42 protein-coding genes are annotated in these 42,029 nt (G+C 72.8%); 27 read left to right on the top strand and 15 right to left on the bottom strand.

Going from position 1 to position 42,029, the window contains the following annotated elements; translation table 11 throughout:
• Positions 1 to 490: 490 nt before the first annotated feature.
• The 5 genes from AC2CHG_RS11090 (at position 491) to AC2CHG_RS11070 (ending at position 6,542) form a co-directional block, all read left to right on the top strand.
• A complete protein-coding gene (locus AC2CHG_RS11090; RefSeq protein ID WP_262011557.1) occupies positions 491 to 1,498 on the top strand; it encodes an ABC transporter permease in 1,008 nt (335 codons plus the stop codon).
• 57 nt (positions 1,499 to 1,555) lie between these two features.
• On the top strand, positions 1,556 to 3,304 hold the full coding sequence (locus AC2CHG_RS11085) for an ABC transporter substrate-binding protein (RefSeq protein WP_366626327.1): 1,749 nt from the start codon (positions 1,556 to 1,558) through the stop codon (positions 3,302 to 3,304).
• Positions 3,305 to 3,365: 61 nt separating this feature from the next.
• Positions 3,366 to 4,355, top strand: coding sequence for an ABC transporter permease (locus AC2CHG_RS11080; RefSeq protein WP_484524674.1), 990 nt, complete (start codon positions 3,366 to 3,368; stop codon positions 4,353 to 4,355).
• A gap of 16 nt (positions 4,356 to 4,371) precedes the next feature.
• Positions 4,372 to 5,436 (top strand): ABC transporter ATP-binding protein, encoded by a 1,065-nt coding sequence (locus tag AC2CHG_RS11075; RefSeq protein WP_484524673.1) that lies wholly within the window; start codon positions 4,372 to 4,374, stop codon positions 5,434 to 5,436.
• Entirely contained in the window at positions 5,433 to 6,542 is a 1,110-nt protein-coding gene (locus AC2CHG_RS11070) for an ABC transporter ATP-binding protein (RefSeq protein ID WP_484524672.1), read from the top strand. Before AC2CHG_RS11075 ends, AC2CHG_RS11070 begins: the two co-directional genes overlap by 4 nt.
• On the opposite strand, the gene AC2CHG_RS11065 is transcribed toward AC2CHG_RS11070, so the two are convergent.
• Both AC2CHG_RS11065 and AC2CHG_RS11060 read right to left on the bottom strand, forming a co-directional pair.
• Positions 6,531 to 7,100, bottom strand: a complete 570-nt coding sequence (locus AC2CHG_RS11065) for a GNAT family N-acetyltransferase (protein ID WP_194803463.1) — start codon at positions 7,098 to 7,100, stop codon at positions 6,531 to 6,533. The two genes, AC2CHG_RS11070 and AC2CHG_RS11065, sit on opposite strands and share 12 nt — an antisense overlap.
• Positions 7,101 to 7,157: 57 nt before the next feature.
• On the bottom strand, positions 7,158 to 7,964 hold the full coding sequence (locus AC2CHG_RS11060; RefSeq protein WP_269697028.1) for an SDR family oxidoreductase: 807 nt from the start codon (positions 7,962 to 7,964) through the stop codon (positions 7,158 to 7,160).
• Positions 7,965 to 8,057: 93 nt separating this feature from the next.
• On the opposite strand from AC2CHG_RS11060, the gene AC2CHG_RS11055 reads away from it, so the two are divergent.
• Positions 8,058 to 8,450 (top strand): hypothetical protein, encoded by a 393-nt coding sequence (locus AC2CHG_RS11055; RefSeq protein ID WP_269697027.1) that lies wholly within the window; start codon positions 8,058 to 8,060, stop codon positions 8,448 to 8,450.
• 95 nt (positions 8,451 to 8,545) lie between these two features.
• Here the strand turns inward: AC2CHG_RS11055 and AC2CHG_RS11050 are convergent, their stop codons facing one another.
• Together AC2CHG_RS11050 and AC2CHG_RS11045 are read right to left on the bottom strand one after the other, a co-directional pair.
• Positions 8,546 to 9,253, bottom strand: a complete 708-nt coding sequence (locus tag AC2CHG_RS11050) for a B3/B4 domain-containing protein (RefSeq protein WP_484524671.1) — start codon at positions 9,251 to 9,253, stop codon at positions 8,546 to 8,548.
• A gap of 36 nt (positions 9,254 to 9,289) precedes the next feature.
• The gene (locus AC2CHG_RS11045; RefSeq protein WP_484524670.1) at positions 9,290 to 9,898 is read right to left on the bottom strand and encodes a LysE family translocator; all 609 of its coding nucleotides are present in this window, start codon (positions 9,896 to 9,898) and stop codon (positions 9,290 to 9,292) included.
• Positions 9,899 to 9,927: 29 nt separating this feature from the next.
• Between AC2CHG_RS11045 and pdxR the strand changes: the two genes are divergently transcribed.
• Complete coding sequence (gene pdxR / locus AC2CHG_RS11040; protein ID WP_194803468.1) at positions 9,928 to 11,412, top strand: MocR-like pyridoxine biosynthesis transcription factor PdxR; 1,485 nt, start codon at positions 9,928 to 9,930, stop codon at positions 11,410 to 11,412.
• 54 nt (positions 11,413 to 11,466) lie between these two features.
• Here pdxR and AC2CHG_RS11035 read toward each other — a convergent pair whose 3' ends face one another.
• The gene (locus AC2CHG_RS11035; protein ID WP_484524669.1) at positions 11,467 to 12,456 is read right to left on the bottom strand and encodes a helix-turn-helix transcriptional regulator; all 990 of its coding nucleotides are present in this window, start codon (positions 12,454 to 12,456) and stop codon (positions 11,467 to 11,469) included.
• A gap of 44 nt (positions 12,457 to 12,500) precedes the next feature.
• On the opposite strand from AC2CHG_RS11035, the gene AC2CHG_RS11030 reads away from it, so the two are divergent.
• Together AC2CHG_RS11030 and AC2CHG_RS11025 are read left to right on the top strand one after the other, a co-directional pair.
• On the top strand, positions 12,501 to 12,977 hold the full coding sequence (locus AC2CHG_RS11030; RefSeq protein WP_366626186.1) for a hypothetical protein: 477 nt from the start codon (positions 12,501 to 12,503) through the stop codon (positions 12,975 to 12,977).
• A complete protein-coding gene (locus tag AC2CHG_RS11025) occupies positions 12,977 to 13,432 on the top strand; it encodes a hypothetical protein (protein ID WP_366626188.1) in 456 nt (151 codons plus the stop codon). Before AC2CHG_RS11030 ends, AC2CHG_RS11025 begins: the two co-directional genes overlap by 1 nt.
• Here AC2CHG_RS11025 and AC2CHG_RS11020 read toward each other — a convergent pair.
• Positions 13,407 to 14,087: a TetR/AcrR family transcriptional regulator gene (locus AC2CHG_RS11020; protein ID WP_194803472.1), complete on the bottom strand. Its 681-nt coding sequence runs from the start codon at positions 14,085 to 14,087 to the stop codon at positions 13,407 to 13,409. The two genes, AC2CHG_RS11025 and AC2CHG_RS11020, sit on opposite strands and share 26 nt — an antisense overlap.
• Positions 14,088 to 14,203: 116 nt before the next feature.
• On the opposite strand from AC2CHG_RS11020, the gene AC2CHG_RS11015 reads away from it, so the two are divergent.
• The 5 genes from AC2CHG_RS11015 to AC2CHG_RS10995 all read left to right on the top strand — a co-directional run bounded on the left by AC2CHG_RS11015 (position 14,204) and on the right by AC2CHG_RS10995 (position 19,497).
• On the top strand, positions 14,204 to 15,700 hold the full coding sequence (locus AC2CHG_RS11015; protein WP_355508669.1) for a flavin-containing monooxygenase: 1,497 nt from the start codon (positions 14,204 to 14,206) through the stop codon (positions 15,698 to 15,700).
• Complete coding sequence (locus AC2CHG_RS11010) at positions 15,693 to 16,661, top strand: SDR family NAD(P)-dependent oxidoreductase (RefSeq protein WP_402806348.1); 969 nt, start codon at positions 15,693 to 15,695, stop codon at positions 16,659 to 16,661. The genes AC2CHG_RS11015 and AC2CHG_RS11010 overlap by 8 nt, the downstream gene beginning before the upstream one ends.
• Positions 16,658 to 17,497: an alpha/beta fold hydrolase gene (locus tag AC2CHG_RS11005; RefSeq protein ID WP_366626195.1), complete on the top strand. Its 840-nt coding sequence runs from the start codon at positions 16,658 to 16,660 to the stop codon at positions 17,495 to 17,497. The genes AC2CHG_RS11010 and AC2CHG_RS11005 overlap by 4 nt, the downstream gene beginning before the upstream one ends.
• A 69-nt stretch (positions 17,498 to 17,566) precedes the next feature.
• Positions 17,567 to 18,217 (top strand): GntR family transcriptional regulator, encoded by a 651-nt coding sequence (locus AC2CHG_RS11000; RefSeq protein WP_366626197.1) that lies wholly within the window; start codon positions 17,567 to 17,569, stop codon positions 18,215 to 18,217.
• Positions 18,214 to 19,497: an MFS transporter gene (locus AC2CHG_RS10995; protein WP_484524668.1), complete on the top strand. Its 1,284-nt coding sequence runs from the start codon at positions 18,214 to 18,216 to the stop codon at positions 19,495 to 19,497. The genes AC2CHG_RS11000 and AC2CHG_RS10995 overlap by 4 nt, the downstream gene beginning before the upstream one ends.
• 55 nt (positions 19,498 to 19,552) lie before the next feature.
• On the opposite strand, the gene AC2CHG_RS10990 is transcribed toward AC2CHG_RS10995, so the two are convergent.
• The gene (locus AC2CHG_RS10990; protein WP_484524667.1) at positions 19,553 to 19,966 is read right to left on the bottom strand and encodes a hypothetical protein; all 414 of its coding nucleotides are present in this window, start codon (positions 19,964 to 19,966) and stop codon (positions 19,553 to 19,555) included.
• 139 nt (positions 19,967 to 20,105) lie between these two features.
• Here AC2CHG_RS10990 and AC2CHG_RS10985 point away from each other — a divergent pair, with 139 nt between their 5' ends.
• The 5 genes from AC2CHG_RS10985 (at position 20,106) to AC2CHG_RS10965 (ending at position 24,824) form a co-directional block, all read left to right on the top strand.
• Positions 20,106 to 21,194, top strand: a complete 1,089-nt coding sequence (locus AC2CHG_RS10985) for an S-(hydroxymethyl)mycothiol dehydrogenase (protein ID WP_073829418.1) — start codon at positions 20,106 to 20,108, stop codon at positions 21,192 to 21,194.
• On the top strand, positions 21,191 to 21,820 hold the full coding sequence (locus tag AC2CHG_RS10980; protein WP_357910513.1) for an MBL fold metallo-hydrolase: 630 nt from the start codon (positions 21,191 to 21,193) through the stop codon (positions 21,818 to 21,820). The genes AC2CHG_RS10985 and AC2CHG_RS10980 overlap by 4 nt, the downstream gene beginning before the upstream one ends.
• A gap of 99 nt (positions 21,821 to 21,919) precedes the next feature.
• Positions 21,920 to 23,020: a DUF3626 domain-containing protein gene (locus tag AC2CHG_RS10975; RefSeq protein ID WP_366626204.1), complete on the top strand. Its 1,101-nt coding sequence runs from the start codon at positions 21,920 to 21,922 to the stop codon at positions 23,018 to 23,020.
• Between the two features lie 211 nt (positions 23,021 to 23,231).
• Positions 23,232 to 23,957, top strand: coding sequence for a hypothetical protein (locus AC2CHG_RS10970; protein ID WP_030275023.1), 726 nt, complete (start codon positions 23,232 to 23,234; stop codon positions 23,955 to 23,957).
• A 315-nt stretch (positions 23,958 to 24,272) separates the two neighbouring features.
• Positions 24,273 to 24,824 (top strand): hypothetical protein, encoded by a 552-nt coding sequence (locus AC2CHG_RS10965; protein WP_194803481.1) that lies wholly within the window; start codon positions 24,273 to 24,275, stop codon positions 24,822 to 24,824.
• Positions 24,825 to 24,875: 51 nt separating this feature from the next.
• Here AC2CHG_RS10965 and AC2CHG_RS10960 read toward each other — a convergent pair whose 3' ends face one another.
• Together AC2CHG_RS10960 and AC2CHG_RS10955 are read right to left on the bottom strand one after the other, a co-directional pair.
• Positions 24,876 to 25,793 carry an alpha/beta hydrolase family protein gene (locus AC2CHG_RS10960; RefSeq protein ID WP_484524666.1) on the bottom strand — a complete coding sequence of 306 codons (918 nt, stop codon included), beginning with the start codon at positions 25,791 to 25,793 and terminating at the stop codon, positions 24,876 to 24,878.
• Positions 25,790 to 26,131 (bottom strand): hypothetical protein, encoded by a 342-nt coding sequence (locus AC2CHG_RS10955; protein ID WP_262015799.1) that lies wholly within the window; start codon positions 26,129 to 26,131, stop codon positions 25,790 to 25,792. Before AC2CHG_RS10955 ends, AC2CHG_RS10960 begins: the two co-directional genes overlap by 4 nt.
• A 71-nt stretch (positions 26,132 to 26,202) precedes the next feature.
• Here AC2CHG_RS10955 and AC2CHG_RS10950 point away from each other — a divergent pair, with 71 nt between their 5' ends.
• On the top strand, positions 26,203 to 26,760 hold the full coding sequence (locus tag AC2CHG_RS10950) for a helix-turn-helix domain-containing protein (RefSeq protein WP_262015798.1): 558 nt from the start codon (positions 26,203 to 26,205) through the stop codon (positions 26,758 to 26,760).
• On the opposite strand, the gene AC2CHG_RS10945 is transcribed toward AC2CHG_RS10950, so the two are convergent.
• On the bottom strand, positions 26,733 to 28,187 hold the full coding sequence (locus AC2CHG_RS10945) for an MFS transporter (protein WP_484524665.1): 1,455 nt from the start codon (positions 28,185 to 28,187) through the stop codon (positions 26,733 to 26,735). The two genes, AC2CHG_RS10950 and AC2CHG_RS10945, sit on opposite strands and share 28 nt — an antisense overlap.
• A 71-nt stretch (positions 28,188 to 28,258) precedes the next feature.
• A complete protein-coding gene (locus tag AC2CHG_RS10940; RefSeq protein ID WP_013286401.1) occupies positions 28,259 to 28,495 on the bottom strand; it encodes a hypothetical protein in 237 nt (78 codons plus the stop codon).
• Positions 28,496 to 28,638: 143 nt separating this feature from the next.
• Between AC2CHG_RS10940 and AC2CHG_RS10935 the strand changes: the two genes are divergently transcribed.
• Positions 28,639 to 29,769: a geranylgeranyl reductase family protein gene (locus AC2CHG_RS10935; protein WP_366626221.1), complete on the top strand. Its 1,131-nt coding sequence runs from the start codon at positions 28,639 to 28,641 to the stop codon at positions 29,767 to 29,769.
• On the opposite strand, the gene AC2CHG_RS10930 is transcribed toward AC2CHG_RS10935, so the two are convergent.
• Positions 29,756 to 30,790 carry an NAD(P)-dependent alcohol dehydrogenase gene (locus AC2CHG_RS10930; RefSeq protein WP_484524664.1) on the bottom strand — a complete coding sequence of 345 codons (1,035 nt, stop codon included), beginning with the start codon at positions 30,788 to 30,790 and terminating at the stop codon, positions 29,756 to 29,758. The genes AC2CHG_RS10935 and AC2CHG_RS10930 overlap by 14 nt on opposite strands.
• 95 nt (positions 30,791 to 30,885) lie before the next feature.
• Here AC2CHG_RS10930 and AC2CHG_RS10925 point away from each other — a divergent pair, with 95 nt between their 5' ends.
• Positions 30,886 to 31,071: a hypothetical protein gene (locus AC2CHG_RS10925; RefSeq protein ID WP_262015795.1), complete on the top strand. Its 186-nt coding sequence runs from the start codon at positions 30,886 to 30,888 to the stop codon at positions 31,069 to 31,071.
• A gap of 39 nt (positions 31,072 to 31,110) precedes the next feature.
• Here AC2CHG_RS10925 and AC2CHG_RS10920 read toward each other — a convergent pair whose 3' ends face one another.
• Positions 31,111 to 32,901: a bifunctional metallophosphatase/5'-nucleotidase gene (locus tag AC2CHG_RS10920; protein ID WP_366626216.1), complete on the bottom strand. Its 1,791-nt coding sequence runs from the start codon at positions 32,899 to 32,901 to the stop codon at positions 31,111 to 31,113.
• A 151-nt stretch (positions 32,902 to 33,052) separates the two neighbouring features.
• On the opposite strand from AC2CHG_RS10920, the gene AC2CHG_RS10915 reads away from it, so the two are divergent.
• Entirely contained in the window at positions 33,053 to 33,955 is a 903-nt protein-coding gene (locus AC2CHG_RS10915) for an SDR family oxidoreductase (RefSeq protein WP_402806314.1), read from the top strand.
• 70 nt (positions 33,956 to 34,025) lie between these two features.
• Here the strand turns inward: AC2CHG_RS10915 and AC2CHG_RS10910 are convergent, their stop codons facing one another.
• A complete protein-coding gene (locus tag AC2CHG_RS10910) occupies positions 34,026 to 34,676 on the bottom strand; it encodes a nucleotidyl transferase AbiEii/AbiGii toxin family protein (protein ID WP_484524663.1) in 651 nt (216 codons plus the stop codon).
• Positions 34,673 to 34,999, bottom strand: coding sequence for a hypothetical protein (locus AC2CHG_RS10905; RefSeq protein ID WP_013476750.1), 327 nt, complete (start codon positions 34,997 to 34,999; stop codon positions 34,673 to 34,675). Before AC2CHG_RS10905 ends, AC2CHG_RS10910 begins: the two co-directional genes overlap by 4 nt.
• A 946-nt stretch (positions 35,000 to 35,945) precedes the next feature.
• On the opposite strand from AC2CHG_RS10905, the gene AC2CHG_RS10900 reads away from it, so the two are divergent.
• From AC2CHG_RS10900 to nrfD, 4 genes are all read left to right on the top strand, one after another.
• The gene (locus AC2CHG_RS10900) at positions 35,946 to 36,533 is read left to right on the top strand and encodes a hypothetical protein (RefSeq protein ID WP_484524662.1); all 588 of its coding nucleotides are present in this window, start codon (positions 35,946 to 35,948) and stop codon (positions 36,531 to 36,533) included.
• Positions 36,534 to 36,832: 299 nt separating this feature from the next.
• Positions 36,833 to 40,156: a formate dehydrogenase gene (gene fdh / locus AC2CHG_RS10895; protein WP_402806303.1), complete on the top strand. Its 3,324-nt coding sequence runs from the start codon at positions 36,833 to 36,835 to the stop codon at positions 40,154 to 40,156.
• Positions 40,149 to 41,192, top strand: a complete 1,044-nt coding sequence (locus AC2CHG_RS10890) for a 4Fe-4S dicluster domain-containing protein (RefSeq protein WP_366623491.1) — start codon at positions 40,149 to 40,151, stop codon at positions 41,190 to 41,192. The genes fdh and AC2CHG_RS10890 overlap by 8 nt, the downstream gene beginning before the upstream one ends.
• A partial coding sequence (gene nrfD / locus AC2CHG_RS10885) for an NrfD/PsrC family molybdoenzyme membrane anchor subunit (RefSeq protein WP_484524661.1) occupies positions 41,189 to 42,029 on the top strand: 841 nt, incomplete at its 3' end. The genes AC2CHG_RS10890 and nrfD, both read left to right, overlap by 4 nt.

Genomic DNA, 42,029 nt, shown 5'->3' with positions numbered 1-42,029 from the left:
GCCTGCGCGGAGGCGGCCGGCGCGGCGAGGCCGCCGAGCGCGGCGACCAGGGCCGCAGCGGCGGTACGTCGGGCGAAGGGCATGGGTGGTCCTTCCGTCGGGGCCCGGGTGAGGGCCGGTGGACGGCCCGGCACGTCGTGCGAACCGGACCGCCGAGAACCCTAGGTGGACGGTGTGAACGCGAAGAGTCACGAAGTGTTACACAAGCCGACGCTGCCGTCCGGTCGGTGTGACATCGGCGTACGGGAATGCCCGAACGGCTGACAACCGCCCGAATGCCTTGCGGCAACGCATTCCGAATTCGCGACACGCCTGGCTGAAAGTCTGACAACCGAATCGCCCCGTTATTGCGCCGATGCATTCCGTACGCCGGATCGTTGTCAATGCACGACAACCGGAACGGCCGTTACCGGAACGATTCTTTCGAGTCCGTCATAGCGCATTACCGTCGGGTGGCAGGGCGTTTTCGTCCCCGTCGGGAGGACTGCTCATGAGCGAACTGTCGTACCCACCGGCCGCTCCCGGCCCCGATGTCGAGGCCGTTCCCGCCCCCGTCGGCCGGCCCGGCGAATTCGTCGGCCGGTCACCCGGCCGGCTCGCCTGGCTGCGGCTCAAGCGCGACCGTACGGCTCGCGCCAGCGCCGTCACGCTCGCCGTCGCGGCCCTTGTCGCGCTCGGCGCGCCACTGCTGGGACGGCTCACCGGAATCGATCCGACCGACAAGTTCGCCGACCGGCTGAACGATTTCGGAATGCCGATCGGGTATGCCGGCGGAATCAGCGCCGACCATTGGCTCGGGCTCGAACCGGGAAGTGGGCGGGACATCCTGATGCAACTGGTCTACGGCCTGCGGACGTCCCTGTTCATCGCGTTCGCCTCGGCGCTGCTGGCATCCGGCATCGGCGTCGCGGTCGGTGTGCTGGCCGGGTGGGCCAGAGGCTGGCTGGACAGCGTCGTCAACTGGCTGATCGACCTCACGCTGGCATTCCCGTTCCTCATCTTCGCCCTCGCGGTCATCCCGATCCTCCAGGACCGCTTCTACTCCGACCGGGAGGCGCCGTCGCCGGCCTTCCGGGTGGCCCTGATCGTCGCCACCTTCGGCCTGTTCAGCTGGACGTACACCGCGCGCCTGGTCCGCGGGCAGGTGATCTCGTTGCGCGAGCGGGAGTTCGTCGAGGCGGCCCGGGCCGCCGGCGCCGGCACCGCGCACATCCTGCTGCGGCAGCTGCTGCCGAACATCTGGGCGCCGATCCTGGTCACCGTCTCGCTGATGGTGCCGCAGTTCATCGCCATCGAGGCGGCGCTGGCGTTCGTCAACATCGGCGTCACCGAACCCACGCCCGACCTGGGCCGCATGATCTTCAACAGCATCGGCTACGTCGCGAGCGACCCCTGGTACACCCTGTTCCCCGGGTTGACGGTCTTCCTGCTGGTCCTGGCGTTCAACCTGCTCGGCGACGCGCTGCGCGACTCGCTGGACCCCCGCTCCACCCGGTAGTCCCCACGGCCATCAGTGCCCGGCCGGCGGGGGCCGCCGGGCAGGAAGGAGCACACCGTGCGCGCACGAACCCGGACACTGACAGGTGTCCTCGCCGCGGCGGCGCTGGCCGCCGCCGGCTGCAGCCCCACCACCGACGACGGCGGGGGCGGCGACGACCAGAAGACCAAGACCCAGAGCGGATCGATCTCGTACGAGGCCGCCGACAACCAGGGCCCGGCGAAGCCCGTCGACGGGGCGTCCCGCGGCGGCACCCTCACCGTGATGCAGCCGGCCGACTTCGAACACCTCGACCCGGCCCGCAACTACGTCAACGTGCAGCAGGTCGCCGGCGGGCTGCTCTACCGCGCGCTCAACGGCTACAAGGAGGACGGCACCGGCAAGCTGCTGCTCGTCGGCGACCTGGCCACCAACCCCGGCAAGGACGTCAACGGCGACTGCAAGGTCTGGGAGTTCACAGTGCGCGACGGCGTGAAGTACGAGGACGGCACGCCCGTGTCCAGCAAGGACGTCGCTCACGGCATCGCCAGGTCGTTCGCGGCGAACCTCAACGAGGGCCCGCACTACATCCAGCAGTGGCTCTACCCGGGCGGGGCCTACAACGCCACCTACAAGGGACCGTACGACGGTGGCAAGCCGATGCCCGACGGCGTCGCCACCCCCGACGACCGGACCATCCGGTTCACCTTCCCGCAGCCGCACTGCGACCTGCCGTACGCGGCGGCGCTGCCCACCAGCGCGCCGGTGCCCGCGGCGAAGGACACTCGCGCCAACTACGACCTGCGGCCGTTCTCGTCCGGGCCGTACCGGGTGAAGACCTACCAGCGCGACGTGTCGCTGGAGCTGGAACGCAACCCGAACTGGGATCCGGCGACCGACCCGATCCGCAACGCGTACCCGGACGCGATCCGGATGACGTTCGGCCTGGAGCAGGCCCAGATCGCCGAGCGCCTGGTCGCCGACGGGCCGGCCGACCAGGCGGCGCTGAGCTGGTCGGACGTGCCACCGTCGGTGCTGCCCCGCACCACCGGATCCGGCGTCGCCGACCGGGTGGTACGCGGTCCGACGCAGTACAACTGGGTGCTGAGCATCAACACCCAGCGGGTCACCGACCTGAGCGTCCGGCGGGCGCTGAACTACGCGGTCGACAAGGACGCCCTGCTCAAGGTGCTCGGCGGACAGGCGGCCGGTTCGCCCGCGACCACGCTCATGTCGCCCACCACCGCCGGTTTCGTCCCGTACGACCTGTTCAACGCCCCGGTCACCGGCGATAAGGCCAAGACCGCCGAGCTGCTCGCCGGCAAGCGGCCGAAGCTGGTCCTCGCCCACTCCAACCTGGAACTGCGCACCCAGCAGGCCGAGGCGCTGCGCAAGAACCTCACCGACATGGGCTTCGACATCGTGATGAAGCCGATCGACAACAGCAGCTACTACGACGAGGTCGGCCGCAAGGACAACCCGTACGACATGTACCTCACCGGCTGGGGCTCGGACTGGCCCACCGGCTCGACAGTGATCCCGCCGGTCTACGACGGACGGGAGATCGTGGCCGAGGGCAACCAGAACCTGTCGTACCTCAACGAACCGTCTGTGGGCGCGGAGATCGACCGGGTCCGCGACCTGCCGGCCGCCGAGCAGGACGCCGGCTGGATGGCGCTCGACCGCATGATCATGGAGAAGTACGCGCCGGTGGTGCCCTGCTACTACGACGCCACCTACGAACTGCACGGCTCGAAGGTCGGCAACGCCTTCCTCAGCGACGCGTTCGGGATCATCTCGCTCAACGGCATCTACGTGAAGAAGTGACAGCCGCGCGGGGCGGCTGCCACGGCGGCCGCCCCGCGCCCACCCCGGGGGAGGTGCTCCCGTGCTCCGTTTCGTCGTACGGCGGCTGCTCGTCGCCGCCCTGACCCTTGTCGTCATCAGCCTCGTCACGTTCGGTCTCTTCTTCGCGGTGCCGAGCAGCCCGGCGAAGGTGATGTGCGGCAAGAACTGCACGGCCGAGGACATCGCCCAGGTCGAGCGCCGGCTCGGCATCGACCAGCCGTTGCCCCGGCAGTACGCCGACTTCGTCGGTGGCGTCTTCGCCGGCCGGACCTACGGCGAGGGCGACTTCCGGCAGGAGTGCCCGGCGCCCTGCCTCGGCTACTCGTTCCGCAACAACCAGCCGGTCACCGAGATCGTCGCCCAGCGGGCACCGGTGACGTTCAGCATCGTCCTCGGCGGCGCCGTGCTCTGGCTCGGCCTCGGCATCTCGCTGGGCATGGTGTCGGCACTACGCCGGGGTACGGCGTTCGACCGCGCCGCCATCGGCGTCACCCTGGCCGGGGCGTCGATGCAGGTCTACTTCTTCGGGCTGATCCTGCTCTACCTGCTCGTCTACTCCACCGGCCTGCTGGCGTTCCCCAGCTACACGCCGCTGACCGAGAGTCCGCTGCGCTGGGCGACCGGGCTGCTGCTGCCCTGGATGACGCTGGGTTTCCTCAACTCGGCGCTGTACGCCCGGCTGTCCCGGGCCCAGATGCTGGAGACGCTGTCGGAGGACTTCGTCCGTACCGCCCGGGCGAAGGGGCTGCCCGCCCGGAAGGTGCACACCCGGCACGCGCTGCGGGCGGCGATCACACCGATCGTCACGATCGCCGGGCTCGACATCGGCACCAGCCTCGGCGGCACGTTCATCACCGAGACCATCTTCGGCCTCCAGGGCCTCGGCAAGGCGACAGTGGAGGCGGTGCAGTTCCTCAACCTGCCGGTGGTGATGGCGACGGTGCTGCTGGCGGCCGTGTTCATCGTGATCGCCAACATCGTCGTCGACGTGCTGTACGCGGTGATCGACCCACGGGTCCGGCTGGGCTGAGGGGGAGGAGACGGACATGGTGGAGCTTCCGGCGCCGCGTCGCGGCGAGGGCCCGTACCTGCGGGTCAGGGATCTGCGGGTGCGGTTCGACACCGAGGACGGTGTGGTGCGGGCCGTGGACGGTGTGTCGTTCGCGGTGGAGCGGGGTCGCACGCTCGGGATCGTGGGTGAGTCCGGTTCCGGTAAGAGCGTCACCTCGCTGGCGATTCTCGGTCTGCACAACGCGAAGCGCACGACCATCTCCGGGGAGATCTCGGTGGGTGGGCGTCAGCTCGTCGGGTTGGGTGAGGAGGAGGTGCGGCGGCTGCGGGGCCGGGACATGGCGATGGTCTTCCAGGATCCGTTGTCGGCGTTGCACCCCTACTACTCGGTGGGGAAGCAGATCGCTGAGGCGTATCGGGTGCATCATCCGAGGGCCGGCAGACGCGAGGCGCGGACGCGGGCGGTGGACATGTTGGGCCGGGTCGGTATCCCGCAGCCGGGGCGGCGGTTCGATCAGTATCCGCATGAGTTCTCGGGTGGGATGCGGCAGCGGGCGATGATCGCGATGGCGTTGGTGAACGATCCGGATCTGCTGATCGCTGACGAGCCGACGACGGCGTTGGATGTGACGGTGCAGGCGCAGATCCTGGACCTCCTTGCGGATCTGCAGGAGGAGTTCCGGTCGGCGATCGTGTTGATCACGCATGACCTGGGTGTGGTCAGCCAGGTGGCTGATGACGTGTTGGTGATGTATGCGGGTCGGGCGGTGGAGCACGGGAGTGTGGAGCGGGTGTTGCGGGCGCCGCAGCATCCGTACACGTGGGGGTTGTTGTCGAGTGTGCCGTCGTTGCACGGTGACGCCGATGCGGACCTGTTGCCGATCCCGGGTAACCCGCCGTCGTTGATCAATCTGCCGTCGGGGTGTGCGTTTCATCCGCGGTGCCGGTGGGCCGACGTGAACGGCGACCGGTCCCGCACCGAGGTGCCCGAGCTGGTCTCGGCGGGTACGGCCGGGCATCTGGTGGCGTGTCACCTGCCGGTCGCCGCGCGGGAGCGGATCTACCGCGACGAGGTAGCCCAGGTGGGGGTGGCCCGATGAGTGCTGACCAGGACGGGACGGGCGTTGTCGACGGCCGGCGGGGTGCGGCCGTCGGTGCGGCGGCGGACAGCGGGCCGCTGCTGTCGGTGCGGGGCCTGACCAAGCACTTCCCGGTCCGGCAGGGGCTGCGTAGCACGGGTGCGGTGCGGGCGGTGGACGGGTTGGACTTCGACGTGCGCCCGGGCGAGACGCTCGGGTTGGTGGGGGAGTCGGGGTGTGGGAAGACCACGACCGGGCGGATGCTGGTGCGGCTACTGGAGCCCACCGCTGGGTCGATCGCGTTCGCGGGGCGGGACATCACCCACGCGAAACGTGGTGAGCTGCGGGGGCTGCGGCAGGACCTGCAGATCATCTTCCAGGACCCGTACGCGTCGCTGAACCCCCGCCACACCGTCGGGCGGATCGTGGCGATGCCGTTGCAGGTCAACCGGATCACCCCACCCGGCGGCGTCAAACACCGCGTGCAGGAACTCCTCGAACTCGTGGGCCTGAATCCGGAGCACTACAACAGGTATCCGCACGAGTTCTCCGGCGGGCAGCGCCAGCGCATCGGCATCGCCCGCGCCCTGGCGTTGAAACCGAAACTCATCGTCGCCGACGAACCCGTCTCGGCGCTGGACGTGTCCATCCAGGCGCAGGTCATCAACCTGCTGCGCAGCCTGCAACGCGACCTGGACCTGGCGTTCGTGTTCATCGCCCACGACCTCGCCGTGGTGCGGCACTTCTGCCACCGCGTCGCCGTCATGTACCTCGGAAAAATCGTCGAGATCGGCGACCGCGACACCATCTACACCCACCCACAACACCCCTACACCCGGGCACTGCTGTCCGCGATCCCCGACGTCACCACCCTCGGACCCGCCGGCCGCATCCGCCTCACCGGCGACGTGCCCACCCCACTCAACCCACCATCGGGCTGCCGCTTCCGGACCCGCTGCTGGAAAGCCACCGACCACTGCGCCACCGAAGAACCCGCACTGACCACCCGCGACGGCGGCGGGCAGCTCACCGCCTGCCACTACCCGGAGAGGCACACGCCATTCGATGCGGTCATGGGAGCCGAGCCCGCACGTTGGCCAGGGGACGCCGAGCGGTCACAGCGGTGACGGGTCGTCGCGCAGCCGGCTGTAGAGCCACCCGTCACGCCAGGCGCCGGCCCGGAACTCACAGGCCCGCAAGACCCCCTCCAGTTGGAAGCCGGCCTTCTCCAGCGATCGCTGCTCGGCAAGGTTCTCGGGGTGGGTGCCGGCCTGGATGCGCTGCGCCGGGGTGTGGCTGAACAGGTAGTCGCAGAGCAGCGCCTGGGCCCGCCAGCCGAGACCCCGGCCGCGCCATTCGGGCAGCAGCACGATGCCGATCTCCCAGTACGGTGCCCGCCCGCCGTGCTGGCCCTGGCGATAGCTGAGGAATCCGGCCGCGACGTCGGGGGGCTCGACCTGGACGATCAGGCCGCCCACCTGCTCGCCGAGATAGCCGTCCTCGGCGAAGCGGCGGGCCGGAGCGGCGGCGTCCCGGAAGCCGGCCCAGTCGAGCCCGATCAGCCCGGGTTCGACAGCGAAACGGCGCAGCATCGCCAGGTCGTCCTCGGCCACCGGGCGCAGTCGTACGGTCGAGCCGGGCGCCTTGTGCACGACGCCGGCCACCAGCGGATCGGAACTTTGCATCCTCCGCACCGTAGTGACGGGCCGGGCCGCCCGCTGCCCCCGCGCCGGGCTGACCGCCTAGACGGAACGCCACGAATCAGAAGGCAGCGCAGACGCCTGCGGCCCCATCACCAGCATCCCACCGTCCACCGCCCACGACGCGCCCGTCACGTACGCCGCAGCCGGCGAGGCGAGCATCGCCACCACCGCCGCCACCTCCCGGGCGTCACCGGGACGTCCCACCGGCACGCCGGGCCGGTCCTGCGTGAACGGGTCGACGTCCTCCTGCCCGGTCATCGGCGTGGCGATCTCACCCGGCGCGACCGCGTTGACGGTGATCCCGTCGGCCGCCAGTTCCTGCGCCATCACCTTCGTGAGCAGGCCGAGCCCGCCCTTCGCCGCGCAGTACGCCGACGAGCCGACCCGGGGCGCGTGCTCGTGCACGCTGGTGATGTTGATGATCCGGCCGCCCCGTCCGGCCGCGCGCATGCGCCGGGCGGCCCGCTGCGAGCACAGGAACGGGCCGTCCAGGTCGACCGCCAGCACCTCGCGCCACTTCGCCCAGCTCACGTCCACGAACGGCTCGGACAGGCCGGTACCGGCGTTGTTGACGAGCACGCCCAGGCCGCCGAGCCGGTCGGCCAGCTCGTCGACGACCGCCGCCGCCTCGGGGAGCCGGGTCAGGTCCAGCTCGACGGTCTCGCAACGGCGGCCGGTGGCACGCACCTCGGTGGCGGTGCGGCCGGCGCCCGCGGCGTCGCCGTACCAGGTGACGCCGATGTCGTAACCGGTCTCGGCGAGCGCCACCGCGCACGCCTTGCCGATGCCGGAGTCCGCGCCGGTGACGATCGCGACGCGGTCGTAGTCCTCGTATCGTTCGGGCATGTCCGCGCACTACCCGCGGGCGGCCACCTCAACCGGCCGGACGACCCCGGCTCACCCGGCGGCTTCGTCGGACCCGCTCGCTAGGGTACGGGCGTGATCGCCGATGACTCCGATGCCGTGACAGTCCGCTTCCTGCGCATGATGCGTGCCGAGATGGGCGCCGAACGGGTGGGCGAGGATTCGCTCGGCCGCACCGCCGATCTCGCCCGGCGTTGGTGGGGCACCGGCGACGCCGCCGACGCGCGCCTCGCCGACGCGCTGCGCGAGCTGCACGGCGAGCCGGTCGACCTGGCCGATCCGCACGACGTGGCGGGTGCCGCGAGCGCCCTGACCGCCGACGCCGGTGTGCTGACCGAGCCGGATCCGCGCGGCGCGGCGATCGCCCGGTTCGCCGCCAACGCCCGGCGGCTGCGCACCGGCGAGATCACCCCGGCCGAGTTCGACGAGCTGATGGCGCGCGACCGCACCGACGCCCCCGACGCCTGACGACGAGCCGGGCACCTGCCGGCGTCGTCGCCGGACGCCCGGAACCTGCGCACTGGCGGCACGCCGCGCGACCGGCCGTCGCTTACGAGGGCGGGTCAGCCCGTCCGGACCGGCACGGCCAACTCGGGCGCGTCAGCGGTGAGCAGCGCCGTCCGCGACGGCACGCGCCACAGCTCGTCCAGGGCCGCCGCCAGCTCGTCCAGCATCAGGCGTACGGTCGGCGCCGCCCCGTCGTGCATCGCCTCGACCACGATAAGCACCTCGGCGGTGCCGGCCCGTACCGCCGACGTGCCGCTCTGCCGGTGGCACCAGCGCCGGGCGTGCGCGTTCCCGCCCTGGTCGGCGAAGATCACCTCGCCGGACGCGGGCTGCTCGGACTCCCCGCCGAGGCCCAGGTAGGACTCGGTGCCGTCGGCCGCGCGGACGGTCAGGTCGCCGTCGATCCCGGCCAGGTCGAGCACGGCGACCGGGACCGCGTACCGGACCGAGAGCGCGTTGCCGAGGTCCACGAGCGGGTGCAGCCGGGGCAGGTCGCCGTCGCGCCGCAGCCGGCGCAGCAGTGACTCGGCGGCGCAGCGGTAGCGGGTCGGCGGGCAGCCCATCCGGGCGAACGCGCGGCGCCACGCCTGGATCTCCGGGAAGCCACCCTCCGGTCCGGCGGTGAGCCGGTCCCGGGCGGCGCCGAGATGCCCTGCGGACAGTGGCGTGACGTCGGCGTCGGGCGTGACACCGGCGGCGTGCAGGACGCCGCAGGTCAGCTCCGGGAAGGTCGACCAGATCTCGGGGGAGTGCCGGAAACGCACAGGGAGACTCCTTTTCGGGCGGTGAGCGGGTACGGGTCAGGCGGTGAAGGCGAGGCCGAGGCCCAGGACGAGGAAACCGCCGGCGAAGGCGTGCCGCAGCAGCCCGGTCAGCCGGGGCCGGGACAGCACCCGGCGGCGCAGCGCGCCGGCCAGGAGGGCGTACCCGGCGAACACCAGCAGCGTGACAGCCATGAACACCAGGCCGCAGGCGAGCATGCGCACGGTGGCGGCGGGCGCGTCCGGCGGTACGAACTGCGGCAGCAGCGCCACGAAGAACACCGTCACCTTCGGGTTCAGCAGGTTCAGCAGCACCCCGTCCCGGAACACCGCTGACGTCGGACGTGGGGGCCGGTCGCCGCCGACGGTGAGCGTGCCCCGGTCGCGCAGCGCCGACCAGGCCATCCAGAGCAGGTATGCCACACCCAGCCAGGTCACCACGCGGAACGCGGGCGTGCCGGTGCGCAGCAGGGCGGCCAGGCCGGTCACCGCGGCGATCACGTGCGGGACGAGGCTGAGCGTGCCGCCGGCGGCAGCGGCCAGCCCGGCCCGGCGTCCGCCGGTCACGGCGTTGGCGAGCGTGTGCATCACCCCGGTGCCCGGAGTGATCGCGACGACGAGCGAGGTCAGCAGGAATGCGGCTGTCATACGGTCCAGCCTGTGGCCATAATGGTCTGATGGACAGGGCCAAAGCGGTCGTCATCGAGAAGTCCAAAACGGCCGGTGCGGACTTCCTTCAGCTCGATGTCGGCGAGGCGCCCCCAGGTGGCCGCGCGGACTGGCTGGCCGCCCGGCTGCGATCGGCGATCGCCGACGGCCGGGCACCGGTGGGCACCCGCCTGCCGGCGAGCCGGGTGCTCGCCGCCGAGCTGGGTGTCTCCCGGGGCGTGGTGACCGAGGCGTACCAGCGGCTGGCCGAGGACGGGCAGGTGGCCGGGCGCGGCCGGGCCGGGACGGTGGTGGTCGCCTCACCGGCCGCCGTGGTCACCCGGCCGCCCCGGCCGAGGAGAGCAGCGGAGGTGTTCGCCGGCCGGCCCGGCCTGGACGCCTTCGACGAGCTGCGCGCCGTACCCGCCGAGGTGGACCTGACTCCCGGCGTACCCGATCTGGCGGCCTTTCCCCGCGCGGCCTGGCTGCGGGCCGAACGGGCCGTGCTGCACCGGATGACGCCCGCCGCGCTCGCCTACGGCGACCCGGCGGGCGCGCCCGCGCTGCGGTCGGCGGTGGCGAACTGGCTGGCCCGCAGCCGGGGCGTCCGCGCCGACCCGGCCGAGGTGGTGATCGTGGCCGGGGTGTCCCAGGCGCTCGGCCTGCTCGCGCGGGTGCTGCGCGATCGGGGTACGCACACCGTCGCGGTGGAGGACCCGGGCTCGCTCGGCGTACGGCAGCACCTGGCCTATTCCGGGCTGGCGACACCGCCGGTCCCGGTGGACGACAGGGGCCTGCGCGTCGACGAGCTGGAGCGGTCCGGCGCGCCCGCCGTGCTGCTCACCCCGGCGCACCAGTTCCCGACCGGGGTGGTGCTCGACGGCGACCGGCGCCGGCGGCTGCTGCGGTGGGCGCGCGACGGCGGCCTGGTGGTGGAGGACGACTACGACGCCGAGCACCGCTACGACCGTCCGCCGGTGCCGGCGCTGCGCGGCATGGCGCCGGACCGGGTCTGCTACGTCGGCAGCATCTCGAAGCTGCTCGCGCCGGCGCTGCGGATCGGGTGGCTGCTGGTGCCGCCCGCGCTGCACGCCGACACGGTGGCCGCGAAGCGGGCGGCCGACCTCGGCAACGCGGCGCTGGCGCAGCTCGTGCTGGCCGAGCTGATGGAGTCCGGGGCGCTGGAACGGCACCTGCGGCTGCTGCGGCACCGGCACGTACGCCGCCGGGACGCGATGATCCGCGCGGTTCGCGCGTACCTGCCCGGGGCGGTGGTGCACGGCGCGGCGGCCGGGCTGCACCTGATGGTCACCCTGTCCGGCGACGTCGACGACCGGGCGCTCGCGGCGGCGGCGCTGCGCCGCGGCGTGAAGGTCCACCCGCTGTCCTGGCACGGCCAGCGCCCGCAGCCACCCGGCCTGGTCCTCGGCTACGCGGCGACCCCGCCCTTCGACCTCGACCGAGCCCTCTCCACGGTGGCCGAGGCCCTCCGCACCCTCACCCCGCCCCGGTGATCAAGGAGTTCGTGTCCGAGTCGATCTCCTCGAAGGACACGAAGTCCTTGATCATCAACGGAGGGGCGGGGTGGGCGGGTGGTAGAGGGTGGCCAGGGCGGTGGCGGTCTCGGCCAGGCGGGCGCGCAGCGGCGCGGGGGAGAGGACCTCCACGTCGGCGCCGAGCCGGAGCAGGTCGCCGTGCGCGTGGGTGAGCGACTCGATCGGGATGACCGCGTGCACCCAGCCGGTGGCGTCGGGTGGCCCGGCGCTCGCCTCGGCGGCGGCCACCACCACGTCGCTGCCGACCTCGCGCAGCCGGGCGAACCCGCGCGGCGACAGCCGGATGCGCGCCTCGTCGCGGTGCAGCCCGGCCCGGAACTCCACCACGTGCGCGCGCCACCAGGCCGGCAGGTCGAACTCCGGCCGCTCGAACGGCTCGTCCAGCGGGGTCAGGTCGAGGATCTGGTTGACCCGGTAGGTGGCCGGATCGGCGCGGTCCGGCCGGGCGGCGACCAGGTACCAGCGCCCGCCCTTGAGTACCAGCCCGTACGGTTCGAGGACCCGGGTCGTCTCGCCCCGCCAGCCCCGGTACCGCACCCGGACCCGGTGCTGCCGCCACACCGCCTCGGCGGCCTCGGCCAGGTACGGCGACGGGTCGCCGTCGGAGTACCAGCCCGGTGTGTCCAGGTGGAACCGCTGCTCCAGCCGGGCCGCCCGGTCGGCCAGCGGCGCGGGCAGCGCGGCCCGCAGCTTGAGCTGCACGGCGGCGACGACCGACTGATAGCCCAGCTCGGCCGCCGGTCCGGGGAGCCCGGCGAAGAGCAGCCGGTCGGCCTCCTCGGCGGTCAGCCCGGTCAGCCGGGTCCGCCAGCCCTCCACGAGCCGGTAGCCGCCGTCGTGTCCGGCCTCGCCGTACAGCGGGATGCCCGCGGCGTGCAGTGCCTCGACGTCCCGGTAGACGGTGCGCGCCGACACCTCCAGCCGGGCGGCCAGGTCGGCGGCGGTGAGCCGGCCGTGCGCCTGGAGGAGCAGCAGGATGGACAGGAGTCGACTGGCCCGCATTCCACTGACACTAGCTGTCAGGGGAGCGGTCCTAGCGTGCCCACATGGCTTTTCACGACAAGGAGCTCACAGTGCCGGGGACCGTGGAGGTGGCCGGCCGGCACGTCAAGCGCTACCACATCGACCAGCCGGACCGCCGCCTCGAACCGCGGGTGGTCGACGCCGCATACGCGTACCTGCCGAAGCTGCTGCCCGGCCCGGACGGCTCCACCCCGCCGGCGAGCTGGGTGGTGCTGCACCGGGGCGCCGACACCGGGGCGTACCTGCTGGCGTACAGCTGGTTCTTCGACAACGTGGTCGAGTGCCGTATCGCGATCGCCGGGCAGCCCGCGTTGGACTGCCCGGACGACGACCCGGCGCACTTCGTCGACCTGACCCGTTCCGGCGTCGGATGCGTCTGGGAACTGGGCGTGCTGGAACACGAGCGCACCGCCTGGATCCGGCACGTGCTCGCCCCGGACCGGCCGGACCTGGCCGGCTACCTGGCCGACGCCCGGGCCGACGGGCCGGTGGGGTTCTGATGGGCGACTTCGACTTCCTCGTGGGCACCTGGGACGTGACAAACCGGCGTCTGCGGCAGCGCCACGCCGGCAGCGACGACTGGGACGAGTTCGCCGGTGTCAGCGAGGCGCGCTCGTTCTTCGACGGCGCCGGCAGCTTCGACGAGATGCGCTGCCCGAGCCGGGGTTTCTCCGGCTCCTCGGTGCGCGTCCGGAACCCGGCGACCGGGCTGTGGTCGATCTACTGGATGCACAGCGCGCGGGGCGTGCTGGAGCAGCCGCCGGTGGTGGGCCGGTTCACCGACGGCGTCGGTGAGTTCTACGCCGACGACACCGACGAGGGGCGGCCGGTGCGCTGCCGGTTCCTCTGGTCGGCGATCACCGCCGGCTCCTGCCGCTGGGAACAGGCGTTCTCCACCGACGGGGAGCGCACCTGGGAGACAAACTGGATCATGGAGTTCCGCCGGACGGCATGACCGGCGGCGTGGTGGTCCGGTAGATCGCGGTGAGCCACACGTCGAGCAGCACGTCCACCACGTCCCGCTCGGCCACCGCCGGGCCGTCCCCGGCGAACGTGGCGTACCAGACGCGCTCGTTCATGGAGTTCAGCGCGATGGCGAGGTCCCGGGCGGGCAGCCCGTCCGGGGCCGCGCCGCGGGCGCGTTCGGTCTCGATCGCGGCCTGCACCGCGCGGACCCAGCGTTCCAGCACCTCGGCCCAGAGCCGCCGCACCTCGGCGTTGGTGCCGCGCACCTGGGCGCAGGCCAGCACCACGTCGCGGTGCCCGCCGAACGTGGCGTGGAACCGGGCGATCAGCTCCCGCCAGTGGGCGCGTGGATCCTCGGCGAGCCGCTCGAACACGCCACCGGCGGCGGCGTCGGCCTCCTCGGTGACCCGGTCGAGCAGCGTGAGCAGCACCGCGTCCTTGGACGGGAAGTAGAAGTAGAACGTGGGCCGGGAGATCCCCGCGCCACGCGCCAGGTCGTCGATGGAGATGTCGGCGAAGGGACGCTCGGCCAGCAACCGCTCGGCCGTGGCCAGGATCGCGGTCTCCCGGTCGTCGCCGGTGGACCGGCCGGCCCGCCGCCCGCGCGTCGGCGCGGCGCCGGTCGGCGTACGGGCGGTCGTCATGTCGGCAGATGCTACACCCGCTCGACACCCTGTCGATTCGACTCGACACGGTGTTGACTGCGGTCGACGGCGATGGATAGTGTCCGGTCCACCGCCGGTGCGAACGGGAGAAACCGATGGCCGCAGACCACGTCGACGTCCTCATCGTCGGGGCCGGCCTGTCCGGCATCGGCGCCGCCGTCCACCTCGGACGCGAATGCCCCGGCAAGACCTACGCGGTGCTGGAGGCCCGGGGCGCCATCGGCGGCACCTGGGACCTGTTCCGCTACCCGGGCATCCGCTCCGACTCCGACATGTACACCCTCGGCTACTCGTTCAAGCCGTGGACCGACCCGAAGGCCATCGCCGACGGCGACTCCATCCGGGCATACGTCCGGCAGACCGCCCGGGAGTACGACGTCGAGCGGCACATCCGCTTCCACCACCGGGCGGTACGCGCCGAGTGGGACAGCGCCACCGCGCGCTGGACGGTGCACGCCCACCGCGACGACACCGGCGAGGACGTCACCCTCACCTGCGGGTTCCTGTTCACCAACTCCGGCTACTACCGCTACGACTCCGGCTACACGCCACGGTTCCCCGGCGTCGAGAAGTACGCCGGCACGCTCGTGCACCCGCAGCACTGGCCCGAGCACCTGGACTACGCCGGCAAGCGGGTCGTGGTGATCGGCAGCGGCGCCACCGCCGTCACCCTGGTCCCGGCCATGGCCGAGCGGGCCGCCCACGTCACCATGCTCCAGCGCTCACCCACGTACGTGATCGCGCTGCCCTCGCGCGACCCGTTCGCCGACGCCGCGCGGCGCTGGCTGCCCCCGAAGGCCGCGTACGCGGTGGCCCGGTGGAAGAACGTCACGCTCGGCGTGGCGAACTTCCAGCTCAGCCGCCGCGCCCCGGGCGTGGTGAAGCGGTTCCTGCGCCGCGCCGCGAAGGGCCGGCTCCCGTCCGGGTACGACGTCGACAGGCACTTCTCGCCCCGCTACAACCCGTGGGACCAGCGGCTCTGCGTGGTGCCGGACGGGGACCTGTTCACCGCGCTGAGCGCGGGCCGCGCGTCGGTGGTCACCGACACCATCGACACGTTCACCGAGCAGGGCATCCGGCTCGCCTCCGGCGAGGAGCTGCCCGCCGACGTGGTGGTCACCGCCACCGGCCTCAACCTGCTCGCGCTCGGCGGCATGACGCTGGTGGTCGACGGCGCCGAGGTCGACCTGGCGTCGACTGTCGCCTACAAGGGCATGATGCTGTCCGGCGTGCCGAACTTCGCCATGACCATCGGCTACACGAACGCCTCCTGGACGCTGAAGGCCGACCTCGTCGCCACGTACGTCTGCCGGCTGCTGCGCCACCTCGACGACACCGGCCGGCAGATCGTCACGCCGCTCGCCCCGGACACCGACGACCTGGTGCCGATCATCGACCTACAGTCCGGCTACGTGCTCCGCGCCGTCGACCAGCTGCCCAAGCAGGGACCGCAGGCGCCGTGGCGGCTGCACCAGAACTATCCCCGCGACGTACGCCTGATGCGGCACGGCCCGCTCACCGACGGCGTCCGGTTCGACCGCGCCGGCGTACCCGCCACGGCGGCCACCACCTCGGGAGGAACCGATGCGTGACCTCGTCTTCCCCGGCGGCACGGCGGTGCTCACCGGCGCGGCGAGCGGCATCGGCGCGGCGCTGGCCCACGGGCTGGCCCGGCGCGGCGCCGACCTGGTGCTGCTCGACCGCGACGCCGACGGCCTGGCCGCCACCGTCGCCGCGATCCGGGCCGCGTACCCGGACCGGCGGGTGGAGACCCACCTGGTCGACCTTGCCGACGCCGAGGCCACCGATCGGGTCGCCGCCGAGATCCACCGCGCGAACCCCCGGATCCGGCTGCTGATCAACAACGCCGGCGTGGCACTGGGCGGGCGCTTCGACCAGGTCACCCTGGAGGAGTTCCTCTGGGTCATCGAGATCAACTTCCGGGCGGTGGTCCGCCTGACCCACGCGCTGCTGCCCGCGCTCAAGGCCGAACCCGGCGCCCACCTGGTGAACGTGTCCAGCCTGTTCGGGCTGATCGCCCCCGCCGGGCAGGCCGCGTACGCGGCGAGCAAGTTCGCCGTACGCGGCTTCACCGAGGCGCTGCGGCACGAGCTGGCCGACGACGGCGTCGGCGTCACCTCGGTGCACCCGGGCGGCATCCGCACCCGGATCGCCGCCAGCGCCCGCGTCGGCAGTGGCGTGGCCCTCGACGAGTACGAGGCTGGGCGCAAGCAGTTCGAGAAGCTGCTCACCATCGACCCGGCCACCGCCGCCGAGGTGATCCTGCGCGGCGCGCAGCGACGCCGCGGCCGGGTGCTGATCGGCTGGTCGGCGAAACTGCCCGACCTGCTCGCCCGCCTCGCCCCCGCCGGGTACGGCCGGGTGCTGGCCCTGGGCATGCGCCAGCCCCCGGCCCGGCCCGGCGCCGCGCCCACAGCTCCGCCCGCCGTCCCGCCCGCCGAGGCACCCACCGTCGCGACCGACGCCACAGTGCCGGTTCCGTCTCCCCGGTCCGGCGAGGAGGCCGCGGCGGAACCCGGACGCCAGGCGTGACGCTCGTCCTGCCCCCGGCCGACGAGCGCACCGTCGACGGACGGCGTACCCGCTGCCGGATCAGCGGCGACGGGCTGCCCGTGGTGCTGCTGCACGGCATCGGCCGTACCCTCGACGACTTCACCGCCCTGCACACGGCGCTGGCCCGCGACCACCTGGTGCTTGCGGTGGACCTGCCCGGGCACGGCGGCTCCGCGCCGCTGGACGGCCCGCACACGCTTCCGGCGCTGGCCGCCGCGGTGGCCGGCTTCCTGGACGTGGCCGGGGTGACCGGCCCGGCGCACCTGGTCGGCAACTCCCTCGGCGGGGCGGTGGCGATGCGCCTGGCCGCCGACGCGCCGCAGCGCGTCGCCAGCCTGGCGTTGCTCAACAGCGCCGGCTTCGGCCGCGAGGTGACTGTGGCGCTGCGGCTGCTGGCGGTACGCCCGCTGGCCCGCCTGCTGCTGCGCCCGCACCCGGGGATCGTCCGCCGCACCGAACGGGCGATCTTCTACGACCCGGCGTACGTCACCGAGGAGCGGCTCGCCACCGCGCTCGCGGTTGCCCGGCAGCCGCACGCCGCCCGGGTGATGCTGGAGCTGGTCCGCGACCTGGGCACCTGGCGCGGCGTACGCCCGCAGTGGCGCGCCGACCTGCTCGACGCGGTGGCCGCGCTCGGCCTGCCCACGCTGCTCGTCTGGGGCGAGCGCGACCTGGTCCTGCCCGCCGCGCACTTGGCGTACGCCCGTACCCGGCTGCCGCACGCGCGCTCCCACCTGTTCCGCGACACCGGGCACATGCCGCAGATCGAGCGGACCGCCGAGGTGGAGGCGCTGCTGCGGGAGCTGTGGGCCTGACCGTGGCCTGCGCCACTGCTCCGGCCCGCGCCAGGCCGTCCGGCCGGACCCGGGAGCAAGCTTAGATACATGACGCATCCCAGCCGGACCGCGCCATCCGCTGCCGAGCGGGCGTACCGGCACCTCAAGCAGGCCGTCCTGGAACAGGTCTACCCGGGCGGTCAGCTCGTCAGCGAGGGCGAGATCGCCGAGGCGACGGGGGTGTCCCGCACCCCGGTCCGGGAGGCGCTGCTGCGGCTGGAGACCGAGGGGCTGGTCAAGCTCTACCCGAAGCGCGGCGCGCTGATCCGGCCGGTGTCGGCCCGGGAGATCGCCGACGTCATCGAGGCCCGCCGCCTGGTCGAGCTGCACGCCGCCGACAGGGTCTGGCCGCGCCGCGCCGAGCTGCGCGCCGACCTGGCCCGATGGCTGGACGAGATGGGCCGCGCGCACGCCGCCGGCGACATCACCGCGCTGATGGCCGCCGACCGCTCGTTCCACGCCGCGGTGGTCGAGGCGGCCGGCAACGAGATCCTCGCCGAGCTGTACCACCGGCTGCGCGACCGGCAGCTGCGGATGGGTGAGGCGAGCTTCCGGCTCTCACCCGGCTGGGCCGAGGTCGCCCTCACCGAGCACGCCGGGCAGCTCGCCGCGCTCGACGGCGACGACCCGCAGGCGTGGCACGACGCGGTCGCCGCGCACATCGACACCGCCGCGCGGATGCTCGGAACGCTGCGGTGAGCGCGGCTCGCCGGCCCGCCGCCCTGGTGTACGCGGTGGCGCTGACCGCGTACCTGACCGCCGTGTTCCACCGCAGCTCGCTCGGCGTCACCGGGGTCGACGCGGCGGACCGCTTCCACATCAACGCCGCCGCGCTCGCCACGTTCTCCGTCGCCCAGCTCGCCGTCTACGCCGTCATGCAGGTCCCGGTCGGGGTGCTGCTGGACCGCTACGGCTCGCGCCGGCTGCTGCTGGCCGGCGGCGCGCTCATGGTGGCCGGGCAGCTCCTGTTCGCCGTGGCCGGGGACGTGCCGCTCGCGGTCGCCGCCCGGGTGCTCGTCGGTCTCGGCGACGCCATGACCTTCATCAGCGTGCTGCGCATCGTCGCGTTCTGGTTCCCCGGCCGGCGCAACCCGCTGCTGGTGCAGCTCACCGGCACCGTCGGCCAGTTCGGTGCCGTGCTCGGCGCCGTACCCCTGGTGCTGCTGCTGCACCGCGCGGGCTGGACCCCGGCGTTCCTGACCGCCGCGGCGCTCGGCGCGACGGTGGTGCTGCTGGTCCTCGTCGCGGTACGCGACACCCCGCACGCCGAACACGCCACCGCGCTCGCGCCCGACCTGGCCACGGTGCGCCGCCGGCTCGCCGAGGCGTGGGCCCAGCCGGGCACCCGGCTGGGCCTGTGGACGCACTTCGTCACCCAGTTCTCCGGCGCGGTGTTCGCGCTGCTGTGGGGGTACCCGTTCCTGGTGCAGGGGCAGGGGTTCTCGCCGACCGCGGCGGCCGGGATGCTCACCCTGATGACAGTGGTGACGCTCGTGTGCGGGCCGGTGATCGCGCACCTGTGCTCGCGCCACCCGTTCCACCGCTCGGTGGTGGTCTTCGCGATCACCGCCGCCACTGCCGGGGTGTGGGCGGTGGTCCTGGCCTGGCCCGGCCGCGCGCCGCACTGGCTGCTGGTGGCGCTCGTGGTGGTGCTCGCGGTCAACGGCCCCGGCTCGATGATCGGGTTCGACTACGCCCGGTCGTTCAATCCGGTGCACCGCATCGGCAGTGCCACCGGCATCGTCAACGTCGGCGGCTTCGTCGCCTCGATCGCGCTGATCCTGGCCGTCGGCGTGGTGCTCGACCTGGCCACCCCGGCCGGGCGGGACACGCCGCCGCTGTCCGCGTTCCGCTGGGCGTTCGCCGTGCAGTTCCTGCTCTGGGCGCTCGGCGCCGTGCAGGTGCTGCGGTACCGCAACGCCGCCCGTCGCCGCCTCGCCGACGAGCGGGCCGCCGCGACGGTCGCGGCACCCGCCTGAGTACGCGGGCGGCCCGGCGGTGGGCGGGCGGCTGGCGTGGCTTCGGTGCGGCGGCTCAGGGCCGGTGCCGCACCAGCGAGTCGAGCACCAGGGTCAGCCCCGCGCCGACCAGCCACACGTCCTTGGCCAGGCCGATGCCGGCCTGGCTCGGCCGCAGGCTGGTGCCCTCGCGCATGCCGGGCGTCTTCAGATAGAGCTGCACCAGACCCGCGCCGAACGCGGTGAGCGCGGCCCCGGCCAGCAGCGACGGCACGAACGGGGCGAGCAGCGCCGCGCCGAGCGCGACCTCGCCCCGCGACAGCAGCACGGCGAACCGGTCCGGCGGGATCTGCCGCAACTGCGGCATCGCGCCGGCCGCCATGCCGTGCATGCCCGCGGCGGCCTCACCCTCCAGGCCCCGCTTGCCCAGCCCGGAGTTCAGGATGTACGCGCCGATCGCGACCCGCAGCGGCGCATGCGACAGCCTCATGATCACTCCCGTCCCACCTGGTAGAACCGGCACACCGGGTACCCGGTCATGACCAGGACAATCCGGCGGGCTTCATTGGTTCGCGGGTCATGATCAGCGGTAGGTTCTGGGTGCAGAAGCACGCAACAAGGGAGGCACTGTGAGCCAGGAAGTCCGGGGAGTCGTGTCGCGGCGCAAGGGCGCGCCCGTGGAGGTCACCACCATCGTGGTGCCGGACCCGGGGCCGGGCGAGGCGGTGGTCCGCATCCAGTCGTGCGGCGTCTGCCACACCGACCTGCACTACCGCGAGGGCGGCATCAACGACGACTACCCGTTCCTGCTCGGCCACGAGGCCGCCGGCATCGTGGAGCAGGTGGGTGACGGCGTCACCGACGTGGCGCCCGGCGACTTCGTGGTGCTCAACTGGCGCGCGGTCTGCGGGCAGTGCCGGGCCTGCCGGCGCGGCCGACCGTGGTACTGCTTCGCCACCCACAACGCGACCCAGAAGATGACGCTCACCGACGGCACCGAGCTGACCCCGGCGCTCGGCATCGGCGCGTTCGCCGAGAAGACGCTCGTCCACGCCGGGCAGTGCACGAAGGTCGACCCTTCGGCCCGGCCGGCGGCGGTCGGCCTGCTCGGCTGCGGCGTGATGGCCGGTCTCGGCGCGGCCATGAACACCGGCAACGTGACCCGGGGCGACTCGGTCGCGGTGATCGGCTGCGGTGGTGTCGGTGACGCGGCGGTGGCTGGCGCGGCCCTGGCCGGCGCGACCACGATCATCGCGGTGGACACCGACTCCCGCAAGCTCGACTGGGCGCGCAAGTTCGGCGCCACCCACACCGTCAACGCCTCCGAGGACGACGCGGTGGAGGCCATCCGCGCGGCCACCGGCGGCTTCGGCGCCGACGTGGTGATCGACGCGGTCGGGCGTCCGGAGACGTGGAAGCAGGCGTTCTACGCCCGCGACCTGGCCGGCACCGTCGTGCTGGTCGGCGTGCCGACCCCGGAGATGACAGTCGACCTGCCGCTGCTGGACGTCTTCGGCCGCGGCGGCGCGCTCAAGTCCAGCTGGTACGGCGACTGCCTGCCCAGCCGCGACTTCCCGATGCTCACCGAGCTGTACCGGCAGGGACGGCTGGACCTGGACGCCTTCGTCACCGAGGAGATCGCCCTCGACCAGGTCGAGGAGGCGTTCAACCGGATGCACCACGGCGACGTGCTGCGCTCGGTGGTGGTCTTCCCGTGACCGCACGCGTCGACCACGCCGTCACCTCCGGCACGTTCTCGCTCGACGGCCAGACGTTCGATGTGGACAACAACGTCTGGGTGATCGGCGACGACGCCGAGTGCGTCGTCCTCGACGCGCCGCACGACGTGGCCGCCATCCGTGAGGTGATCGGTGACCGGCGGGTGGTCGCGATCATCGCCACCCACGCCCACGACGACCACGTCCGGGTCGCGCCCGAACTGGCCCGGGCCACCGGCGCGCCGGTGCTGCTGCACCCGGCCGACCGGGTGCTGTGGGACATGGTGCACCCGGACACGGCACCGGACGGCGAGCTGACCGACGGGCAGACGTTCACCGTCGGCGGCACCACGCTGCGGGTGCTGCACACCCCGGGCCACAGCCCCGGCGCGTGCAGCCTCTACGCTCCCGACCTGGGCGCGGTCTTCACCGGCGACACCCTGTTCGCCGGGGGACCGGGCGCCACCGGGCGGTCGTACAGCGACTTCGGCACCATCGTCGAGTCGATCCGTACCCGGCTGCTCACGCTGCCGCCGGAGACGGTGGTGCACACCGGGCACGGCGACGACACCACGATCGGGGCCGAGGCGCCGCACCTGGACGAGTGGATCGCCCGGGGCCACTGAGGACCGTAAGCCCGAGCGGGCCCGGCCGGAGTGATCCGGTCCGGGCCCGCTCGCGCGTCCCGGCCCGGAAAACCGTGTGGCCGCGCGGCGTCTGGTCCGGTGATACTCGGGCCCGTGCCGGTTGCCGCCCTCACCGACGTCCAGTCCGCCGCGCTGCGCCACGTCCGCGACGTCGCGCTGCGCGACCGCCCCGCCGCGCTCGCCGTCATCACCCGCCACCTCACCGCCTCCGGCACCACCTACCGGTACGAGGAGGTCGTCGCCGCGATCACCGGGTACGGGCGGCTGACGCTCAACTTCCACCCCGACCGGGTCCTGCGCGACGGCCGCACAGTGGTCGAGGCCCTCGAGGAGGAGGGCGTCTACCGCAGCCAGTTCGAGACCGGCATCTCCAACGGCGGGCTGACCGCGTACCCGGGCGGCGACCGGGACGTGTGGGAGCAGGCGATGTTCGGCGGCGCGTACCAGCGTCCCGGCGTGCTCCCCGCGCAGCGCCCCAAGTACGGCGGCCTGAACCTGCTCGACCACGCCGACGGCGCGTGCCCCCGCTTCGGGTCCTGCCACCTGCGACTGCGCCCGGAGGTGCTGGCCCGGGCCACGTTCAGCTTCGGTGACAGCCACCTCGAGCCCACCGAGTTCGGCACCGTCGACGTCTTCGAGCCGGTGTTCGCGGCGCTTCTGACCACCACCGCCGGCACCGGCGTCGCCCTGGGCGTGGCGGGCATGGACACCGGCACACTGCTGCGGACGCTGCTGCGCCGCCGGGAACGGGAGTCCGGGCGGGTCGGCCGGGCGCTCGACGACTACGTCGAGGCGCAGGTGCACGGCGAGATCAGCCTGGCCCGCGACGTCGAGGCGCTCGTGGTCGACCCGTCATTCCGGGGCACCGACGTGGGACGGCGTCTGGAGCGGATCGCCGCGCGGCACGGCCTGGCGCTGCGGTTCCACCCCGGCTTCGTGCTGCCGGTCGACGCGGTGGACGCCGAGTTCCGCGGCCCGGACATCCCGCCGCTCGCCGCGCGCGTACACGCCGAGTTCGCCCGCCCGGGGGAGCCGCTGCACGCCGCGCTCGTCGGCCGGGCGGCCGCCTCGGTGGTACGCGAGCCGCAGTGCTGGGCCGACAGGGGGCCGGCCGCGGTGACGCTGCAGCACCTCAAGCAGCTCTGGCACGTGCTGGTCCGGTTCGGCGCTCCGGCCTGATCGTCCCGCTCTGCCTGCTGAACCGCGTGCTCGTCCGGAACCGCGGGTGACCTGGACCGCAGCCTTCGCCGTGCCCGGCATTTCCGGAATGACCGACACCGCGGGTTCGTTGTGTCCCCCGTACCGCCGGAACCCAAACACCTACCCGGCGGTAGTCCCTCGAGGGGCGCTCACCCCGGAGCGCGTCGTAACGATCGAAAGGGCAACCATCGTGAAGCAGCACTTCACTCGATGGCTCCCCGCCATCGCGAAGACCGCCGTCGCGAAGACCGCCGCCGTCACCCGTAACCGCCGTGCCGCGCTGAGCGTGGCGGGTGTGGCAGTTCTGGGCGGGCTGGCCGTCGGCCCCGTCGCAGTGGCCGCGCCGGTGACCAGCGGGCCGCACGCCGGCGCCAAGGCCGCCATCGACCTGGCGACCGGCAAGAAGACCTCCACCGAGGCGGTCAAGCCCGGCCAGACCACCGGCCTGGACAAGGTGCCGACCCGGGCCGACCGGCCGGCCAAGGAGAAGCTCGTGCCGCACGGTGTCGAGGGCGCGCAGTCGCGCATCCCGCTCGACGACGCACAGCTCGACAACGCCAAGGCCATCGTCGAGGCGGCCAAGGAGACCGGCGTGGGGGAGCGGGGCGCCGTGATCGGCGTCGCGACCTCGCTGCAGGAGTCGAAGCTGTACAACCTGGGTCACCTCGGCGCGTACAACGACCACGACTCGGAGGGCCTGTTCCAGCAGCGCCCGTCGTCCGGTTGGGGCACGTCCGAGCAGATCACCGACCCGGAGTACTCCAGCAAGGCGTTCTTCAACGCGCTGAAGAACGTCGGCGGCTGGCACGAGCTGCCGCTGACCACCGCCGCGCAGACCGTCCAGGTGTCCGCCTACCCGTACGCGTACGCGCAGTGGGAGGAGCAGGCGGCGGACATCGTCCAGCAGGTCTGGTAACCCGACACTAACCCGACACCCGTAGAGAACGGCCGGCCCTTTCGTGGGGTCGGCCGTTCTCGTCGATCTTGGACTTGTGGCACCTCGCAGACCTCGGATAATGGACATCCTGGGCGCCACAACTCCAAGATCGCCGTGGCGGGCGGGTGGGCGGGCGGGGAGGGCGGGTTTGGTGGGCGGGGAACAACCCCGGGTCGTCGGTCGTTGCAGATGCACCCGGCACGCCCCCGCGCTGCCGGATCCCCCGAGAACCCTGAGCGCCTGACGGTGCCCACGCATCCCCCCGGATGCGTCGACCCCCGAACGGAGCCCACCATGAACACGATCCTGCGCAAGAGCATCCTCGGTATCGCCGGTCTCGCCTTCACCGGTGGCGTGTTCGCCGGCCCGGTCGCCGCCCACGCGGCGGAGACCACCAAGCCGGCCGCCGTCGCGGTCCGGGGCGTGAGCCCGCAGGGCGAGCAGTCGCACGTGGACCTCAACGACGAGCAGCTCGCCAACGCCAAGGCCATCATCGCGGCCACCAAGAAGGCGGGCATGCCCGAGCGCGCCGCGGTCGTCTCGATCGCCACCGCGCTGCAGGAGTCGAAGCTGGAGAACCTGGGTCACCTGGGTGACCGCAACGACCACGACTCGCTGGGCCTGTTCCAGCAGCGGCCGTCCAGCGGCTGGGGTACGCCGGAGCAGATCACCGACCCCGAGTACTCGACGCTGGCGTTCCTCAAGGGCCTCAAGCAGGTCGACGGCTGGCAGGACATGCCGCTGACCGAGGCCGCGCAGACCGTGCAGGTCAGCGCCTACCCCGACGCGTACGCGCAGTGGGAGAAGCAGGCCGCCGAGATTGTCGCCGAGCACTGGAACAAGTAAGACCCGACGAAAGGCCGGTACCCGACCCGGGTGCCGGCCTTTCGCGTGCTCTCAGCCGCTGTGCGCGGCGAGCCACGACAGCACCGGCTCGACCACCGACGGGTCCAGCGGCTGCTTCGCCTCGTCCCGGTACGCCCGCAGCGACGGCGGACCTGGTTGGCGGCGCAGCACGTGGGTGACGTCCGGCAGGACCCCGGTCTGCACCGGCCCGCCGGCGTGGGCGGCGATGACCGGCAGGTCGGCCGGGTCGGTCTGGAGGTCCTTGTCGCCGGTGAGCGCGAGGATCGGGGCGTCGATCCGGGCCAGGTCCGGGCGGGGGTCGTAGCGCAGGAACTCCCGGAACCAGCGGGCGTTGAGCCGCTGCCCGCCGACCCACGCCACGTCCTTGTCGGTGGCGAGGATCTTCTCGTGGTTGCGGGCCACCTTCGCCACCAGGTCGGTGCGGGTGAGCCGGAACACCAGGCGTACCGGCGCGGGCAGGGTGGGCAGCAGCCGCCCGGCCTGCCGGCGCAGCACCTCGGCGCCGGTGCGCACGGGCGCGGAGAGCAGGACCAGACCGGCCACCGGTACGCCACGCGCGGCGAGCGCGACGGCGGTGAGCGCGCCCTCGCTGTGCCCGACCAGGAACATCCGCCCGGCGTCCACGGCCGGGTCGTCGCGCAGCGCCGCGAACACCGCTGCCGCGTCGTCGACGTTGTCGTGGAAGCCGGTACGCAGGAACTCGCCGCTGCTCTCGCCGACGCCCCGCCTGTCGTACCGGGCGACAGCGATCCCGGCCCCGCTCAGCGCGGCGGCCAGGTGCCGCTGGATGCCGAGCGGCAGGCGGCGGTGGTCGCCGTCGCGGTTGATCGGCCCGGAGCCGGGCAGCAGCAGCGCCACCGGGTGCGGTCCGGCGCCGTCGGGCAGCGTGAGTGTGCCGGACAGCCGCTGCCCGGCCGACTCGACGGCGAGCGGACTGTCGACCGTCACGGCAGCACCGCCGCGGCCAGGGCGTCGGCGTCGTCGGCGCCGATGAGCAGGGAGTCGTACGCCTGGCCGGTGAGGGTGATGCGGACGGCCGGCTGGCCGCCGCGGACGCTGACGAACTCCTTGCCGGCCTTGCCGCGCCAGGTGCCGACGTTGCGCGTGCGGGGCACGCCGAGGCCGGGCGCCCGGATGCCACGGGTGGCGCGGGCGCCGTCCGGTACGACGACGGCGCCGCTGACGGCGGAGCGGGGGAACGACAGGTCGCCGCGCAGGGCCCAGATCTTCTCGGCGGTGGTGAGCCGGACGTCGATGCGGTGGGGGGTGAGGTCGATGGTGGCCATCGGTGGACTCCTCGCTTCTGTTATCGTCGGTGAGAACATTACCGGAGGCGAGAACAAAAAGGGGAGCCACTGTGGCACTCGACACCGTGGAGCTGCTGATGCACCCGGTCCGGCTGCGCATCGTCCAGGCGTTCCTGGGCGGCCGCACGCTCACCACCACCGACCTGCGCACCGAGCTGAGCGACGTGCCGCCGGCCACGCTCTACCGGCAGGTCGCCACGCTCGCCGACCACGGCGTGCTGCACACGGTGGGGGAGCGGCGGGCCCGCGGCGCGACCGAGCGCAGCTACCGGCTCCACGAGGCCGCCGCGTCGGTGGACCCGGACGAGGCCCGGGCCATGAGCCCGCAACGGCACCGGCAGGCGTTCCTCACCTTCGTCGCGGGCCTGCTCGCCGACTTCGACGGCTACCTCGACCGCGGCGACCCCGACCTGGCCCGCGACGTCGCCGGCTACCGGCAGAACGCGTTCCACGCCACCGACACCGAGACCGCCGAGTTCGTCACCCGGTTCCGCGAGCTGTTCGCCGAGTACGCGGCGCTCGGCCCCGGGCCCGGCCGCACCCGGCGGCTGCTCACCACAGTCCTGCTGCCCGGCGCCGATCAGGAGCGGCCCGTCGAGCGCCGGTGACCGGCCACGATGTCCGCCACGGCGGCACCGAGCGCCAGCACGATGATCCCGGCGGCGAGCAGCAGCGAGCGGCGGAACGCCGTACTCCAGTCGCCGTGGCCGTCGGCGAGCGTGGAGAAGAACAGCGCGCCCACCGCGGCGATGCCCGCGGCCGACCCGATGCGCTGCCCGGTCTGGAGCATGCCCGCGCCGCTGCCGGCCATCGGCACCGGCACCTCGGACAGCGTGAGCGTCTGGTTCGGCGCGATCACCAGGCCGCTGCCCAGCCCGGCGACGAGCAACGGCAGCGCGGTCCGCAGCGGCACGTTCTCGTGCGGCCCGCCCGCCAGCACCAGGTCGGTCGCGATCAGCCCGGCCACCACGGCCACCAGCCCGATCGCCACCAGCGGACGGCCGTACCGGGTGACCACCCGGCCGCCGAGCGCGGAGGCGAGCGCCGAACCGAGCGCGAACGGCGTGATCGCCAGACCGGCCACGAGCGCGCTGTAGCCGAGCCCCATCTGGAGGTAGAGCGTGAAGACGAAGAAGATCGCGGTGAACCCGGCGAAGTAGATCAGGCCGATCAGCGCGCCCAGCGTGTACGAGCGCACCGTGAACAGCCGCAGGTCGAACAGCGGCTGGGCGCGCCGGCCGTACCGGTGCTCCCAGAGCGCGAACCCGGCGAGCAGCAGCAGGCCGACGGGGATCAGCAGCCACTTGCCCGGGCCCCGCCACTGCTCCCGCTGCACCAGCGGCAGCAGGATCACCGTCACCCCGGCGCCGAGCAGCAGCACCCCGAGCGGATCGAGCCGGCCCCGTCCGGCCGGATTCGTCGCCCGGGACGGCATCAGCCGCCAGCCGAGCAGCATCGCCACGATCCCGACCGGGATGTTCACGAAGAACACCCACCGCCAGCCGTGCTCGGCGCCGCCGAGCTGGATGAGCAGACCGCCGAGCAGCGGCCCCACGGCGGTGGAGATACCGATCGTCGCGCCCAGCAGCCCGAACGCCCGGCCCCGGTCGGAGCCCCGGAACAGCTCCTGGATCATGCCGCTGACCTGGGGGTTCACCACGCCGGCGGCGGCGCCCTGGACGAGCCGGGCGACGACCAGCCACTCCGGTGAACGGGCCAGCCCGGCCAGCGCGCTGGCCAGCGTGAACAGGCCGACCCCGACCACGAACGCGGTACGCCGCCCGCGCGCGTCGCCGAACCGCCCGGCCGGCACCAGCACCAGGCCGAACGTCAGTGCGTACCCGGACAGCACCCACTGCAGGTCGCTCGGCGTGGCGTGCAGCGCCCGGTCGATCGACGGCACCGCGACGTTGACGATGCTGACGTCCAGCAGCGTCATGAACGCCGCGATCAGGCCGACGCTCAGCGCGCGCCAGCGACGCCGGCCGTCGTACCCGGTGTCCTGCACCGGCGTCGACGACCGGCCCTCGCTCATCGTGCCCCCCGCTGACCGTCGATCACCCGACTCCGATCGCTACCCGGTGCCCGGTGGGGCAAACGACTCGATCACGCCATCTGGCGCGCGCACCACCGGGGTCCGAAGTCCAGGCCGGACATCGGGGAGTCCTCGCGATGCAGCAGCCCTCGCTCGGTGAGCGAGTGCAGCGGCTCGCGCAGCTCCTCCTCGGTCATCCCGGTCTCCTGGGCGATCAGGTCCGGGTAGGGGACGTGTCCCTGCACCTCCAGCGCGGACACCGCCTGGTAGACCCGTTCCTCGACCGCAGACAGCTGGACCTGAGGCATCGCTTCCCTCCTCGGCGTGGACCGCCCGACCCGCGGACGGCCGGCGACCGGCGGTTACCCGGACGGGCCGCGATGATGCTCACCCGTTCGACTGTCGTACCGGGCGGCGCGGCACGGCGGTGCCCTAGGCTGCACCCGTGATCATGGATCTCGTCGTGGTCGGCGGCGGGCCCGCCGGACTCTCCGCCGCGCATGCCGCGGCCCGGGCCGGCGTCCGCACGCTCGTGGTGGAACGGGCCACCCACCCCCGGTACAAGACGTGCGGCGGCGGCCTGATCGGCACCTCGCTCACCGAGGTCGCCGAGCGTGTCGAGGTGCCCGCCCACGACCGGGTCGACCGGATCACGTTCACCCGGGACGGGCGACGCGCGTTCACCCGCCGGCACCCCGCGCCGCTGGTCACCATGATCCGCCGGGAGGAGTTCGACGACCGGCTGCGCGCCGCCGCCGTCGCCGCCGGCGCGCAGGTCCGCGAGGGCGTCGCGGTCCGCGCGATCGAGCAGGACCCCGACGAGGTACGCCTGCGCCTGGCCGGCGGTGAGACGGTACGCGCCCGTACCGTCATCGGCGCGGACGGCTCGTCCGGCGTGACGGCACGCCACGTCGGGGTGCGCTTCCGGCAGGTCGACCTCGGCCTGGAACTGGAACTGCCGGTGGACGCCGCCGAGCGGGACCGCTGGCGCGGCCGGGTGCTGCTCGACTGGGGGCCGCTGCCCGGCTCGTACGCGTGGGTGTTCCCCAAGGGCGACCGTCTCACCGTCGGTGTCATATCCGCCCGGGGCGACGGCGAGCGCACCCGCGCCTACCTGCGCGACTTCACCGACCGGCTCGGCCTTTCCGGGGTGAGGCCGGAGCACGACTCCGGTCACCTGACCCGCTGCCGCACCGGGGACTCACCGCTGCGGCACGGCCGGGTGCTGGTCGCCGGGGACGCCGCCGGGCTGCTGGAGCCGTGGAGCCGGGAGGGGATCAGCTACGCGCTGCGCTCGGGCCGGCTGGCCGGCGAGGCGGTGGCCGCCGGTGACCTCGACGCGTACGCCCGGGAGGTCGACCGGCGGCTGACGCCGGAGATGCGCGCCGGGCACCGGCTGCTGGAGGTGTTCGAGCGGCGGCCCGACGTGTTCCACGCGATGCTGGCGAGCCCGCCCGGCTGGCGGATGTTCGTCCGGTTCTGCCAGGGGCGGGCGAGCTTCGCCGAGGTGCTCGACCGGCGGCCGGTGCGGGCCGGGCTGGCGCTGCTCGACCGCCTGCCCGCCGCCGTCAGGGGACGATGACCGCCCGCCCCCGCACCTCGCCCCGGCGCAGCGCCTCGTACGCCTGCGGCGCCTCCGCGAGGGGGAACGTGTGCACGTCGGCGTGCAGCCGGCCGTCGCGGGCCAGCGCGATCACCTCGTGCAGTTCCGCCCGGGTGCCCCAGAACGGCACCACCACACCGGTCTCCAGCGGCACCGGCGGCGGCTCGTCGGCGACCGGCCGCACCGGCAGCGTGCCGCCGGCCAGGCCCACCAGCAGGATCTGGCCGCCGGTGGCGACCACCTGCCGGGCGGTGTCCAGTGTGGGCTGCGCGCCGACGAAGTCGAGCACCACGTCCGCGCCGTCCGGCGCCGGCCCGACCAGTTCGCGGATCCTCTCCACCGCGTCCGGGCCGGCCTGCACGGTGTGGTGGGCGCCCAGGCGGCCGGCCAGGTCCAGCGCGGCGGTGTTCGTGTCCACCGCGATGATCCGCACCGCGGTGGTGGCGAGCAGGATCTGCAACCCCATGTGCCCCAGGCCGCCGATGCCGATCACCACGCAGGACGTGCCGGGCCGCAGCCGGGGCCGCGCCAGGTCCACCGCGTGGTACGGGGTCAGCCCGGCGTCGGTCAGCGGCGCCGCCTGGGTCAGGTCCATGTCGCCGACCGGCAGCAGCCGGGACGCGGGCACCACCACGTAATCGGCCAGCCCGCCGTCGCGGCTGAGCCCGATGCCGCCGACCGGGATGACCCGGCAGCGGTTCTCCTCGCCCCGCAGGCAGGCCCGGCAGTAGCCGCAGCCGATGATGCCGTAGACCGCGGCCCGGTCGCCGGGCGACCAGCCGAGAACTCCCGCGCCTACCGTGTCGACGGTGCCGGCGATCTCGTGCCCGAGCGTCATCGGCATCGGGAACACCCCGGCCGGCGCGTCGAGGATGTGCAGGTCGGAGTGGCAGGCGCCGACCGCGCCGACGCGCACCAGCACCTCACCCGGGCCGGCCTGCGGCGTGGGCACCTCCGTGTGCTCCAGCACACCGGGTGCGGTCATCCGTACTGCGCGCATGTCTCCTCCACCTCGTCGCCCACGGTCGTCGCGGCGGCATACCCCTGCCGTAGCGGTTGATGCGGAGACGCAACGGGCGAGCGCACAATGCGGTCATGAGCGAGCCGGCCGAGTCGTTCACCGACGAGGAGTACGCGTTCCTGCGGCACGTCCGCTTCGGCGAACTGCCGGCCCGGGTGCGCCCGGAGGAGCGGATCGAGTCCGCCGAGACCGAGTTCCCGCCGGACCGGCCGGACCCGGCCGGCGGGGAGTCGGAGTGGCACCTTCGCGCGGGCGGCTGACGGGGCCCGGGCACGCGCCCGGACCCCGTCGCCTCACGGTCAGAAGACCGGCACGCCGTCGCGGACCAGCTTCCAGTTGGGTACGAAGAAGTCGGCCGGGTCGATGACGCCCTTGGCCTGTGCCCAGTCGATGAGCAGCTGGCGGATCTCCTGCTGGGCGTTGTAGACCTGGGTCTTCACGATGCCCGGGAAGTTGCCGCCGCCGCTACGCCGGTAGTTGTTCACCGCCACCACGAACCGGGCGTCCGCCGCGACCGGGGTGTCGGTGCCGGCCAGCACCAGGCGGGTGATCCGCTGGCCGACCGGCTCGGCGATGTCGATGTCGTAGTCGACGCCGGAGAACACGTCGTAGTTGTAGTCCGGCACCGCCGGGTCGCTGATCGTCTCCGGGTTCACCGGCGCGCCGGCCGGCAGCGTGACGAAGTACTTCGCCGAGTACTCCAGGTACGCCTTCACCTCGGCGCCGGTCAGCACGACCGCCTCCAGCGTGTTGTCGTACACGTAGAGGCCCGCCACGTCGCGGATCCGCACGTCGCCCTGCGGGAACACCGCGGTACGGCTGAACGGCGCGGCGATGGACAGCACCGGCAGGCCCGCGTACTCGCCGGCCGCGAGGGCCTCGGTGACCACCTCGGTCTGGACGTGGTTGATGAAGTCCAGGATCGGGGTGTCCTTGTACCGCGACTCGGCGGCCGACAGCTCCACGCTCGACCGGGCGACGACCCGGTTGACGTACTCGACGGTCTTGGTGTGCTGGCCGCGCACGGCCGCGAGCACCGCCGGGTCCTCGACCACGGTGTTGGTGTTCAGCGTGGTGGCCGACTTGGCGGTGACCGCCCAGCGGCCCTTCTCCCGGGTCAGCGTGAAGTCCATCCGGGTCAGCCGCTGGCCCCACTTCGACGGCTCCGAGGTGAGGACCCGCTCGCCGGTGGTGAGGTTGGTGACGAACTTCTCCGGCACCTCGTTGTGCGCGTGGCCGAACAGGATCGCGTCGATGCCGGGGACCTGCTCGGCGATCAGCGCGGTCGGGTTCTCGTTCGGCAGCTCCGGGCCGTAGCTGGAGGTGCCGCTGTCGCCGCCGTGCGCGGAGATGACGACCAGGTCGGCGCCGCGGCGGCGCATCTCCGGCACCCACTTCGCGGCGGTGGCGACCATGTCGGCGAAGACCAGGCGGCCCTCGACGTTGCCCTTGTCCCAGATGGCCACGCCGGGGTTGGTCAGGCCGAGGATGCCGACGCGCAGCTTCGGCGCGCCGTGCCCGCCGAGCTTGACCTCCTTGATCACGTACGGGAGGAACGCCGGCTTGCCGGTCTTCGCGTTGAGCGCGTTCGCGGCCAGGGCCGGGAACCCGAGCTGCTCGATCCAGGTGGCCAGCAGCGGCAGGCCGTAGTTGAACTCGTGGTTGCCGAGCGTCACCGCGTCGTACTTGAGGATGTTCATGGCGCGGGCCATCGGGTGCGTCTCACCGGTGCTGGTGATCGGCTCCTGCTTGGCGTAGTACGTCGCCAGCGGCGTGCCCTGGATCGTGTCACCGGCGTCCAGGACCAGCGTGGCCCTGCCCTTGCGCTCGGCCCGGATCTGGTTGACCAGGGTGGCGAGCTTCGCGACGCCGACGTCGTTGTGCTTGCTGTCGTCGAACTCGGCGTCCTTGTAGTAGTCCCAGTTGTAGACGTTGCCGTGGGTGTCCGACGTGCCGAGGATCGTCAGGTCCCAGGTCTTCGGCTGCTTCGGCTTCGCCTCGGCGGGCGCGCCGGCCAGCAGGGGAGCGGTCGCGGCGGCGGCCGCGACGGCCAGCACCTGGCGCCGGGAGGCGCCGGAGGAGGAGGTCATGAGGTGCCTTTCCGAATGGGGGTACGCGCCTCGTGGGCGCCGTTGCGCACCATAACCACCACATGTCACCTGCGCCACACCGGCCCGAATCGTTTCCCTTCCGGTCACAGGCTGCTGTTTTCCCGCCGGTCACCGGGGTAGGGGCGCATCCATGAGCGAGGACCAGTTCACCCAGCAGCATCCGGCCGAGCAGTACGGACAGCAGGAGGGCCAGCCGTCGCAGCAGCAGACGCCGCCCGGCAACGAGCAGGAGATGGGGCCGAAGCCCGACCACGGCGAGGAGTCGTACCGGGGCAGCGACCGGCTCACCGGCAAGCGCGCGATCATCACCGGCGGCGACTCCGGCATCGGCCGGGCCGTGGCGATCGCCTTCGCCCGCGAGGGTGCCGACGTGCTCGTCACCTACCTCGCCGACGAGGAGGAGAAGGACGCCCGGGAGACGGTCGCCCTGATCGAGCAGGCCGGGCGCACCGGCGTCGCGGTCCGGTGCGACCTGCGCGAGGAGGCCAACTGCCGCGCCCTCGTCGACCAGGCGCTGCGCGACCTCGGCGGCGTCGACATCCTGGTCAACAACGCGGCGTACCAGATGTCGCAGGACAACGGCCTGCTCGACATCACCACCGAGCAGTTCGACCGCGTCTTCAAGACCAACGTGTACGCCATGTTCTGGCTCTGCAAGTTCGCGGTGCCGCACATGAAGGAAGGCTCGACGATCATCAACACGTCGTCGATCCAGGCGTTCGACCCGTCGCCGCAGCTGCTCGACTATGCCACCACAAAGGCCGCCATCGCCAACTTCACCAAGGCGCTCGCGCAGAACCTGGCCGAGCGCGGCATCCGCGTCAACGCGGTCGCGCCCGGCCCGATCTGGACGCCGCTGATCCCGGCCACCATGCCGGAGGAGAAGGTGAAGCAGTTCGGCACCGACACGCCGCTGGGCCGTCCCGGTCAGCCGGCCGAGCTGGCGCCCGCGTACGTCTACTTCGCCTCCCAGGAGTCGAGCTACGTCACCGGCGAGATCCTCGGCGTGACCGGGGGCCGCCCGACGAAGTGAGCCGCCGCCTGGTCCCGTTCCGGCCCGTGCCGGCCGCCCGGTCCCGCCCTCGGTCGTCTGGTTCCGCTGCTCAGCGGGGCCAGGCGGCCATTCGGCGGCGCACCTCGGCGATCTGCGGCGCGTCCAGGCCGTAGCGGGTGAACCGCCGGTCGGTCAGCCCGTCCAGGTAGCGGCCCGCCGCGCGCACGTCCTCGTCGTCGAGCGCCGGATCGACCTGCCGGGCCAGCTCCAGCAGCTCCGCGACCGTGTACCGGTCCAGCGCGGCGGAGACGTCGATGTAGTCGCGTACCTCCCGCCGGTTGACCAGCGCGGCGGTCTTGTTGGCGATCAGGTCGCGGACGTCCATGACCGGGCCGAGGTCCATCACCACCGGGCTGCGGTGCCGGTCCAGGCGGGCCAGGCTCAGGCGGATCTGCCGGCCGTCCCGGCTCACCACGAAGTCCCGCAGGTCCCGGTCGAAGCCGTCGAACACCTCGCCCAGGCCGCCCGGGTCCACCTCGGCCACCCGGTAACCGGCGCGCTCCAGCGCCGCGCGTACCCCGTCGGCCGCCGCCGCGGCGGCGCCCTCCACGTCGGCGAACAGGTCGACGTCCTCGGTGGGGCGGGTGACCAGGCCGTGGACGGCCCACGCCACGCCGCCGCCGAGCACGAAACGGTGCGGGCCGGCCGCGGCCAGCGCCACCCGGGCCACCTGCCGGTAGAAGTCGTGCGGATGGGTCACGCGGCGCGCAGGCTCCGGTGCCGGCCCTCCCAGGCCAGGCGTACGCCCCGGGGCAGGTTGAGCAGCGGCCACAACCGGCGCAACGTGCCCGCGTGGATCAGCTCGCGCAGATCCTCCACCCGGGTCGTCTCGCGCAGCACGTTCTCGTACATCCAGAGCAACTCGTCCGGGTCGCCCAGGTCGAACGCGCGTTCGCTGCTCCACATCAGGCGTACCGGCAGCTCGACGATGCCGGTCGTGGGACCGGTGAGCTCGTCCAGGGTGCGCGCCACCACGGCGGGTCGCCCGGGACGGGCGAGGTACGCGTGCGCGCTGACCGACATGGCATCAGGGTAACCCCAACCCGGCCCTTTCCCCGCGTCCCTTCCCCGCGGAGCGCCCCCACAGCACTCGCCCCGCTCACGTGACCGCCCGCCCGCCACCCGCTCGGCGCCCGCCTCACTCCGCCCCGCCGCGCCCCGCCGCGCCCGGCCTCGCCCGGGCTCGCCCCGTCGATCATGAAGTTGGACCGGACAAACCGGTCAGCTCGTGCCGTCAACTTCATGATCGCCTGTCGCGATGCTCGTCTTGTTCACCTCGCGCGGCTCTCCGCTGGAGATCTTGGACGATTTCGGCCCCCATGAGGGCCGTTTCCTTCCAAGATCTCCGTGGTGGCCTGTGCGCCGAGCCTGGTGAGGTTCGCCGGGGCGGGCTCGCGCCGACATCCGCCTCGCGGCGATGCCCTCGGCAGGCGGATGGAGATCTTGGTACGTTCCCGCCCTTCCGGGGGCCGTTCCGTACCAAGATCGCTCGCGAAGGCTCTCCACCGACCGGCGACGTCCGCTCGGGGCCCGCGTTGCAGGCGGATCTGCCGTCGGCGGCCCGACGTCCCAATCGATCATGAGGTTGCCGGGGGTAAACCGGACATCATGTGCCGTCAACCTCATGATCGACGCGGCTGCGTCGGGTGTCCGGTTTTGGGGTGGTCGGGGACACCCGGGCGGCGGAATCGGGGATGGTGGCTGGGCGTTATACCTGGTGAACGACCGCAGCAGCACTCCCGGCGCCCCCTGGCACGCGGGCAGCGGCACCCGGGAATGACCCCGGGCCGGCGGTCGTTGTGCATGTCTCCGGCGCGACCAGTGAGCCCCGTACGCCACCCCCGGGCGTCCGCGGGCCGCGTCAGCAGGCCGCCGGAGATCCCCCGAAGACTTCTTGAGCGCCTGACGGTGCTCGCACCCGCACCGAACCCCCCTCGGCGCGGGCGTCGACCCCCGAACGGAGCCCACCATGAACACGATCCTGCGTAAGAGCATTCTCGGTATCGCCGGTCTGACCGTCGCCGGTGGCCTCGCCGCCGGCCCTCTCAACCACGACACCGGCACCCCGGTGCGCGACACGGCCGTGACCACCACCCAGGCCGCCGCGAAGCTGGACAGCGCCGCGCTCATCCCGCACGGCGTCCAGGGCACCCAGTCCCACATCGACCTCGACGACGAGCAGACCGCCAACGTCAAGGCCATCATCGCCGCCACGAAGAAGGCCGGCATGGACGAACGCGCCGCCGTCGTCTCCATCGCCACCGCACTGCAGGAGTCGAAGCTGGAGAACCTCGGCCACCTCGGCGACCGCAACGACCACGACTCGCAGGGCCTGTTCCAGCAGCGCCCCTCCAGTGGTTGGGGCACGGTCGAGCAGATCACCGACCCCGAATACTCCACCACCGCCTTCCTGAAGGGTCTGAAGCAGGTCGACGGCTGGCGCGACATGCCGCTGACCGCCGCCGCCCAGACCGTCCAGGTGTCGGCCTACCCGGACCACTACGCCCAGTGGGAGCAGCAGGCCGCCGACCTGGTCGCCGAGCACTGGAACAGCTGACCCGGCGGTGACCGGGGTCACGACGAACGAGCGGAAGAACCGTGACCCCGGTACCGTTGTGCAGAGCGTCGGTGTGTCCAGTGTCCCCGGGCCTCACCTAAATTGCCTTCGCGGAATACCGTTCGGCTGGAGCCGCGTCGCGCCACTCGCCGAGAGGCGACATGCACACCGACGCCCAGAGCCGCCCCGGCCATCCGGCCGGGGCGGCTCTGTCTGTGGGCTCGAGTCGCACGCCCCTGGCCGCTGGCCTAGGGTTACAGGCAGAGGTGAGCCGTTCTCGACGGAGAGGGGGTGCACGGATGGGGTTCAAGACGTTCATCCAGGGGTGGCCGGTCTACCGGCAACTCACCGGCACCGACCCGCTCGGTCGCGGCGCCGCCGCCCAGTCGGCGCGGTCCGCCGAGCTGAGCCCTCGCACCGAGTCCGCCGACGGCATGGCCCGCTCGGTCTGCCCGTACTGCGCGGTCGGCTGCGGGCAGCGCGTCTTCCACTCCGACGGCAAGATCACCCAGATCGAGGGCGACCCGGACAGCCCGATCTCGCGCGGCCGGCTCTGCCCGAAGGGCTCGGCCAGCAAGAGCCTGGTGACCAGCCCGCTGCGCCAGACCAAGGTCCGCTACCGCCGGCCGTACGCGACCGAGTGGGAAGACCTTGACCTCGACGTCGCGCTCGACATGATCGCCGACCGGATCCTCGCCGCCCGCGCGGAGACCTGGGAGGACGTCGACGACGAGGGCCGCCCGCTGAACCGGACGCTGGGCATCTCCAGCCTCGGCGGCGCGACGCTGGACAACGAGGAGAACTACCTCATCAAGAAGCTGTTCACCGCGATGGGGGCACTCCAGATCGAGAACCAGGCCCGTATTTGACACTCCGCCACCGTCCCCGGTCTGGGGACCAGCTTCGGTCGCGGCGGCGCCACGGACTTCCAGCAGGATCTCGCCAACGCTGACGTCATCATCATCCAGGGCTCGAACATGGCCGAGGCCCACCCGGTGGGCTTCCAGTGGGTGATGGAGGCGAAGAAGCGCGGCGCGAAGGTCTTCCATGTCGACCCGCGGTTCACACGTACCAGCGCGCTCGCCGACACGTACCTGCCGATCCGCGCGGGCACGGACATCGCGCTGCTCGGCGGCGTGGTGCGCTACATCCTGGAGAACGAGCTGGACTTCCGGGAGTACGTGCTGGCGTACACCAACGCGGCGAACATCGTCAGCGAGCAGTTCGCCGACACCGAGGACCTGGACGGCCTGTTCTCCGGTTACAACCCGGACACCGGCTCGTACGACCACGCGAGCTGGCAGTACGAGGGCCAGGAGGACAACGCCAAGGCCCGGGGCACCGGCAAGGAACGTGACTCGGCCTCCGGGCTGGAGCACGAGTCGCACGGCGAGCCGGTCCCGGCGCAGGCCCCGCGGGACGAGACGTTGCAGCACCCGCGCTGCGTCTACCAGATCCTGAAGCGGCACTTCGCCCGCTACACCCCGGAGATGGTGGCCCGGGTGTGCGGGATCCCGGAGGAGAGGTTCCTCGAGCTGGCGCGCGCCTGGACGGAGAACTCGGGCCGGGAGCGCACCGGCGCGCTCGTCTACTCGGTCGGCTGGACGCAGCACAGCGTCGGTGTGCAGTACATCCGTACCGGCTCGATCATCCAGACGCTGCTAGGCAACATGGGCCGCCCGGGCGGCGGCATCCTGGCGCTGCGCGGGCACGCCAGCATCCAGGGCTCCACCGACATTCCGACGCTGTTCAACCTGCTGCCCGGCTACCTGCCGATGCCGCACCACGCCGACCACCCGACGTTCGACAAGTGGGTGGACAGCATCCGGCACCCGGGCCAGAAGGGCTTCTGGGGCAACTCGCGTGCCTTCGCGGCGAGCCTGCTCAAGGCGTACTGGGGTGACGCGGCGACGCCGGAGAACGACTTCTGCTACGGCTACATGCCCCGGATGACCGGCGACCACGGCACGTACCAGCAGGTCCTGAACATGATCGACGGCAAGGTGAAGGGCTACTTCCTGCTCGGCCAGAACCCGGCGGTCGGCTCCGCGCACGGCCGGGCCCAGCGTCTGGGCATGGCCAACCTGGACTGGCTCGTCGTCCGCGACCTGTTCATGATCGAGAGCGCCACGTTCTGGAAGAACAGCCCGGAGGTCGCCACCGGGGAGATCGTGCCGGAGGAGTGCCGGACCGAGGTGTTCTTCCTGCCGGCGGCCTCGCACGTGGAGAAGGAGGGCACCTTCACCCAGACGCAGCGGCTGCTGCAGTGGCGGGAGAAGGCCGTCGACCCGCCGGGCGACGCCCGCTCCGAGCTGTGGTTCTTCTACCACCTCGGCCGGGTGCTGCGGGAGAAGCTGGCCGGCTCCACCGCGCGCCGCGACCGCGCGCTGCTCGACCTGGCCTGGGACTACCCCACGCACGGTCCGCACGCGGAGCCGAGCGCCGAGGCGGTGCTCAAGGAGATCAACGGGTACGAGGTGGCGACCGGCCGCCTGCTCAGCGCGTTCGGCGAGGCCCGCGACGACGGCTCCACGGCGATCGGCTGCTGGATCTACTCCGGCGTCTACGCCGACGGGGTGAACCAGGCGGCCCGCCGCCGGTCCCGCCACGAGCAGGACTGGGTGGCCGCCGAGTGGGGCTGGGCGTGGCCGGCGAACCGCCGCACGCTCTACAACCGCGCCTCCGCCGACCCGGAGGGCCGGCCGTGGAGCGAGCGCAAGAAGTACGTCTGGTGGGATCCGGACGCCGGCGAGTGGACCGGCTACGACGTGCCGGACTTCGAGAAGACGAAGCCGCCGTCGTACCGGCCGCCGGAGGGCGCGTCGGGCCCGGCCGCGCTCGCCGGCGACGACCCGTTCGTCATGCAGGGCGACGGCAAGGCGTGGCTGTACGCGCCGAGCGGCGTCCTCGACGGCCCCCTGCCGACGCACTACGAGCCGGCCGAGTCGCCGATGCGCAACCCGCTCTACGGTCAGCAGGCCAACCCGACCCGCAAGATCTACGAGCACCCGATCAACCGGATGAACCCGAGTCCGCCGGAGCCGCACAGCCAGGTCTTCCCGTACGTGTTCACGGTCAGCCGCCTCACCGAGCACCACACCGCCGGTGGGATGAGCCGTACCGTGTCGCCCCTGGCGGAGCTGCAACCGGAGATGTTCGTCGAGGTGTCCCCGGAGCTGGCCGGCGAGGTCGGGCTGGCCCACCTGGGCTGGGCGCACCTGATCAGCGGCCGCGCGGTGATCGAGGCGCGGGTGCTGGTCACCGACCGGCTCACCCCGCTGCGGGTGGACGGCCGGATCATCCACCAGGTCTGGCTGCCGTACCACTTCGGCACCGAGGGTCTGGTCACCGGCGACTCGGCGAACGACCTGTTCGGCATCACGCTGGACCCGAACGTCCTCATCCAGGAGAGCAAGGTCGGCACCTGCGACATCCGGCCCGGGCGGCGGCCCACCGGCCCGCCGCTGCTCGACCTGGTCGGCGACTACCAGCGGCGGGCCGGGATGACGCCGGACCGCAAGGTGCCGGTGGTGACCACCGACGCCGCAGGCGGGGACGACGCCGCCGGCAGCACGGACGAGCAGTCGGCCGCCGCGCACCAGGACGGGGATCGGGATGCCTGACGCCAACAGCCTGTACGGCCCGCTCGACCCGGCCCCGGACGCGGGCTGGGTCGACGCGCCGCCCCGGATGGGTTTCTTCACCGACACCAGCGTCTGCATCGGCTGCAAGGCGTGCGAGGTGGCCTGCAAGGAGTGGAACGGCGTCCCCGACTCGGGTTTCGACCTGCTCGGCATGTCGTACGACAACACCGGCGCGCTCACCGCGAACTCGTGGCGGCACGTCGCGTTCATCGAGCAGCCCCGCCCGGCCGGGCATCGCACGCCGCCGTTCGCCGGCGACCCGACCGGCCCGGCGATCAGCCCGGCGTCGGCGGCGGTCGGGGCCGTCACGGCCCCCGACACGGGTACGAATCCCGGCCTGCCGCCGGGGCAGCCGGAGGCGGCGGCGCGGATGGCGGCCGGTCCGGAGTTCCTCGGCATGCCCGGCACCCAGCCGCCCGGGCGGGCCACCGGCCCGGAGAACCGCACCGACTTCCGCTGGCTGATGATGTCCGACGTGTGCAAGCACTGCACGCACGCGGCCTGCCTGGACGTGTGCCCGACCGGTTCGCTGTTCCGTACCGAGTTCGGCACGGTGGTGGTGCAGGAGGACATCTGCAACGGCTGCGGCTACTGCATCTCCGCCTGCCCGTACGGCGTGATCGACCAGCGCAAGGGCGACGGCCGGGCGTGGAAGTGCACGCTGTGCTACGACCGGATCGGCGCGGGCATGACACCCGCCTGCGCGCAGGCGTGCCCGACCGAGTCGATCCAGTACGGCCCGCTCGACGAACTGCGGGAACGGGCCGCCAAGCGGGTCACCGCGCTGCACGAGCGCGGCGTGCCGGAGGCGCGCCTGTACGGCCACGACCCGACCGACGGCGTCGGCGGCGACGGCGCGTTCTTCCTGCTGCTGGACGAGCCCGAGGTGTACGGGCTGCCGCCGGACCCGGTGGTCACCACCCGGGACCTGCCGAAGATGTGGAAGCGGGCCGGGTTCGCCGCCCTGGCCATGGCGGCGGCTGCCGTCGCCGCGTTCGTCGGAGGATCGTCGTGAGCCCGGACCGCCCGGTCGGTGACCTGTTCCGCCGCTTCCGCGAGCGTCTGTCCGCCGAACAGGAGAACGGCGGCGCCGCCGAGCGGGAGAACGGCAGCCGGGCCACCGCGGCCGGTCCCGGGGTGGGCCGCACCGACGCGGGCTCCCGCGAGGCCGGCCTGGCCCCGCACCCGCCCCGCGACGCGGCACCACGCCGGCGCCGCGGCAAGGGCGGCGGGGAGCAGCTCAACGTCCCGCCGGCCGAGTTCACCTCCTACTACGGCCGGCCCATCCTCAAGCCGCCGGTGTGGCGGTGGGACATCGCCGCGTACCTGTTCACCGGCGGTCTCGCCGCCGGTTCGTCGCTGCTGGCGGCGGGCGGGCAGCTCACCGGCCGTCCCGCGCTGCGGCGCGCCGGCCGGGTCACCGCGCTCGCCGCCGTGGGCGCGAGCACGTACTTCCTGGTGAACGACCTGGGCCGGCCGTCGCGCTTCCACCACATGCTGCGGGTGGCGAAGGTGACCTCGCCGATGTCGGTGGGCACCTGGATCCTCAGCGTGTTCGGCCCGGCCGCCGGGGTCGCGGCGATCGCCGAGGCGGCTCCGCTGCTGCCCGAGCGGGGCGTGCTGGGGCTCGGCCGCCGGCTGCTGCCTCCGGCCGGGCACGCCGCCGGTGTGGTCGCCGCCGTCACCGCGCCGGCGCTCGCCACGTACACCGGGGTGCTGCTGGCGGACACGGCGGTGCCGTCGTGGCACGAGGCGTACCCGGAACTGCCCGCCATCTTCGCGGGCAGTGCCCTGGCCAGCGGCGCCGGTGTCGGGCTGGTGGCCGCGCCCGGCGCGCAGGCCGGTCCGGCGC

The organism is Micromonospora sp. ATLC20 (assembly GCF_057196585.1).
The sequence above is the reverse complement of the archived record's forward strand: the minus strand, read 5'-3'. Positions and strand labels throughout refer to the sequence as shown.

What these genes read in the sequence shown, in the direction of transcription:
- AC2CHG_RS11090 (WP_262011557.1), top strand. Translation starts at nt 491, where the DNA reads ATGAGCGAACTGTCGTACCCACCGGCCGCTCCCGGCCCCGATGTCGAG.
- AC2CHG_RS11075 (WP_484524673.1), top strand. Translation starts at nt 4,372, where the DNA reads ATGGTGGAGCTTCCGGCGCCGCGTCGCGGCGAGGGCCCGTACCTGCGG.
- AC2CHG_RS11070 (WP_484524672.1), top strand. Translation starts at nt 5,433, where the DNA reads ATGAGTGCTGACCAGGACGGGACGGGCGTTGTCGACGGCCGGCGGGGT.
- AC2CHG_RS11065 (WP_194803463.1), bottom strand. Translation starts at nt 7,100, where the DNA reads ATGCAAAGTTCCGATCCGCTGGTGGCCGGCGTCGTGCACAAGGCGCCC.
- AC2CHG_RS11060 (WP_269697028.1), bottom strand. Translation starts at nt 7,964, where the DNA reads ATGCCCGAACGATACGAGGACTACGACCGCGTCGCGATCGTCACCGGC.
- AC2CHG_RS11045 (WP_484524670.1), bottom strand. Translation starts at nt 9,898, where the DNA reads ATGACAGCCGCATTCCTGCTGACCTCGCTCGTCGTCGCGATCACTCCG.
- pdxR (WP_194803468.1), top strand. Translation starts at nt 9,928, where the DNA reads ATGGACAGGGCCAAAGCGGTCGTCATCGAGAAGTCCAAAACGGCCGGT.
- AC2CHG_RS11035 (WP_484524669.1), bottom strand. Translation starts at nt 12,456, where the DNA reads ATGCGGGCCAGTCGACTCCTGTCCATCCTGCTGCTCCTCCAGGCGCAC.
- AC2CHG_RS11030 (WP_366626186.1), top strand. Translation starts at nt 12,501, where the DNA reads ATGGCTTTTCACGACAAGGAGCTCACAGTGCCGGGGACCGTGGAGGTG.
- AC2CHG_RS11025 (WP_366626188.1), top strand. Translation starts at nt 12,977, where the DNA reads ATGGGCGACTTCGACTTCCTCGTGGGCACCTGGGACGTGACAAACCGG.
- AC2CHG_RS11020 (WP_194803472.1), bottom strand. Translation starts at nt 14,087, where the DNA reads ATGACGACCGCCCGTACGCCGACCGGCGCCGCGCCGACGCGCGGGCGG.
- AC2CHG_RS11015 (WP_355508669.1), top strand. Translation starts at nt 14,204, where the DNA reads ATGGCCGCAGACCACGTCGACGTCCTCATCGTCGGGGCCGGCCTGTCC.
- AC2CHG_RS11010 (WP_402806348.1), top strand. Translation starts at nt 15,693, where the DNA reads ATGCGTGACCTCGTCTTCCCCGGCGGCACGGCGGTGCTCACCGGCGCG.
- AC2CHG_RS11000 (WP_366626197.1), top strand. Translation starts at nt 17,567, where the DNA reads ATGACGCATCCCAGCCGGACCGCGCCATCCGCTGCCGAGCGGGCGTAC.
- AC2CHG_RS10990 (WP_484524667.1), bottom strand. Translation starts at nt 19,966, where the DNA reads ATGAGGCTGTCGCATGCGCCGCTGCGGGTCGCGATCGGCGCGTACATC.
- AC2CHG_RS10965 (WP_194803481.1), top strand. Translation starts at nt 24,273, where the DNA reads ATGAACACGATCCTGCGCAAGAGCATCCTCGGTATCGCCGGTCTCGCC.
- AC2CHG_RS10955 (WP_262015799.1), bottom strand. Translation starts at nt 26,131, where the DNA reads ATGGCCACCATCGACCTCACCCCCCACCGCATCGACGTCCGGCTCACC.
- AC2CHG_RS10945 (WP_484524665.1), bottom strand. Translation starts at nt 28,187, where the DNA reads ATGAGCGAGGGCCGGTCGTCGACGCCGGTGCAGGACACCGGGTACGAC.
- AC2CHG_RS10940 (WP_013286401.1), bottom strand. Translation starts at nt 28,495, where the DNA reads ATGCCTCAGGTCCAGCTGTCTGCGGTCGAGGAACGGGTCTACCAGGCG.
- AC2CHG_RS10935 (WP_366626221.1), top strand. Translation starts at nt 28,639, where the DNA reads ATGGATCTCGTCGTGGTCGGCGGCGGGCCCGCCGGACTCTCCGCCGCG.
- AC2CHG_RS10930 (WP_484524664.1), bottom strand. Translation starts at nt 30,790, where the DNA reads ATGCGCGCAGTACGGATGACCGCACCCGGTGTGCTGGAGCACACGGAG.
- AC2CHG_RS10925 (WP_262015795.1), top strand. Translation starts at nt 30,886, where the DNA reads ATGAGCGAGCCGGCCGAGTCGTTCACCGACGAGGAGTACGCGTTCCTG.
- AC2CHG_RS10920 (WP_366626216.1), bottom strand. Translation starts at nt 32,901, where the DNA reads ATGACCTCCTCCTCCGGCGCCTCCCGGCGCCAGGTGCTGGCCGTCGCG.
- AC2CHG_RS10915 (WP_402806314.1), top strand. Translation starts at nt 33,053, where the DNA reads ATGAGCGAGGACCAGTTCACCCAGCAGCATCCGGCCGAGCAGTACGGA.
- AC2CHG_RS10905 (WP_013476750.1), bottom strand. Translation starts at nt 34,999, where the DNA reads ATGTCGGTCAGCGCGCACGCGTACCTCGCCCGTCCCGGGCGACCCGCC.
- AC2CHG_RS10900 (WP_484524662.1), top strand. Translation starts at nt 35,946, where the DNA reads ATGAACACGATCCTGCGTAAGAGCATTCTCGGTATCGCCGGTCTGACC.
- AC2CHG_RS10890 (WP_366623491.1), top strand. Translation starts at nt 40,149, where the DNA reads ATGCCTGACGCCAACAGCCTGTACGGCCCGCTCGACCCGGCCCCGGAC.